Annotated in this window: 53 protein-coding genes and 1 pseudogene (1 of these 54 running past the window's edge); 20 read left to right on the forward strand and 34 right to left on the reverse strand. The window is 50.4% G+C overall.

Features of this window, described 5'->3' with window-relative positions; all coding sequences use genetic code 11:
* Positions 1–98 precede the first annotated feature (98 nt).
* The 7 genes and pseudogenes from OEL83_14780 (at position 99) to OEL83_14810 (ending at position 8,784) form a co-directional block, all read left to right on the forward strand.
* A complete protein-coding gene (locus OEL83_14780) occupies positions 99–695 on the forward strand; it encodes a hypothetical protein (protein ID MDK9708306.1) in 597 nt (198 codons plus the stop codon).
* Positions 696–736: 41 nt separating this feature from the next.
* On the forward strand, positions 737–1,120 hold the full coding sequence (locus tag OEL83_14785; GenBank protein MDK9708307.1) for a recombinase: 384 nt from the start codon (positions 737–739) through the stop codon (positions 1,118–1,120).
* Between the two features lie 35 nt (positions 1,121–1,155).
* Positions 1,156–1,955: pseudogene (locus tag OEL83_14790) on the forward strand (IS1595 family transposase).
* 561 nt (positions 1,956–2,516) lie between these two features.
* A complete protein-coding gene (locus OEL83_14795) occupies positions 2,517–2,912 on the forward strand; it encodes a FixH family protein (GenBank protein MDK9708308.1) in 396 nt (131 codons plus the stop codon).
* Positions 2,896–4,206 (forward strand): TolC family protein, encoded by a 1,311-nt coding sequence (locus OEL83_14800; protein MDK9708309.1) that lies wholly within the window; start codon positions 2,896–2,898, stop codon positions 4,204–4,206. The genes OEL83_14795 and OEL83_14800 overlap by 17 nt, the downstream gene beginning before the upstream one ends.
* Before the next feature lie 43 nt (positions 4,207–4,249).
* On the forward strand, positions 4,250–5,530 hold the full coding sequence (locus tag OEL83_14805) for an efflux RND transporter periplasmic adaptor subunit (protein MDK9708310.1): 1,281 nt from the start codon (positions 4,250–4,252) through the stop codon (positions 5,528–5,530).
* Positions 5,530–8,784 carry a CusA/CzcA family heavy metal efflux RND transporter gene (locus OEL83_14810; protein ID MDK9708311.1) on the forward strand — a complete coding sequence of 1,085 codons (3,255 nt, stop codon included), beginning with the start codon at positions 5,530–5,532 and terminating at the stop codon, positions 8,782–8,784. Before OEL83_14805 ends, OEL83_14810 begins: the two co-directional genes overlap by 1 nt.
* A 104-nt stretch (positions 8,785–8,888) precedes the next feature.
* Here the strand turns inward: OEL83_14810 and OEL83_14815 are convergent, their stop codons facing one another.
* From OEL83_14815 to OEL83_14845, 7 genes are all read right to left on the reverse strand, one after another.
* A complete protein-coding gene (locus OEL83_14815) occupies positions 8,889–11,258 on the reverse strand; it encodes a cation-translocating P-type ATPase (protein MDK9708312.1) in 2,370 nt (789 codons plus the stop codon).
* Between the two features lie 5 nt (positions 11,259–11,263).
* Complete coding sequence (locus tag OEL83_14820; protein MDK9708313.1) at positions 11,264–11,632, reverse strand: metalloregulator ArsR/SmtB family transcription factor; 369 nt, start codon at positions 11,630–11,632, stop codon at positions 11,264–11,266.
* 132 nt (positions 11,633–11,764) lie between these two features.
* Positions 11,765–12,088, reverse strand: a complete 324-nt coding sequence (locus OEL83_14825) for a YnfA family protein (GenBank protein MDK9708314.1) — start codon at positions 12,086–12,088, stop codon at positions 11,765–11,767.
* Positions 12,089–12,196: 108 nt separating this feature from the next.
* Positions 12,197–12,844 (reverse strand): metal-dependent transcriptional regulator, encoded by a 648-nt coding sequence (locus OEL83_14830; protein MDK9708315.1) that lies wholly within the window; start codon positions 12,842–12,844, stop codon positions 12,197–12,199.
* Positions 12,845–13,024: 180 nt separating this feature from the next.
* Positions 13,025–15,019: a ferrous iron transport protein B gene (feoB, locus tag OEL83_14835; protein MDK9708316.1), complete on the reverse strand. Its 1,995-nt coding sequence runs from the start codon at positions 15,017–15,019 to the stop codon at positions 13,025–13,027.
* 71 nt (positions 15,020–15,090) lie between these two features.
* Entirely contained in the window at positions 15,091–15,444 is a 354-nt protein-coding gene (locus tag OEL83_14840) for a metalloregulator ArsR/SmtB family transcription factor (GenBank protein MDK9708317.1), read from the reverse strand.
* A 235-nt stretch (positions 15,445–15,679) separates the two neighbouring features.
* Positions 15,680–16,363, reverse strand: a complete 684-nt coding sequence (locus OEL83_14845; GenBank protein MDK9708318.1) for a hypothetical protein — start codon at positions 16,361–16,363, stop codon at positions 15,680–15,682.
* On the opposite strand from OEL83_14845, the gene OEL83_14850 reads away from it, so the two are divergent.
* The gene (locus OEL83_14850; GenBank protein MDK9708319.1) at positions 16,362–16,688 is read left to right on the forward strand and encodes a hypothetical protein; all 327 of its coding nucleotides are present in this window, start codon (positions 16,362–16,364) and stop codon (positions 16,686–16,688) included. The genes OEL83_14845 and OEL83_14850 overlap by 2 nt on opposite strands.
* An 85-nt stretch (positions 16,689–16,773) precedes the next feature.
* Here the strand turns inward: OEL83_14850 and OEL83_14855 are convergent, their stop codons facing one another.
* From OEL83_14855 to OEL83_14875, 5 genes are all read right to left on the reverse strand, one after another.
* Positions 16,774–17,892 (reverse strand): tetratricopeptide repeat protein, encoded by a 1,119-nt coding sequence (locus OEL83_14855; protein MDK9708320.1) that lies wholly within the window; start codon positions 17,890–17,892, stop codon positions 16,774–16,776.
* Positions 17,876–18,442, reverse strand: a complete 567-nt coding sequence (locus OEL83_14860) for an RNA polymerase sigma factor (protein MDK9708321.1) — start codon at positions 18,440–18,442, stop codon at positions 17,876–17,878. Before OEL83_14860 ends, OEL83_14855 begins: the two co-directional genes overlap by 17 nt.
* Before the next feature lie 92 nt (positions 18,443–18,534).
* Entirely contained in the window at positions 18,535–19,482 is a 948-nt protein-coding gene (locus tag OEL83_14865; GenBank protein MDK9708322.1) for a tetratricopeptide repeat protein, read from the reverse strand.
* 355 nt (positions 19,483–19,837) lie between these two features.
* A complete protein-coding gene (locus tag OEL83_14870; protein MDK9708323.1) occupies positions 19,838–20,089 on the reverse strand; it encodes an SHOCT domain-containing protein in 252 nt (83 codons plus the stop codon).
* A 72-nt stretch (positions 20,090–20,161) separates the two neighbouring features.
* Positions 20,162–20,539, reverse strand: a complete 378-nt coding sequence (locus OEL83_14875; protein MDK9708324.1) for a hypothetical protein — start codon at positions 20,537–20,539, stop codon at positions 20,162–20,164.
* Between the two features lie 291 nt (positions 20,540–20,830).
* On the opposite strand from OEL83_14875, the gene OEL83_14880 reads away from it, so the two are divergent.
* Positions 20,831–21,271, forward strand: coding sequence for a hypothetical protein (locus tag OEL83_14880; protein MDK9708325.1), 441 nt, complete (start codon positions 20,831–20,833; stop codon positions 21,269–21,271).
* Here OEL83_14880 and OEL83_14885 read toward each other — a convergent pair.
* The 4 genes from OEL83_14885 to OEL83_14900 form a co-directional block, all read right to left on the reverse strand.
* Positions 21,184–23,589, reverse strand: coding sequence for a heavy metal translocating P-type ATPase (locus OEL83_14885; GenBank protein ID MDK9708326.1), 2,406 nt, complete (start codon positions 23,587–23,589; stop codon positions 21,184–21,186). The two genes, OEL83_14880 and OEL83_14885, sit on opposite strands and share 88 nt — an antisense overlap.
* 225 nt (positions 23,590–23,814) lie before the next feature.
* Positions 23,815–24,264 (reverse strand): PilZ domain-containing protein, encoded by a 450-nt coding sequence (locus OEL83_14890; protein MDK9708327.1) that lies wholly within the window; start codon positions 24,262–24,264, stop codon positions 23,815–23,817.
* A gap of 133 nt (positions 24,265–24,397) precedes the next feature.
* Entirely contained in the window at positions 24,398–24,592 is a 195-nt protein-coding gene (locus tag OEL83_14895; protein ID MDK9708328.1) for a hypothetical protein, read from the reverse strand.
* A gap of 145 nt (positions 24,593–24,737) precedes the next feature.
* On the reverse strand, positions 24,738–25,115 hold the full coding sequence (locus tag OEL83_14900) for a hypothetical protein (GenBank protein ID MDK9708329.1): 378 nt from the start codon (positions 25,113–25,115) through the stop codon (positions 24,738–24,740).
* Between the two features lie 290 nt (positions 25,116–25,405).
* Here OEL83_14900 and OEL83_14905 point away from each other — a divergent pair, with 290 nt between their 5' ends.
* Positions 25,406–27,163, forward strand: coding sequence for an ATP-binding protein (locus OEL83_14905; GenBank protein MDK9708330.1), 1,758 nt, complete (start codon positions 25,406–25,408; stop codon positions 27,161–27,163).
* A 7-nt stretch (positions 27,164–27,170) separates the two neighbouring features.
* Complete coding sequence (locus tag OEL83_14910) at positions 27,171–28,556, forward strand: sigma-54 dependent transcriptional regulator (GenBank protein ID MDK9708331.1); 1,386 nt, start codon at positions 27,171–27,173, stop codon at positions 28,554–28,556.
* Between the two features lie 150 nt (positions 28,557–28,706).
* Here the strand turns inward: OEL83_14910 and OEL83_14915 are convergent, their stop codons facing one another.
* Genes OEL83_14915 through OEL83_14930 form a run of 4 tightly spaced genes read right to left on the reverse strand, consistent with a single transcriptional unit; the run spans position 28,707 to position 34,510 of the window.
* Positions 28,707–29,459 (reverse strand): metallophosphatase family protein, encoded by a 753-nt coding sequence (locus tag OEL83_14915; GenBank protein MDK9708332.1) that lies wholly within the window; start codon positions 29,457–29,459, stop codon positions 28,707–28,709.
* Between the two features lie 11 nt (positions 29,460–29,470).
* Entirely contained in the window at positions 29,471–31,360 is a 1,890-nt protein-coding gene (locus OEL83_14920; GenBank protein MDK9708333.1) for a bifunctional serine/threonine-protein kinase/formylglycine-generating enzyme family protein, read from the reverse strand.
* A complete protein-coding gene (locus tag OEL83_14925) occupies positions 31,344–32,729 on the reverse strand; it encodes a sigma-54 dependent transcriptional regulator (protein ID MDK9708334.1) in 1,386 nt (461 codons plus the stop codon). Before OEL83_14925 ends, OEL83_14920 begins: the two co-directional genes overlap by 17 nt.
* 2 nt (positions 32,730–32,731) lie before the next feature.
* Positions 32,732–34,510: an ATP-binding protein gene (locus OEL83_14930; GenBank protein ID MDK9708335.1), complete on the reverse strand. Its 1,779-nt coding sequence runs from the start codon at positions 34,508–34,510 to the stop codon at positions 32,732–32,734.
* Positions 34,511–34,788: 278 nt separating this feature from the next.
* Between OEL83_14930 and OEL83_14935 the strand changes: the two genes are divergently transcribed.
* Positions 34,789–35,058: a hypothetical protein gene (locus tag OEL83_14935; GenBank protein MDK9708336.1), complete on the forward strand. Its 270-nt coding sequence runs from the start codon at positions 34,789–34,791 to the stop codon at positions 35,056–35,058.
* 255 nt (positions 35,059–35,313) lie between these two features.
* Here OEL83_14935 and OEL83_14940 read toward each other — a convergent pair whose 3' ends face one another.
* The gene (locus tag OEL83_14940; GenBank protein MDK9708337.1) at positions 35,314–35,637 is read right to left on the reverse strand and encodes a YnfA family protein; all 324 of its coding nucleotides are present in this window, start codon (positions 35,635–35,637) and stop codon (positions 35,314–35,316) included.
* 264 nt (positions 35,638–35,901) lie between these two features.
* Here OEL83_14940 and OEL83_14945 point away from each other — a divergent pair, with 264 nt between their 5' ends.
* The 6 genes from OEL83_14945 to OEL83_14970 all read left to right on the forward strand — a co-directional run bounded on the left by OEL83_14945 (position 35,902) and on the right by OEL83_14970 (position 42,912).
* A complete protein-coding gene (locus tag OEL83_14945) occupies positions 35,902–36,372 on the forward strand; it encodes a hypothetical protein (protein MDK9708338.1) in 471 nt (156 codons plus the stop codon).
* 76 nt (positions 36,373–36,448) lie between these two features.
* Positions 36,449–36,724 (forward strand): hypothetical protein, encoded by a 276-nt coding sequence (locus OEL83_14950; GenBank protein ID MDK9708339.1) that lies wholly within the window; start codon positions 36,449–36,451, stop codon positions 36,722–36,724.
* Positions 36,725–36,727: 3 nt separating this feature from the next.
* A complete protein-coding gene (locus tag OEL83_14955) occupies positions 36,728–37,792 on the forward strand; it encodes a tetratricopeptide repeat protein (GenBank protein MDK9708340.1) in 1,065 nt (354 codons plus the stop codon).
* 55 nt (positions 37,793–37,847) lie between these two features.
* The gene (locus OEL83_14960) at positions 37,848–39,212 is read left to right on the forward strand and encodes a hypothetical protein (protein MDK9708341.1); all 1,365 of its coding nucleotides are present in this window, start codon (positions 37,848–37,850) and stop codon (positions 39,210–39,212) included.
* A 587-nt stretch (positions 39,213–39,799) separates the two neighbouring features.
* Positions 39,800–40,915, forward strand: coding sequence for a serine hydrolase (locus OEL83_14965; protein MDK9708342.1), 1,116 nt, complete (start codon positions 39,800–39,802; stop codon positions 40,913–40,915).
* A 134-nt stretch (positions 40,916–41,049) separates the two neighbouring features.
* Complete coding sequence (locus OEL83_14970; GenBank protein ID MDK9708343.1) at positions 41,050–42,912, forward strand: hypothetical protein; 1,863 nt, start codon at positions 41,050–41,052, stop codon at positions 42,910–42,912.
* Between the two features lie 222 nt (positions 42,913–43,134).
* Here the strand turns inward: OEL83_14970 and OEL83_14975 are convergent, their stop codons facing one another.
* The 9 genes from OEL83_14975 to OEL83_15015 all read right to left on the reverse strand — a co-directional run bounded on the left by OEL83_14975 (position 43,135) and on the right by OEL83_15015 (position 52,018).
* Positions 43,135–43,410: a zf-TFIIB domain-containing protein gene (locus OEL83_14975; GenBank protein MDK9708344.1), complete on the reverse strand. Its 276-nt coding sequence runs from the start codon at positions 43,408–43,410 to the stop codon at positions 43,135–43,137.
* 120 nt (positions 43,411–43,530) lie between these two features.
* Positions 43,531–44,847, reverse strand: a complete 1,317-nt coding sequence (locus tag OEL83_14980; protein MDK9708345.1) for a HAMP domain-containing histidine kinase — start codon at positions 44,845–44,847, stop codon at positions 43,531–43,533.
* 67 nt (positions 44,848–44,914) lie between these two features.
* Entirely contained in the window at positions 44,915–45,592 is a 678-nt protein-coding gene (locus OEL83_14985) for a response regulator transcription factor (GenBank protein ID MDK9708346.1), read from the reverse strand.
* 170 nt (positions 45,593–45,762) lie between these two features.
* Positions 45,763–46,716, reverse strand: a complete 954-nt coding sequence (locus OEL83_14990) for a DUF4340 domain-containing protein (protein MDK9708347.1) — start codon at positions 46,714–46,716, stop codon at positions 45,763–45,765.
* A 2-nt stretch (positions 46,717–46,718) separates the two neighbouring features.
* Positions 46,719–49,628, reverse strand: coding sequence for a Gldg family protein (locus OEL83_14995; GenBank protein MDK9708348.1), 2,910 nt, complete (start codon positions 49,626–49,628; stop codon positions 46,719–46,721).
* 14 nt (positions 49,629–49,642) lie between these two features.
* Entirely contained in the window at positions 49,643–50,578 is a 936-nt protein-coding gene (locus tag OEL83_15000) for an ABC transporter ATP-binding protein (GenBank protein MDK9708349.1), read from the reverse strand.
* A 38-nt stretch (positions 50,579–50,616) separates the two neighbouring features.
* A complete protein-coding gene (locus OEL83_15005) occupies positions 50,617–51,033 on the reverse strand; it encodes a thioredoxin domain-containing protein (protein MDK9708350.1) in 417 nt (138 codons plus the stop codon).
* A gap of 18 nt (positions 51,034–51,051) precedes the next feature.
* Entirely contained in the window at positions 51,052–51,492 is a 441-nt protein-coding gene (locus OEL83_15010) for a hypothetical protein (GenBank protein ID MDK9708351.1), read from the reverse strand.
* A 148-nt stretch (positions 51,493–51,640) separates the two neighbouring features.
* Positions 51,641–52,018 (reverse strand): cytochrome c biogenesis protein ResB, encoded by a 378-nt coding sequence (locus OEL83_15015; GenBank protein ID MDK9708352.1) that lies wholly within the window; start codon positions 52,016–52,018, stop codon positions 51,641–51,643.
* 267 nt (positions 52,019–52,285) lie between these two features.
* Between OEL83_15015 and OEL83_15020 the strand changes: the two genes are divergently transcribed.
* Positions 52,286–52,558: a hypothetical protein gene (locus OEL83_15020; protein MDK9708353.1), complete on the forward strand. Its 273-nt coding sequence runs from the start codon at positions 52,286–52,288 to the stop codon at positions 52,556–52,558.
* A gap of 362 nt (positions 52,559–52,920) precedes the next feature.
* On the opposite strand, the gene OEL83_15025 is transcribed toward OEL83_15020, so the two are convergent.
* The 4 genes from OEL83_15025 to OEL83_15040 form a co-directional block, all read right to left on the reverse strand.
* The gene (locus tag OEL83_15025) at positions 52,921–53,751 is read right to left on the reverse strand and encodes a hypothetical protein (protein ID MDK9708354.1); all 831 of its coding nucleotides are present in this window, start codon (positions 53,749–53,751) and stop codon (positions 52,921–52,923) included.
* A gap of 175 nt (positions 53,752–53,926) precedes the next feature.
* On the reverse strand, positions 53,927–54,628 hold the full coding sequence (locus OEL83_15030; protein ID MDK9708355.1) for a hypothetical protein: 702 nt from the start codon (positions 54,626–54,628) through the stop codon (positions 53,927–53,929).
* Positions 54,629–54,651: 23 nt separating this feature from the next.
* Positions 54,652–55,737: a trypsin-like peptidase domain-containing protein gene (locus OEL83_15035; GenBank protein MDK9708356.1), complete on the reverse strand. Its 1,086-nt coding sequence runs from the start codon at positions 55,735–55,737 to the stop codon at positions 54,652–54,654.
* Positions 55,738–55,841: 104 nt separating this feature from the next.
* Positions 55,842–56,543 carry an FKBP-type peptidyl-prolyl cis-trans isomerase gene (locus OEL83_15040; protein MDK9708357.1) on the reverse strand — a complete coding sequence of 234 codons (702 nt, stop codon included), beginning with the start codon at positions 56,541–56,543 and terminating at the stop codon, positions 55,842–55,844.
* A 407-nt stretch (positions 56,544–56,950) separates the two neighbouring features.
* On the opposite strand from OEL83_15040, the gene OEL83_15045 reads away from it, so the two are divergent.
* Positions 56,951–57,671, forward strand: partial view of a peptidyl-prolyl cis-trans isomerase gene (locus tag OEL83_15045; protein MDK9708358.1) — the beginning only. The gene runs 830 nt beyond the window's last position; the window shows 721 of its 1,551 coding nt (coding positions 1–721); it begins with the start codon at positions 56,951–56,953; its stop codon lies beyond the right edge, outside the window.

Below are 57,671 nucleotides of genomic sequence, written 5' to 3' on the forward strand. Positions count from 1 at the left end.
CATATAGCCCGAATGCCACATTCATCAATACAGACTCTCGTCAATATGTAAAGCCACGGAGTATCATTAATGTAATTTCGGATATTCAGCATTATTGCATGGCTGAAAAATTGGGTAAAGCCTTGCCTGCAGAGTATTTGACACTGGAAAACTCTCTGGGGTTTTTCGGTGTCGGGGCTAAAAGTGGTCTGACAGAAGGACTCTTCCTCCTCTTGCTTCTTCCAGCGGTTGATTTTTATCTGGTGCCTTTTGTCTTGAAATCACCAAGTTTGTTTTTGAAAACCATGATCGGCTCTTTCCCTTTTCTGCCGGTCATCGCCAACACCTTCCTTTGCGCCTATATCAGTCAATACTTTATTGGTGTAGTTACCCGCAAGGCCATCAATGCTTTCTTCACCGGCAGGATGCTCGTACTGATATTTAAAAGTTTTATGATCTACATTTTCTACACCTTGCTCACCGGATTGAGCACCCCGGAAAGGGTCTGGCAACTTGCTCAATATTTGGGCAAAAATGCCGAGGCAATCTATTATGGCTATATGACTATGCTCCCCAATATCATGCCGATAGCCACCAGGTGTTCTGTGCTTGTTATGGTGGCCGCCATCCTGCCTTACGGGATAGTTTTTTTAATGGATATGTGGCGGAGAAGTAAAATCAAACGCAACCATGCCAGGATTACTGGTAAGTCTTAAAAAACTATCAATCAAATCTATCAATCTATAGGGAGAAAAAATTGGAGAAAGAAATTCAGGAAACGTCGACTGAAAAAAAGAGATTTACCAAGGAAGAAATTCTGGAGAGAAAAATCTCCATGGTCAAGGAGCGTGGCACAAGAGTCATGAAAATCAACTCACCAATGGGCAGCATCATGTTCAATGTCCTGCGGCAATTCGACCAGGCGTATGCTCATTTCAAGGGACAATTGGGAGAGCCAGGGGGGATTTCCCATGAAAAAGGAGCTGCCCTCATGGATGAGGCGCGGAAGATAACCATGGCCTTCTCTGAGTTCACTGGCCAGTTGAGCAAGCAGGTCAGATTCAAGTATTATGTGCCTCAGGAGCTACAGGAGATGCGGCAAGTTACAAACAGAAAGAAAGATGAACTCTCGACAAAGTGACTTAGGGTGAGAGACTGGGGTTATGATGTGTGAGTTGCCTGTTGAAAGCCAGGGATCTTTTCCAATGCAACAGGTGCCGAGCACAGATTTCTATCACAGCAAGAACCATTTTTGCCTCCACAAAACTCTCGCTGACCACCTGGTTCCTGGCGATCTATCTGATTACCCAATCAAAGGTCAGTGTATCTGCGCTGAGCCTCAAACGCATAGTAGGTATTTCATATAACACAGCTCTGTTGCTCAAGCATAAAATACAGCAGGCTATGAAAGAGCGTGATGATAGCAAACCTCTTGATGCTGATTACATCCAAGTCGACGATGCCTATTGGGGAGGCAAAAAGCGTGATGGCAAGCGAGGTAGAGGGGCTACCGGAAAAATTCCCTTCGTCGCAGCAGTATCTATAGGTGACAAGGGACATCCGCTCGCTATTCGCTTCAGCCAAGTGAGTGCATTTTCCAAGGAAGCGATCAAAGACTGGGCTCGAAAACATCTGATTCCGAAGAGAAATGTGGTAACCGATGGTCTTGAATGCTTCACTGCTTTTCAAGAGAGCGGCCTGAGCATATTGCCATAATCACCGGTGGTGGCCCAAAAAGCGTTGAAATGCCCGAATTCAAATGGGTAAACACGATTATTAGCAATGTGAAAAACTCCCTTCACGGCACTTTTCATGCAATCAGTAAAAAGCATTTTCCGCGCTACCTTGCTGAGTTTTGCTACCGATTCAACCGGCGGTACGACCTGAAACAAATGGTCGCCCGCTTTGGGTACGTCGCTGTGAGAACCGCGCCCACACCCCAGCGGATGCTGAAATTGGCTGAGGATTGTGGGTAATCAGAAAACATTTTACTTTCACGTTGTTTAAAGCTTATCTCAGAAATGTTATCGTATATGAAACTACAAGGTTTATGTTACCGTCCAACCATATCCTCTTGAAGGCTAGGTGTGTGGTTATTTCTAGGTTCGGCTGCTCGTTTATGAATTTATTGCTGGAAAAGGAATCGAATCAATTGTTCATCCTATAAAGTATTTATCGACCGCTCCTTGTTTTGTTGATTTTTTCAGCGATATACTATTCTGGCGCGGTAAGGAACGCGAAGTGTCGAGGAATTAGGCGCAACATTAGCGGGAATTGTCTAAATATTAGGCAGGAATCTCAATGGAAATTTGGTAACGCGATGGAGTGCAAATCGTTAAATTTCAATTAATTAGCTATATGTTAGGGGAAATTGTCGCATTCTGTGATCTTTGGCACGGAAACTGCAAATCTTTCAACAAGCGTTTTCCTTTCTTTTGGTTGAAGAGTGTATCGGCCAAGAACAAAATGCTTGGAAGAGTCATAATACAGGTAGTGTAAAGAGCTTATAGTAAACCATCAATTACAAGGAGAAGTATATGCAACAAGTAAAGACAGCGGCATTTTTGGTAATCTTGGTTTTATTGAGCGGTGTCGCCATGGCCGGCGAGTATCAGGTGAGCAAAAAGGTGGATGGTTTCGACGTGGTGGTGACACTCGATAAGAACCCTCCAGTCGCCGGTAAGAACGTGATGACCATCGCCGTTAAAGACGATGCCGGCAAGCCGGTTTCCGATATCAAGGTACGGGTAGACTACACCATGCCGGCCATGCCGGGGATGCCAGCGATGAACTATAAGACCGATGCCTCGCCAAACGGCCAGTCTTTTACCGCCCCCATCGATTTTTCTATGTCCGGTGCCTGGAATGTGGCGGTGAAAATCCTGCGCGAGGGCAAGACCTCGACGGTGAAATTCAATGTCGATGCGCGCTAGGGGCGGGGCAGGAATGCCCGCCTTGCCTGTGGTGTCGGGTGGGTTGATCCGGTTCCTGGTAGCGGCGGTGTTGTTTCCGACCCTAATCGGAACCGGCGCGGCCGCCGAGACCACCCTGCGACTGCAGGACCTCCTGGACGAGGCCCTGCGCAACAGCCCAGAAATCCAGATGTTCGCGGCGGGCGCTACGGCTGCGGGGCACCGGGTGCCGCAGGCCTCCAGCCTGACCGACCCGATGGTCATGATAGGGTACCAGAATGAAGGCTTCAATACTCTCAGTTACCCCGAGATGCCTGATTCGCAATTTATGCTGTCCGTCTCGCAGATGCTGCCCTATCCTGGCAAACTGGCGCTGAAGGGGGAAATGGCGGAGAAGGAGGCTGAGGGGCAGCAGGCCACAGTCGCCGTAAGCCGTCTGAATATCGCTCTACGAATCGAGGAGTTGTATTACGACCTGTTCTTTTCGTACATCAATCTCGATGTGATCCATGATAAGACCGCGCTTTTCTCGAGGATCGAGGACGCCGCCTCCGCCCGTTACGGCTCGGGAATGGGTATACTGCAGGAAGTGGTGATGGCGCAAACGGAAAAATATATGCTCCTGGAAAAGGAAGAGATGTTTCGGCAGCGAATCGCCGCTATTGAAGCGATGCTGTGCAGCGCTGTCGGCAGGAAGCAGTGCGACGCCTCCTTCGGGGTGCCGGAAAAGCCCGAGGCCAAGCAGCTTCTCTGGACGACTGAAGAGGCTTTAACCCGCGCCTTGGAAAAATCGCCGGTAATCAAGGCGAAAGAGCGGATGGTCGCGGTCGCCGAGGCCAAGGTGAAGATGGCCGAGAAGGAGTTTTATCCCGACTTCACCGTCACTGGGACTGTTGCCGAGAAGGGCTCGGAGTTCGAAGATATGTGGAGTATCACCACTACCGTCAATGTGCCGATCTATTTTGAAACCCGGCAGAAACCTGCGCTTTTCGAGGCCAGGGCCAAACTTGCCGAGGCCGGTCACGACCTGGCTGCGACCAAGCTTATGCTCGCGGCAACCATCCGGGATAATTACACGATGGCGCACAGCGCCGAGAAGCTCATGGCTCTCTATAAGGACGGACTGATCCCGAAGACCTATCAGGATTTCGATCTGGCGATGAGCGGCTATGTCAGCGGCAAAACGGAGGCACTCACGGTGATCAACAGACTGAAATCGCTTATTGATTTCGAACTTCTCTATTGGGCGAGGTTCACCGAACGGGGCAAGGCGATGGTCAGAATAGAGGCGGCGGCAGGGGGAGTTGAGGAGTGACCTGATTTTCCGGCAGCACGACACACAAAGGATACCAAGACCAATGAAGAAGCTATCATGCAGTACTTTTCTACTCATTGTTATCGCCGGAATTGCCGGTGCTGCCGCCCTTACACAGGTACCGTACCGGCAATGGTTTGGTTCCTCCCCACTACCAGTCCCTGGCCCTGCCATCGCCCAGGCGGCGGCTCCTCCGAGCAGCCATGCCGGTCATGGCGAAGTCCTGCCGGCTCCACCACCGAAACCGAAAACCGCCACTCCCGCCGCGGCCGATGAGTTTGGCGAGGATGCGGCAACCATCGAGATTCCTGCCGACAAACAGAAACTCATCGGCGTACGGTCGGTAGTCGCGGAAGTGGTCCCGCTGCATCGGAATATCCGCACCATCGGCCGAATCGAATATGACGAACGCGGCCTTACCACCATCAATACCAAGATCGAGGGTTGGATAGAAAAGCTCCACGTCAACTACACCGGCGACTATGTAAAAAAAGGCGCGCCGATCGCCGAGATCTACAGCCCCGAGCTGTATGCCACCCAACAGGAGTTCCTCAATGTGCTCGGCTGGACCGGTAAAAAGCCTGCCGGCAACGCGCCCAGCAAACTGTACTACAACAAGGAGGCGGATTTTCCCGACCTGCTTGCCCGCGATGCCGCGGCGATGCTTAAGGCCGCCAGGCAGCGCCTGAAACTCTGGGACATCACCGATAGCCAGATCGACAAGATCGAGAAAACCGGCACGCCGATCCGGACGCTTACCGTCTACAGCCCTGCCAGCGGCTATGTGGTCCAGAAGACGGCAATCCAGGGCACACGGGTGATGGCCGGTGAAAAGCTCCTCGATATCGTCGATCTCGCAAAAATCTGGGTGGTTGCCGATATTTATGAGAGAGATATGCCCTTCGTCAAGATCGGCCAGAAGGCGACGATCAACCTCAGCTACTTTTCCGAGAAAAAATTCGAATCGACCATCGAATACCTCTACCCGCTCCTCGCCGGTGAAACCCGGACGATGAAGGCGCGGTTTACCATTGACAACCCGCAAGGAGAATTGAAGCCGCAGATGTTCACCGATGTCGAGATTTTCATCGACCTCGGCAAGAAACTTGCCTTGCCCGAGGCGACGGTGATCAATACCGGTAACCGCCGGATGGTCTACCTTGACAAGGGTGACGGGGTTTTCGAGCCGCGTGAGGTGACCACCGGGATTCGCGCCGAGGGTCTCATTGAAATTACCGCAGGCGTCGAACCGGGCGAGAAGGTTGCCTCCCAGGCCAATTTCCTCATCGATTCCGAGGCGCGCTTAAAGGGTGTGGTGCAGTGATGATCGGAAAAATCATCGAATTCAGTGCCCGTAACCGTTTTCTCATCTTCCTTGCGGTCTTCTTCCTCACCGTCTGGGGCGGCTGGTCGCTGCTGCGCACCCCGCTCGACGCCATCCCCGATCTGAGCGAAACGCAGGTGATCATTTACACCGAGTGGATGGGTCGGGCCCCCGACCTGGTCGAGGATCAGATCACCTATCCGATCACCTCGACCCTGCTCGCTGCCCCCAAGGTCCAGGTAGTGCGCGGTTTTTCCTTCCAGGGCAGCTCCTTCATCTATGCAATTTTCGAGGAAGGGACCGATATCTACTGGGCGCGCAGCCGGATTCTTGAATATCTTCAGGCGGTTCGGAGCAAGCTGCCGGCCGATGTCAATCCGGTGCTCGGCCCCGATGCGACAAGCGTCGGCTGGGGATTTTCCTATGCCCTGGTGGACGAGACCGGCCAGCACAATCTTGCCGAATTGCGCTCGCTGCAGGACTGGAACATCAAACTGGCTCTTGAGAGTGTGCAGGGGGTGGCGCAGGTGGCCTCCATCGGCGGCTTCGTCAAGCAATACCAGGTGACCGTCGACCCAAACCGGCTGCTCGCCTACAATATCCCCATAGCAAAGGTAATGGAGGCGATCCGGAAGAACAATCAGGATGTCGAGGGTAGGGTGATCGAATTCTCAGGCATCGAATATATGATCCGTGGTCGCGGTTACATCAAAGAGATTGGGGACATTGAGGCGATTGCCGTCGGCACTGACGGTGCCGGCACCCCCATCTTGATTAGCGATATCGGTGAGGTCCGGCTAGGTCCGGAGATCCGTCGGGGGTTGGTTGAGCTTGACGGCAAGGGTGAGGTGGCGGGCGGGATCGTGGTCATTCGCTTTGGCGAGAACGTCCTCTCGGTCATCGAGCGGGTGAAGGAAAAGATCGAGAAAGATATTGCCCCGTCCCTGCCGAAGGGTGTGAAGATGGTCACCACCTATGACCGTTCCGATCTCATCAATCGATCAATCGATACCCTGAAGGAGGAGATCGTCCGGTTGTCGATTGCCGTCAGTGTCGTCTGTGTGATCTTTCTCTTCCATCTGCCGAGCGCCCTGGTGGTGATCCTCACCCTGCCGCTGGCCATCGTCATGTCGTTCATTTGCATGTACTATTTGGGGGTTACTTCGAATATCATGAGTCTTTCCGGCATTGCCATTGCCATCGGGGCGATGGTCGATGCCTCGATTATCATGGTGGAGAACACCCACAAGAAACTGGAGGAATGGGTGCAGGAGGGGCGACCCGGCCAGCGGATCGATGTGGTCATCGAGGCGGCCAAGGAGGTCGGGCCATCGCTGTTTTTCTCGCTGTTGGTCATCACCGTTGGTTTTCTGCCGGTCTTTACTCTTCAGGCCCAGGCCGGTCGCCTCTTTAAGCCCTTGGCCTATACCAAGACCTTTGCCATGCTTTTTGCCTCCTTCCTTGCTGTCACCATGACCCCGGTGCTGATGACCATGTTCATCCACGAGAAGGTGCCGGTGCTGAGTAGGATCCCACTGATCAAATATCTGTTCACAATCTTTCCCGAAGAGCGCCATCCGGTCAGTATGCTTCTCCACTGGCTATATGAACCGGTGGCGCGCTTTGCCCTGCGCTTTAAGTGGCTGGTGATTATCCTTGCCCTGGCAATCATGGGGGCGACCGTCATTCCTTTTAAAAAATTGGGTTCCGAGTTCATGCCGCCCCTCTACGAAGGGACGCTGTTCTACATGCCGGTGACCGTACCCGCCGCCTCGATCTCCGAGGTGACCAAGCTTTTACAACTGCAGGATAGGTTGCTCAAGCAGATCCCGGAGGTGGCGCAGGTCTTCGGCAAGGCCGGCAGGGCCGATACCGCCACCGATCCGGCACCGCTGGAGATGTTCGAAACGGTCATTACCCTGAAGCCCGAATCCGAATGGCGACCGGGCATGACTGTCGAGTCCTTGAAGAACGAGATGAACGAGATCCTCACAATCCCCGGGGTAGCCAACTCCTTTACCATGCCGATCAAGGCGCGGATGGACATGCTTGCCACCGGCATTCGTACGCCGGTGGGTATTAAAGTCATGGGTCCTAAGTTAGAGGAGGTGGAACGGATCGGCCTGGAGATCGAGCACCATCTGCGCGACGTGCCGGGCACAAGAAGCGCCTATGCCGAACGGGTGACCACCGGCTATTTCCTTGACATTACCGTCAAGCGCCAGGCGATCGCCCGCTACGGCCTGAGCGTCGAGGCGGTGAACGAGGTGATCCAGACCGCCATCGGCGGCATGAATCTCACCGTTACCGTCGAGGGACGGGAACGCTATCCGGTAAATATCCGCTATGCCCGCGATTTCAGGAGTGACCTGAATAGCCTCAGTAATATTCTTGTGCCGGTGTCGATGGGCGGCGGCGCATCCGCGGCCGCGCCTGGGATGGCGGGCGCTACCAGCCCGATCAGGTTTACCGGGGCGGCGCCGCTCTTGAAGGTTCCCTTGGGCGAGCTTGCCGATATCCGGGTGGTGAAAGGACCGACGGCAATCAAGAGCGAAGAGGGGATGCTCACCTCCTATGTCTTTATCGATTTCTCCGGTCGCGACGTCGGTGGCTATGTCAAGGAGGCGAAAGAGCGGGTGGCATCGCTAAAGATTCCGGAAGGCTACCGGCTGGAGTGGAGCGGTGAGTACGAATACATGGTAAAGACTGCTGAGCGGCTGAAGCTGGTGATCCCGCTCACTCTGCTCATCATCTTTGTGCTCATTTATCTGAACACCAAATCGACGATCAAGACGATGATCGTTCTCCTGGCAGTGCCCTTTTCCCTGGTCGGTTCCTTCTGGTTCCTCCATCTACTGGGCTATAACATGAGCATCGCCGTGTGGGTGGGAATCATCGCCCTGGCCGGCCTCGATGCCGAAACTGGCGTCATCATGCTCCTTTATCTGGAACTGGCCCACGACAAGTGGCAAAAAGAGGGGAGATTGAAATCGATACCCGATCTCAAGGAGGCGATCATGTTCGGCGCTGTCAAGCGTATTCGCCCGAAGATCATGACGGTCTGCGTCATCCTCGCCGGCCTCATCCCGATCATGTTCAGCCACGGCACCGGTTCGGATGTGATGAAGCGCATCGCCGCACCGATGGTCGGCGGGGTGGTGACTTCGACCATCCTTGAACTGATTATTTATCCGGCGATTTATTTGATCTGGAAAGGGTGGGGGTTGCGTGGCCGTGCCGAAGGATCCGAGTAAGGTCTGATTTCATTTTATAATCGAGCATTAACTATGGGGCGGCTGCTACGCGGGTTCCTTAAAAGTTGGAAAGCAGGGAATTGCAGCCGCACACTTATCACAGCTCACTGTAAACGTCGCATCAGCCGCATGCCATTCATTGTTACCAGAAGCGATGCGCCCATATCGGCCAAGACGGCAAGCCACAAATTTCCCATTCCAAGAGCAAGCAACAACAGGAAGATGACCTTGATCGCAAGGGCGAAAACTATATTCTGTTTAATGATCGCCACAGTCTTATGGCTCAATTTGATGAGATAGGCCAGTTTGCCAAGGTCATCGGTCATTAAGGCCACATCCGCCGTTTCCAGCGCCACATCCGATCCGGCTACCCCCATGGCCACGCCTAACGTCGCTGCCGCCAGGGCGGGGGCATCGTTGACACCATCTCCGACCATAACTATCTTTCCGTAGTCACTGGCTATTTTCTTTACTGTTGTCACCTTGTCCTCAGGCATCAGACCGCTGTAGTAGGTATCAAGATCAAGTTTCTTGGCAATTGCCCCGGCTACTCGATCGTTATCGCCGGTGAGCATGGCTATGTGCTTCATGCCGGCTGCATGCAGTGCTTGTATCGCTTCCCTGCTGTTTTCCCGCAAGGTGTCGGCTACGGCAATCATGCCGAGGATGAGGTTTCCTGCTCCCATTAACATAACCGTCTTGCCTTGCTGTTCGAGTTCGACCAGGGTTTCCTCATGTGCGGTCAAATCATAACCGAGGTCTTCAAATAACCGGACATTACCGATGTATATCATTTGCCCATCGATCTCCGCCTGCGCCCCACGTCCCACCAAGGCTTTGAACTGAACCGCAGTCTTTAGGCCAAGCCCTTTGGTCTTCTCAACAATGGCACGGGCTAAAGGATGCTCGGACCATTTTTCAATGCCCGCGGCCATTGCTAAAAAATCGGTTTCAGAATACCCATTGGTAACCACAATATCGGTAACCACCGGTTTGCCTTGGGTTAAGGTTCCGGTTTTGTCAAAGGCAATGGCATTGATAGAGCCCATCACCTCCAAATATGCGCCGCCTTTGATGAGAACACCGCGCCTGGAGGCATTGCCGATAGCCGAGACGATGGCGACCGGGGTGGAAATCACCAGCGCACAAGGACAGGAGATAACCAGCAATACCAAACCATTATAAAACCATTGGGCGAAAGGCTGTTGGAAGAGCAGCCATGGCACCACCATAATTCCAGCAGCCAAAACAAGGACAATCGGCGTGTAATACTTGGCAAATACATCGACAAACTGCTGCGAGGGGGCCTTCTGTGCCTGGGCTTCCTCGACGAGGTGGGAGATCTTGGCCAGAGTCGAATTGTCGGCAGTCTTCGTTACACTGATCTCCAGGGCACCGTGCTCGTTAACTGTCCCGGCATACACTGTATCGCCTGTTGCTTTTTCAACAGGAATCGATTCACCGGTGATAGTAGCTTGATTGACCGCCGAAATCCCACTATGGACAATGCCATCCATAGCGATGCGCTCGCCAGGCTTGACTATGACGATATCACCCACCACGATTTCCTCAACGGGCAAACGTTTTTCCTCGTGATCCCTTCGCACCCAAGCGACCGGTGGAGCAAGTTCCATGAGCGACCGGATGGATTGGCGCGTTTTATCCATGGTGTAGGCCTGTAAGGTGTTGCCGAAAGAAAACAGAAAAGCAACCGCAGCACCCTCGCTCCATTCGCCAATGGCCGCTGCCCCGATTATGGCGACAGTCATCAGAAAATTCATGTCGAGCGATAAAGAACGGAGGCCGTACAAGCCACTTTTTGCTGTATGAAATCCACCGGTAATGGCTGTGAGAGCATACAGCCAGGTAACAATCCCCCCTGTCATCCCCGACCAATCGAGAATGGTCGCAATGGCCAGCATTATTCCGGAGGCTGCAGTAGCCAGGGTCCTGGCGTTTTTCCACCAGACAGTTTCCGGCGTTGGCTGACGAGTAACTCCATCTTTTGTTGCCCCATATCCGGCTTGTTTCACCGTTTGTATGAGGATCGAATCGGTTGTGTTGTGCTCGACCGTCAACTTGCCGGCACCAAAGTTAACAGCTGCCGATCTCACCCCCGGGAGAGCAGCAAGTCTTCTTTCAAGTTTTGCCGCGCAATCGCCACAGTCCATGCCGGAAATGCGAAAAACTGATTTCTGTAACCCTTCCCGGATAGTAGCAAGGTGCTCTGCGGTTTTCCGGCCATCCGTCAGTGATGATTGCGGCGACTGACCCGAGATATCACAGGTACCTCTTTTTTGTGAAGCGAGGGAATTGCCGATTTTGTTTATATCAAAAAGACCTTCAACATTTGCAGGGTCTTGACTATCGCAACTTACAATCGGGGTTTTTTCACCAACACCTGCACAACAAGGACCCTGGCAAAGTTGTCCTTCCAATCCTTCTGTGGGTTTGATTAAGTTCGCTGTTTTCATTATCTTTACCTATGTTGAATATGTTCAATCCCCTGCGCCAAAAGCAGAGAGATATGGGTATCATCAAGAGAATACCAAACCATTTTGCCCTCTTTACGGTATTTCACCAGTCGCGCCCCACGCAGCAGTCGGAGCTGATGCGACACTGCCGATTGTCCCATAGCAACGATAGCGGCAATGTCGCATACGCAAAGTTCCCTTCTGGAAAGGGCGTGCAAAATCTTAATCCTCGTGGGATCTCCTAAAATTTTAAACGTTTCGGCAATCTGCCTGGCATCTTCGTCGAGAAGCATTTCAGCTTTTGCCATGCAAACAACCTGATCGTGTTCGCATAACCCTTCGCAAACGTCTGTGTCATAGTGCAGTTGTATCATGTGATTGCTCCAATATATGTTCATTTGTTCATATATTAAATAATGTGCCACAATGTGTCAATGGAATTGTTGTTTGGACCAGGAATTAATGTCAAAGAGATGGATAATTTGGGAAAAGGAGGATGTCTCTAATTATGCTCGCCATCCAGCCACAATAATCACCATGCCAAGCAAGGTGATTCCAGCCCCAATCCAGTCAAAAGCTGATAACTTTACCCCATCAACCACTCGGAGCCAGACCAGGGCGGTTGTTACATAGATCCCACCATAAGCAGCATACACCCGACCGCTGGCTACGGGGTGCAGGCTCAGCAGCCAAACGAACAGCGCCAGACTTGCTGCGGCCGGCGCCAGCAACCAAAACGGTCCGCCTTTGCGCAACCAGACATAGGGCAGGAAACAACCGATGATTTCTGCCAAAGCTGTAGCTATAAATAGCATTGTGGTTTTTAACATCAGGCCCCTTGATATCTTTTTTTGGTGCGTCAGGAGTGTCGTCAGGTGTTTGATGCGGAAAATGCAACCTGGGTACATAGGTCGCATTGGTTCATTTCTCGTCGCTATTTAACCTCTTTTTACAATGATCGATTCCGCCATGTCGGCATCGACGGCATATTGGCTGTAGCCGACCGAAAAAACAAAGGAGGGAAAGTTACTATCAAGTACGATGGCATTTCCGGGTAATACCCCCATAGCCATAAGCTTTTGCAGTTTTTTTGACCCGGCCTTGATGTAGGCAATAATGCCTTTTTCACCTTTTTTCATGGAAGTTAAAGGGGCGACAAACTGTTCGATGCTTTTAACGGCAGCAAGACAGCACTTTCCGGGAGGAATTGGCTTTCCGTGCGGGCAGGTCTGCGGATGGCCCAGTAGGCGGCAGACCTCTTCTTCTATCCCTTTTTTGAGTATGTGTTCAACTTGGCACGCTGCTTCTTCCATTGTTTCTTCTTGGGAGGTCTCAATGATATCGTGGAACAAACGCTCCGAGAGTCGATGACGACGGATAGCGGACTGAGCCGCCAATCTTCCTGAGGCCGTATAGCCGAGAGAGCCCCCCACCTCCTCTATCAGGCCCTCTTGCAAAAGCAGTTCGAGGGGAATATCGGAGGTATGAGCAAGAATCTTTTCGCGGCTGTTGCCAAGGCTGGAGTCTTCTACTAGAATTTCCCACAATTTTTCCAGCGCTTCTTCAATTCTTTCATCGCTTTTCATGCGCGTGACTCCTTATATTCTTTATTAATGTCTTTATTCTTGCAATATATTCAGGTTCTTTTGGGGATTCATAGCCACAGAAAGGACACTTGACCTTCTGACAGCCGCCAAAAGACGAACAGGATCGGCACTGCTTTTCCGCCTCCTTCGCCACGAATTCCTTTCGACAATAAACGCAGATCATAGCTGTACCCCGAGCAGATTGAGTAACCCGTTCACCAATCCCCCGGTGAGAAAGGCAAAGGGAAAGATAAACAAGCCCATGGCGCAAGCCATTTTGAGGCCGCGCTCTTTTTTCATCATCAGAAATTGAGCCACGCAAGGGACGAACAGCGTCAAGGTAATGACCGCTACAGCCAGTTGGTTGCCAGTCAGCGCTCCGGCCTGTTGCAGGTCGTACAAACCGGCCGCACCGTAGTCGCGGCGGAAAAACCCGAATAAAAAGGCCATCGCTGCCTCTTTGGGTAAGCCGATCCAGCCCATGACATATGAGAGCCAGGAGACGACAATATCGAAGGTGCGGGTGATGTTGCCGAGCCAAATGAGGACACTGGCAACGATAAAGAGGGGCAGAATCTCCATGAAATACCACTGCATGCGGGTGTAGGTCTTCATAAAGACCGCCCCCGGACGCGGCAACCGCATCGGTGGAATCTCCATGTAGAAGTTTGGACGGGCACCCGGCATCAAACGGGCGGTAAGAAAGCCGATGAAAAGAAAAATGAACAGCATAAAACCAGCCCAGACCGCCATGGCTGCCGGTTTTTCTGCGACCAATCCCATGACGACACCGAGTTGAGCGCTGCAAGGAATAGCCAAAGCCAGAAGCAGAGTGGCGATGACCCGTTCCCGGTTCGTCTCCAAGGTCCGGGTGACCATGGTCGCCATGGTGTCGCAACCAAAGCCCAGGGTCATGGGAATGACGGCACGGCCATTCAGACCGATCTTTTTGAACACTCGGTCAACCAGCAGTGCCAGGCGGGGCAGATAGCCGGTGTCCTCGATGATTGAAAAGGCAATAAAGAAGGTACCGACGATTGGCAGAATGATTGCAATGGCATAACGAAAGCCCAAGGTGACGATGCCGTAGTCCATACCGATCAATTCGCGTAGCGGTGCCCAGGGGACATAAGTAGTAAGCAGCTCGTTGAGCCAGGGATTGATGTAGCCTGCGAAAACGTTCTCCTCAAGGAAACCGACTATAGTCCCCGCCCCGAATTCACCGACAAACTTGTATAAACCGAAATAAAGAACCAATAACAGGATGGGCACACCGGTCAACGGATTCATGGTCCATTTTCCCAGGAGGTTGGCGATGGTATTACCCCGCTTGGCCGGGGCCAGGAAGGCTTTTTCACAGATGCCGACCGCACTTTCATGGAGCTTCATCGATACCAGGTAATTGGCTGGATTTTCGAGTTTTGCCTCCAACTCCGTAAGGGTTGTACGGATAAAATCGATCGAGTTTTCTTGCAGTTTTTGCTGTTCTTGGGCAATGGCGGAATCACCCTGGATCAGCAGCAGCGCTAAAGCTCTTTGCGACAAGCCGTGGGATTCTGGCATATTCACCACCAGGGTATTAATGGCTTTCTCGATTGGGTCGCCGTAAGAAATCTGTGGTTTGGCCACTGAAGCCTTGTAGGAGGCAATTTTTTCTTTCAGAACACCGATCCCCTTCCCGGACAGTGCGGAAATAGCCGCGACCGGTACACCAAATTCTTTCTCAAGCAGGTCGGTGTCGATCTGTATGCCAAGACGTTCAGCTTCATCGATCATATTGAGGACCAGCACCACGGGCAACTGTGCTTCAATTAATTGCAGGGTAAGGGATGCCATCCGTGTAAGGTTTTTGGCATCGATCACATGCAGCACCACAGCCGTCCCTCCTGCATGAAGAATGTCACGGCTTACCCTTTCTTCTTCGGTGATTGGCAGTAGGGAATACATCCCCGGTGTGTCTTCGACAGCGAATTCTTCTGTATCTATTCGGCATTTCCCTCGGGCAACCTCTACCGTTGTCCCAGGATAATTGGAAACGACGACGTAGGAGCCGGTCAGCCGGTTGAAGAGGGCGCTTTTGCCCACATTTGGATTCCCAACCATGACAAGCCTTTTGAGGTTGTTTTCTGCACAAGATTGGTCGCCATGGCAACCGCAACTCCCTACTTTTTTCATCTTTTTCTCCAATGAAATTGCTGCTCAAAGTGAACGATTGAGGATACGTTCACATATAATAGTAAAAAAAATTAGCCTTCTTTCAGGTGGCGGATGCCTTCCTCAAAGAGGTTGCGGACATGGTCGTCATCAAGAGAGTAATAGACCATTTTGCCATCCTTTCGTGACTTGACCAAACGGGTGGTTCGTAGAATGCGCAGCTGATGGGAGATAGCGGAAGTGGTTGTCTCGACCACGGCAGCAATATCGCAGACACAGAGCTCTTCTGTCGAAAGGGCTTGCAGGATGCGAACCCGGGTCGGTTCGCTCAACACTTTAAAAATCTCGGCCAACTCGGCAATGGTCCGTGCATCATGCATTCGCGCCTGGGCACGAGCAACTCGGTCTTGGTCAACATGGTCGATTTGGCAGATATCTTTTTGCATAATGATTGATCGTTCGAGCAGTCGTTCATGTGTTTTGTGGTAGATACCATTCCCTGTCGGACTTGTAAAGGATATTTTTTAGAGCTGCCGAATAAATAACCGGACAGGGAAGATGTTGCATCCCCTGTCCGGCGGTCGCTGATCCATGCAAGTTACATTTGCTGGAGCGAACTTTTTTGGATTCTTTGTTACTCGTCAATCAACCGTTTGTCTTATGAAAGAGAGGCTTCCCGCTTTACCAGCCACCATGTCCGCCGCCTGAGCCGCTGCCGCCGCCTGAGCCACTACCTCCGCCATGCCCACCGCCATCACCACCTGAGCCACTACCTCCGCCATGCCCACCGCCATCACCACCTGAGCCACTACCTCCGCCATGCCCACCGCCATCACCACCTGAGCCGCTGCCTCCGCCTGAGCCACTGCCGCCACCTGAGCCGCTGCCTCCGCCTGAGCCACTGCCGCCACCTGAGCCGCTGCCGCCACCCGAGCCACTGCCACCATGTCCGCCGCCATCATTGCCCGAGTGGCTGCTTCCACTCATGCTGTCGCCGCGGCTGCTTCCACTCATGCTACCGCCGTGGCTGCTTCCACTCATGTTGTCATTGGCCATCATATCGTTGGTCATGTTCATGTTGTCATGCATGTTCATGTTGTCATTGGCCATCATATCGTTGGTCATGTTCATGTTGTCATGCATGTTCATGTTGTCATTGGCCATCATATTGTTGGTCATGTTCATGTTGTCATGCATGTTCATGTTGTCATTGGCCATCATATCGTTGGTCATGTTCATGTTGTCATGCATGTTCATGTTGTCATTGGCCATCATATTGTTGGTCATGTTCATGTTGTCATGCATGTTCATGTTGTCATTGGCCATCATATCGTTGGTCATGTTCATGTTGTCATGCATGTTCATGTTGGTGTTGCTGGCCGTAGTGGGGGTACTCGTGTTGCTCTGGCTGGCTGGTTTATTTCCTGATGAAGCGACTCCCCGCCGATTTTCTCCAATTCCGGAAACCGAACTTGTAGATTTGGAATTCACACCTGGTTTTCCCCCAACGTTTTGCGATATTGCCGCCTTCTGCTTTGCATTAGCAGGAGACTGCGCTGTAACACTATTGCTGTTTGCCGCTTGTTTGGCACTTTTTGCGGCACTTAACGCTTCCGCCGGGGTTGCAAATTCAGATTTTATGTTATCCATATCGGCTGTAGTCGACGAAACCGACTGCTGCCCACTTTGAGTTGCCGCAACCACCAATGTTGCCGGCGTAACCATTCCTACCGATAATGCCAGTAGTACCGCCGCGTAATACTTCTTGCTTTTCATCATATTTTCTCCTCCGTATTCGGTTTGTTTTTTGGAGCACTGAAGATCAGCACCCCTTTTGATAGATTGATATTGCCCTTCTCCTGGGTTTCGATTGGCTCCGCCTCATCAAACCAGCTGACGCCGACTGAGTTGCCCTCTATTCCTACTGCACGCCCAGCGATCGCCGAGCGCAGAGAATGAGCGATTGATTTTGCCTGCTGGACATCGTCCTGAACAAACACCACAATATTCAGCTTTTCCAATGACCGATTGTTAAGATGACGGGCAAGATAATCGATTTCTCTTGTCCGTTCTTGATCCTGCGGGTCAAGTAAGCGGTCCTGGTTGATAATGACGGACTTTTCGCCAAGCTGATAATTGCGATAGCTATAGTCCCCCAGTTCATGGAGATGCTGCATCGCCCGGCTGGCAGAGACCCCGGTCCGATAGTAATCGAGACAGCTTTTCCAGGCGTCGGCCTCTTCCTTCTTTTTGCCCTGCAGGCGTAAAGCGATTGCCCTGTTGTAGAGAGCTGTCCTCTCCGTTGGATCGCTCCCCAGAATCTGTTCATAGAGTTGTTGAGCCTGCAAAGCCTGACCATCCTTTAATAAGTTGTTGGCAAGGTTTAAGCGGGCCGGCAGCAGATCGGGCCTTTTGTCAACGAGTTGCTGGTATGTTTGACGCTCTTCTTCAACGGCCCCAAGAGCTTGGTAGGCTGCACCCTTCCACAGAGCGTATTTGGCATTATCCGGACTCAATATCTCCGCTTTGCGGAAAGCGTCCAACGCTTCCGTCGACTGGCCTGCGGCGAGCAGACTTCGACCGAGATAGAATAACGCCTCGTCGTTCATGTTCCCCTTGACGGCTATTGATTCTTCCACTGCTGTCAAATTTCCCGGAAAGAATCGGTCATACTGCATCCCGCCATAGAACGTCAGGGCAAGGCTTACGATCGCGCCGGCCGTACGATAGAAAAGGGGACCAGTATCGATCCATCGCAGCGCCCGCCTGAACCACGGTTCCTTGTATTCCGGCAGAGCGAGCATTATTCTTTTTCGTAAATCGGCTGGTGGTTTCTTGCCCGGCAATCTACGAATTCCATCTTCAAGCGAGAATTTGTTATTCCATCCCTTCATAGCGGCCACCTCCCAAAAAATCTTTCATCTTCGCCAGCCCCCTTGCTATCCTCATTTTCACGGCACTTTCGGAAGCCTTGAAAATATCGGCAATTTCCAAGACAGGAAGCTCCTGCTGATACCGCAACATGATCATCTCCCGCGTTATATCCGGTAGTTCATCGAGCGCTTTGTACAAGTTGCCGGCCTCTTCCTGGCTCAGCATTTTTTCTTCCTGATCCGTACTGGCTTCGGTTTCAGGAATATCCCAGGTCAGTTCAACCAGTTTTGCCCTCTTGACTGCATTGCTTCTGTGCCAGTCGTTGGCTCTGTTGACCGCCAGAGTGTACAGCCAGGGGAAAAATCTCCTGTTGCTGTTGAAGGATGCGAGCCGGTCATAGACTCGCAGAAATACGTCCTGGGTCAAATCGTCGGCTTCCTGTTCGGAACGGCAGTATCTGTACATCAGATTGTAAACAGGTTGTTCATAGCGTTCGACAATCTTGGCAAAGAGCTGAGTTTCACCTTTCAGAACCAGTTGCACCAGGGTTTCGTCACTAGCATTATTCATGCTTTCTTATCCTTCTATACGAGGAGACGGTGGGGATCGTCACATCCGATTGTCTTAATTTTGCCGTGGGAGCTGAAATTGTACTGGAGCTGCTACTTTTTCTTCGTTTTCTTCTTTGTTGACTGAACGCCATTGTCAAGATCGGTGAAAAAGAATCGAACGGAATCCGGATTCTGTATTTTTTTCCCTTGAATCTCAAATTCTTCCGGCTCATCGAACCAACTGATGCCGATTCTTTCCGGAGTTAATCCAGGGAATTTGCCGAGTAGGTATTGCCTGATGCTGATTGCCCGAGCCTTGGCTAGGTCCTTGTTGTTTTGCTGAAATACCACAACCTGCAATTTGCCGTTTTTCATGTTCGTTGCAGTCGCACCAACGACATTGAGTGCCCGTGAGGAGATCGGGGCGAGTTTATCCGTCAGAGGCTCGAACCAGATTTTGGTCAGTGTCGTGGCGCGCCCTCCGAGATCATGATTTTGATAGGAAAAATCGCCCAGTCGATTCAGATAGCCGGTCGCCTTGATGGCAAAATCCCCGGCGGGGTACCTATTCAAATAGGCCAGCCAGCCGGCTTTCTCCTCGGGGGTATCTTTGAGAATTCTGGCGATCAGGGCTCGGTTGTATAAAGCCGATGGACTGTTCGGCCAGATTCCAAGTACTTTATTGTAGGTAATAAGAGCGGCTTCATATTCTTTCGCCTTGAATTGATTGTGGCCGAGATAGGTCAGGGCTTGGACGTGGTTTGCATTTAACGCCAAGACCTTCCGATAGCTTTCTCGCTCCATCTTGCTCTCGCCAAGTTCTCCCTGAGCCACCCCCTGCCAGAAGAGGTAATCGGTATTTTTCCGGTCCAGCGACGCAGCCTTTTTTAGGTACGGCAAGGCCGGTTGCGCCTTGTTTTGGGCAAGAAGAAAACGGCCTAAATAATAGTTGGCAAGGGGATCGTTGGGGTTTTGTGTGACGGTTTCGCGAAAGGTCAACTCGCCCTGCCGGTAATCTTGATTCTCCAAGTATCGGTTTCCTTGATAGTTGTTTTGCATCGTCTTTCCTGCCGAACAGCCGTTGAGCAAAAAAACAAGGCACAATAAAGCAATGAAATGTTGGAAACGCATAGGTTTCTCCTTTGTTTTTGATTTTGTAATGGTTGTGTTGCGCCCCTGGCCGAGAAGTGAGTTTTTTCAGAAGGGGCTTTTTTGTTATGCTCTCGTCAGATCTACGGATGAGTTCGACGGGCGTCACATTGATTTGATCTTTTATGAGATCTACGGAGTAATGAAGGGATTCTGAACTGAACGTACTTTTGCAGGGCCTCCTCGCCATTTTTGGTCTTATTGTCATGGATATTTGGGCATCAGTCAGGAGCTGAGGATAATTTCGGACAAATCCGGCAATGCCCTATGACTGGGAAAGAACGTGTTTCATTTTGGCGAATTCTTCCTGGGTGATCTCTCCGTTGGCAAATCTCGCTTTCAAAATTTGCATGGAATCGATGCGGTCCTGGGACCATGCATCTGTATTGGGTGTTCGAGTCCAGAACATCCACATCGCCGCATAGATCGCCAACGCTATAATCAGGAGCCATATCAGCAGGGGGAAAATGCCGCTCCCCCACCCGCCCGAGAACGACAAGTAGTCGCAACCCCACATAATCAATACTCTCCGGTTATGCAAAAGAGACGACCGGACACGATCCGGTCGTCTCGTCTCGCTTCATTGTTGTTACCAGCATCCGCCCATCATGGCGTATCCGTTCATATGGCCAGAGTGTCCGGTGCCTGGGGCCGGCAGATTAAAAGACTTGGCCTGGGCGCTCAACTGATCGTGGAGGACGGTTATCTCCCGGCTCAGATCCGCAGCCTGTTTGGGGTCGGGGTTGGTTGCAGCCATCAGCGCGTTGTATTCGCCTTGTTTGGCGGCCAGATCCTGGCGAATTTGTGCCGTTTTAGCATAGAAGTCCTGATAGTTTCCGCCGCCCACCATGGCCATCGGCCCACCCATGGACCCACCCCAGTAGCCGTCCCAATAGCAGGCAAAAACCTGGGTGCCGGTCAGGGTGATGGTAGCAAGTGCAGCGAGAGCGAGAATCGATTTTTTCATGGCTGTGTCTCCTTGGTGTTGTTTGAGGTGCTTGGTTGTTGAAAAACTTAAAGCCCATGGGCTTTGGTTGCTGTTGATATAGCTATTCCAATATCCATGCCATATGCCGAAAAACAGAAAATATTATGCAATATCGGTGTATTGCAAAGATGATTCATCAGTCGGCAAACCATCCATTATGGCCTGATGGGTATTTTGGCCCCAACATTTCAATAAAAGGCGGGACAAAATGTTTACAAAGTACCCATTCGTTCGTACGATAGGGCTATCGATTTATTCTTCGGAGGCGTCATGATTCTAAAACAAAAGCCCTTAGGTCACTGGCGCTTGCGTACATCACCGTGGGCGATCATCGGCTCGGTGGTCATCCTGCTGATTGTCGTGGTGGTGTTTGCAGTACAAAATTACAATCGGGAAAGACAATACATGTCCTTGATCTTGGCCGAAAAAGGCACAGTCATTGCCAAGGCGGTGGAGGCTGGAGCCCGGACGGGAATGATGGGCATGATGTGGGGGAGACGACAGGTCCAAACGTTGATCGAGGAGACCGCCCAACTGCCCGGCGTGCTCTATATTACAGAGACAAACCGTGACGGCCAGGTCCAGGCAAGCAGTACCCTGGTTACAGACAAGGCAATTCCAGCTTATCGGCGCAACAACCTCAAGCCGTTGCCAACAACGAGCAGGCTGGCCCCCATGTCGGCAAACACAGCCATCCACATGGTTGCGTAACCGGTAAAAGTGAGCACAAGAAACACCATCTTGATGCCGAGGGCGAGCACGATGTTTTGCGTGAGCACCTGCGCCGTAGCTCGCGACAAGCGCACAAACATCGGAATCTTACGGAGATCGTCGTCCATGAGGGCCACGTCTGCCGTCTCGATGGCGGTGTCCGAGCCAGCGGCCCCCATTGCGAATCCAATGTTGGCGCGCGCCAAAGCCGGCGCATCGTTGATACCGTCACCTACCATGCCCACAGCGCCAGTCAGTGCCAATTTTTCGACCTCGCGCAGTTTGTCGTCCGGCAGCAGGTTGCCCAGAGCGCAGTCGATGCCAGCTTGTGTTGCAATGGCCTGCGCTGTATGTTGGTTGTCACCGGTCAACATCATGGTATTAATGCCCAGCGCATGCAGTTCGCCGATGGCATTTCGACTGCTGTCCTTGATAGTGTCCGCCACCGCAATAAGGGCCTGAACACCACTTGCGCCCACCAGTGCCACTACGGATTTGCCTTCGGTCTCTAACTTAGCGATATATTGTTCCAGTTCCGGCGTACAATGCCCACTTTCTTCGATCATCCGATGGTTGCCGATATGATAGGTCTCGCAATTGATTTGGCCACGCACACCTCGACCGGGAAGCGCAGTGAACTGAGCAACGTCAAGCAGGGTAATGCCATCAGCATGTGCTGCCTGCGCCACCGCCTTGGATACCGGATGGTCGGAGAGAGCCGCTAGACTCGCGGCAATGCTGCGGGTATAAGTGGGCGGCGACTTGCCCCACGACACAAAATCGGTCTGCACAGGCCTGCCGTGGGTGATTGTACCGGTCTTGTCCAGTGCCAACCAGCGCAGGTTACGGCCCGTTTCCAGATAAGCGCCACCCTTGATGAGAATGCCGTGGCGTGCTGCGGTCGCCAAGCCACTGACAATGCTGACCGGCGTTGAAATAACCAGTGCGCACGGGCAGGCGACAACCAATAAAACCAGGGCTCGGTAAATCCAGTCCAACCATGCTGCCCCCACGAATAGTGGGGGCAGCAACGCGACGGCGATGGCAGCGCCAAACACGGTGGGCGTGTACCAGCGTGCGAATTGATCGACAAAGCGCTGAGTGGGTGCGCGACTGCCTTGCGCCGCTTCTACCGCATGGATGATGCGAGCCAACGTGGAGTTGTTGGCGACGGCTGTGACACGGTACTCGAATGAGCCAGATTCGTTAATTGTGCCGGCAAACACTGAATCGCCAGGGGCTTTTTCAACCGGAAGGCTTTCACCTGTGATCGGTGCCTGATTTATTGTGGAGTGTCCTTCAAGAATTTCGCCGTCGAGGGCAACTCGCTCACCCGGCTTGACTCGAACACGGCTGCCGATGGCGACTTGTTTGGCTTCTACCTCATGCCATAAACCGTTCGGTTTCAGCACTGTGGCCTTTTCTGGCGCCAGATCGAGCAGGCCACGGATGGCATTGCGGGCGTGATCCAGCGACTTGGTTTCGATCACCTCGGCGAGCGCGAAAAGTACCATTACCATTGCTGCTTCGGGCCAATGACCTATTAGCATGGCACCTGTGACGGCAATCGACATCAGGGCATTCATGTTGAGATTGCGATTCTTGAGGGCGATCCAGCCCTTTTTGTAGGTAGAGAGGCCACCCGTGAAAACGGCGGCGAGCGCTAGCACAACAACCGACCAATGGTTGCCGTTATGGAGCCAGTAGACGACTTCCGCAGCCGATGCGGCAATCAAGGATATGCCCAACGGCCACCAGTTCGTAGGCGAGATTACAGGGGCAACCGATGCGGGTGTAGCGCCTTTTGTATCAAGAACCTGCGCTTCAAGCCCAAGCGTTTCCAGCGCCACAAGCACATCAGGCAATATGCAGCCGGCATGACGCACCGACAGTGTGCGCTGGATCAAGTTGAATTCCAGTCCAGAGATCCCGGCCATGGTGCCAAGCTTGTTGCGAATCAGCGCCTCTTCGGTTGGGCAATCCATCTTAGCGATGGACAGTTTGGTCGTTTGTCCGGCTGATGCCTCATCCATGCGCACGGCTTGCATGCCAATGGTGGCCAGGGCCTGCTCAACAAGAGAAAGTGATGAGTTCGTACTGTGCACGGCTACAGTGCGTTGCATCAAGTTGAAATCGAGCCGGATCACCCCTGGTATTTCGGCCAGTTTGCTCCGGATCAACGCCTCTTCCGTCGGGCAATCCATGTTCTCGATGCGGTAGACCGCTGCTGTCGATTCGATCGTCATTTGGACTGGTATCGTGGGTTGGATTATCGGCAGGGCCGAACAACTACACCCTTTTGAACCGCATGTGCTCATAGCTGATTTCTCCGGCTTGACTAATGTATAGTACATTAGAATTTCTGTAGTCACTCTGGAATTAAGGAACAAGTGGAGAATGCGAATGGCAACCTAAAAGCTTACCAGTCAGACCAGTTCGGCAGCCCCCTGTACGACGCCTGTTATTCACCTTCTCAAACTCAACTCTGCCCATAATTGAGCCTGTTGCAAAATTCCACAAACATAAAAGCCGTGCATTTTAGGCTACCAGGCCCACATCTGTGAAGAAACAATCCCGGCAATATAATCTTTCGAGTCCTTGTCCAGTTCGAAAAACTCCATACCACAAACAAACCTGAAGTCTACATTCCGAACATTTCGTGTCACCACCTGGGCAATCAGTTTGTACTTGCCAAGGAACAGGCCAACTCTCAACAATTGTCCTTGGCTCAATTTAGTATCCATCAAAACCGCGATCCCACCCTGGCCTATATCCATGAGGTACCCGGTTTCTTCGAAACCTTTCGCAACCACCTTTACCGGGATACTCTCCCTTGCGGAAGCATTCTTAAAGTTAAATTTCTCATGGAGATCGTTGCCGGGAATCCGCGGCCAGACCCTTTTACCAAGCGGGTTCTCCGGTTCGAATTGCCAATCCACTTCAAGACCCTGGAGCGATGGGACCTGATCCCATCCTGTTACTTCCTTTTTCATGACTACTCCGTCGTTAAATTATTCGTTATTACCACTAGGTATATTGTAGAGTTCCGGTTTAGCTCCTCTTTTCGAATCGTGTCGATGCTTGAGGCGTAATAATCCGGGTCAAAATTTTTAAAGCCATGCCTTGCTAAAGACGTGACAGAATCTCTTTTAGTTTGGCGTATTCTACCGGAGAAACCTCCCCATTGGCAAAACGGGCCTTTAAGATTTCCAGGGAATCAATGCGATCCCTGGATGATATGTCGGGATGACGCGACAAAGAACTGAAAACCCGGCTCGCGCCATATACCAGAAAGACAACTACCAGAAGGCATATCAGCATGGCAAAAACCCCGCCTGGAAAAAATCCGTTCCGTCATTCACCAAAGAACGGCAGGTAATTGCAACCCCACATGATTTTTACTCCTCTGAAATAAAGGCGGCTCGACCGATGAGTATCAGATCCACCCGCCTCTTTTGTGTGGTTGTTACCAGCATCCCCCACCCATGGCGTAGCCATTCATATTGCCATGGCGACCGCCATTGAGCGCCGGAAGATTATGGGTACTGGCCTGGGCGCTCAGTTTGTCGTGCAGGATGGTTATCTCCCGGTTCAAGTCCCCGGTGCGCTTGGTGTCGGGATTAGGGGAGGCCATCAGCGCGTTGTATTCGCCTTGTTTGGCGGCCAGATCCTGGCGAATTTGTGCCGTTTTAGCATAGAAGTCCTGATAGTTTCCGCCGCCCACCATGGCCATCGGCCCACCCATGGACCCACCCCAGTAGCCGTCCCAATAGCAGGCAAAAACCTGGGTGCCGGTCAGGGTGATGGTAGCAAGTGCAGCGAGAGCGAGAATCGATTTTTTCATGGTTGTGTCTCCTTGTGTTGTCTGAGGTACTTGGTTGTTGAAAAGCTTCAAGCCCATGGTCCTTGGTTGCTGTTGGTAGAGTTAATCCAAGATCCATGCCATCTGCCGCCAAGAAAAAATATATTTATAAATATCGGTGCATTGCCCAGGTAATTCATCAGTCGGCAAAACATCCATTATGCTTTGATGGGTATTTTGACCCCATTATTTCAATGCAAGGCGGAACAAATGTTTACAAAATACCCATTCGCTCGTATGGTAAGACCAGCAATTTATTTTTCGGAGGCGTCATGATTCCAAAACAAAAGCCCAAGGGTCGTTGGCACTTGCACACATCACCGTGGGCGATCATCGGATCGGTGATCATCCTGCTGATTGTCGTGGTGGTGTTTGCGGCACAAAATTACAGTCGGGAAAAACAATACATGTCCCGGATCCTGGCCGAAAAAGGGGCGGTAATTGCCAAGGCGGTAGAAGCCGGAGCCCGGACAGGAATGATGGGCATGATGTGGGGGGGAAGTCAGGTCCAGAAATTGATCGAGGAGACCGCCCAGCTGCCCGGCGTGCTCTATATAACAGTGACAAACCGTGACGGTCTGGTTCAGGCGAGCAGCAATCGTGAACTGGTCGGGACCCGCCTTGCCGGTCTCTTGGTGCCCGGTGTGCAACCGTCCGAAACAATCAGCTGGCGATTTAAGGATATCGGCAACCAGCAGCAATCGTTTGAAGTTTCCAGGGCCTTCACATTGATTACCGGCCAGACTGGTGGGATGCACCACCAAAGCAGCGCGACAATGTCGCAGTGTGACGATTGGTGTTCTGCACGGGGAGAAGGTGAAGGAGAGAAAGTCATCTTGGTTGGCTTGGATCCCAAACCTTTTCAGGATGCCGCCAGAGAGGATATTCGCAACACCGCGATCATTTCAGGCGTTTTAATTGTGCTGGGGATGGCAGGCTTCATTTCTATGTTTTGGCTGCAGAGCTATCGCACGACCCAAAGGTCGCTTCAGGATACCAGCGCCATTGCCGATCAGGTCGTCAAAAGCCTTCCCGTGGGGCTGGTTGCAACCGATAAGGATGGAAAAATATCAATTTACAACAAGGCCGCCGAGCGGATAACCGGACTTGATTTAAAGAATGCCCGTGGAAATGAACCGGCGAGTATAATGCCGGCAAATTTTTGCGGTTTGAGGGAATATCTGGATCGTGGCGAGTCCATATCCGAAAAAGAAATGGAGTGTGAATTCACCGCGGATAAAATTGTCCCGATCAGCATTAGTGCTTCGAGCATCGTCAATGAAGAAGGGACATTTGTCGGGCAAGTGCTGATTCTTCGCGACCTGGGTGAGATCCGCCGGCTGGAGGAGGAAGTTCGCCGCAAGGAAAAACTGGCGGCTATCGGTGGTCTTGCCGCCGGTGTGGCCCACGAAATCCGCAACCCGTTGAGTTCCATCAAGGGCATCGCCTCCTATTACAAAAGCAAATTTACAGATGGCAGCGAGGATAAAGAGATGGCCGAGGTCATGATCGAGGAGGTGGATCGTTTGGGCCGGGTTATCAGCCAATTACTGGAATTTGCGAGACCGGCTGAGTTGAACCTGAGACCGGCCAATCTTAATGAAATCCTGGAACATTCGGCCCGACTGGTAAAACAGGAAGCAATCGCCAAAAATATCCAGATTGACTTGAACCTCAGCCCAAAAGGGGAGCCGGTATTGGCCGATCCGGATCGGCTGACCCAGTGTTTTCTAAATTTATACCTGAATGGTCTGCAAGCCATGGAAAATGGTGGCCGACTGATAATCAGCAGTTTCATCAGGAACGGCGGCTTTGCCGTCGACATCAAGGACAGTGGTTCGGGAATATCCGCAGATGATTTAACCAAAATATTCGACCCGTATTTTACCACGAAGACGAAGGGCACCGGGCTGGGCTTGGCAATTGTCCACAAGATTGTCGAAGCCCACCAGGGTCAAGTGAAAGTGCGCAGCACTATCGGTCAAGGCACGGTGTTTTCCATTATTCTGCCGCTAAGGCCAACTCGATGAGGTCTTTATGAGTACACAACAAAAACCCGCGCATGTCCTTATCGTCGATGACGATTCGAACCATTTGAAAATTCTGCAAACCATAGTCAGAAGCTGGGGCTACCAGGTCTCTGTGGCCGACGATGGCAGCGTTGCGGTTGAAAAAGTCAAAGAGCGACCGTTTGATTTGGTCCTGATGGATGTCCGTATGACCCGGATGAATGGGATCGAAGCACTTCGACACATCAAACAATACAACCCGGCCATTCCGATTCTCATCATGACCGCCTACTCTTCGGTCGATACGGCTGTCGAGGCACTGAAAGCCGGGGCTTATGATTATTTGATCAAACCCCTGGACTTCGAGGTACTCAAACTCAGTCTGTCACGCACCTTGGAGCATTCTGGCCTGAAAGCCGAAAATGCAACGTTGAAATCGAAGATGGGTGCCGATTACGACTTGAAAAATATCATCGGCAAGAGCAAGCCGATGAAGGAACTGGTCGAAATGCTGGCCATGATCGCGCCTTCGGAGGCAACCGTTTTGATCACCGGGAAAAGCGGAACGGGGAAAGAGCTGATCGCCAAATCCATCCATCACAACAGCCGGCGGAAGGACCAGTCTCTGGTGGTGGTCAACTGTGCAGCGCTTACCGAGACCTTGCTCGAATCGGAACTCTTCGGTCATGAGAAAGGGGCGTTTACCGGAGCCGACAAACGCCGTGAGGGTCGCTTCATGCTGGCCGACAAGGGAACCATTTTTCTTGATGAAATCGGCGAAACCTCCGCAGCGATGCAGGCCAAACTGCTGCGGGTCATTCAGGAAAGGGAAATCCAGCGGGTTGGCGGGGAAGAGACGTTGAGCGTGGATGTGCGCATTTTGGCCGCAACCAATCGAAACCTGGAAGAGGAGGTAAAAAGCGGAAAATTTCGCGAAGATCTTTTCTACCGGCTGAATGTTGTTACTCTTCGAGTTCCCCCCCTCTGCGAACGGCAAGATGACATACCACTCCTCGCCCAATATTTTCTCGAAAAATTCGCAACCAAAAACCATAAACAGGTCAAGGGGTTTTCACCGTTGGCCATGGATATGCTGTTGAAACACGCCTGGCCCGGTAATGTACGGGAGTTGGAAAACACCATCGAACGGGCCGTAATTCTTCTGTTGGATGCACATATCACCGAAAAGGAATTGCCTGCTACGATCACCGATGCCTATACCGAAAAAAGCGATTGGGTAGAGCAATCCGTGGCACCGACGGTTGCAGCCATCCGTCCTTTGGAAGAAATCGAGAGAGAAGCCATTTTGGCAACACTTGAAGACAGCGGCGGCAATAAAAGCGTCACCGCTAAAAACTTAGGGATAAACAGAAAGACTCTCTATAAGAAATTGAAAGAATACGGCATTGATTGAGGTCTTGTTGAACCGAACCAGCAGTACTCTGTGTCAATGGCTTTTTTCGTTCACATCAAAAACACAAAATTGAGAAAGATTGCAAAGCTCAAACTTGAGGGTGACACTTACTTCAATTCGATGGGAAGATCCGATAGGGGAAACGAATAATTATTTTTCGGTTTGCTTACTCTCCCCTAAAAAGAGCCGGTCCGCATCCCTGCGCTGAAAACCTCGTTTCATGATTGTAGCAGCCGTCTTGTCAATATCATATGAGATGCGCCGAATCTCGATGGTGTTGAGACTGTTGTCCCAGATCACATATTTTGCACGCGGATCGTCATCTCGGGGCTGGCCAACGCTGCCCACGTTTACGATGTACCGATACCCCTGTTCAAGCACGATGGTGTCGTTGCTCAAAGGTATGAATGCAAGATCTTTTCCGTCATAGCGAATGAGCATCAGACGGTGGGTATGCCCAGCAAAGGCAATGATGAACTTGTTTGATTCAAAAGTCTCTCTGATTTCTGATAAACTCATTTGGTTTAGATACATTGTCGGTGAATCAGGAGGACAGCCATGCACCAGAAGCGCCCCTTCAACTACACTACAGGTCGGAAGATTTTTGATATATAACAGAGACGAGGATGAGAGATATTTCAATGTATGCTTGATGGATTCAAGCGTTCGTGGTGTTAACCAGAGGCGGAAATTAATATCGATTGCCGCCAGTTCGTGGTTACCAAGGATATTTGGAATGCCTCTCTTCTTCAACAGGTTGAGAACCTCTTCCGGCTGCGGACCATATCCGATGCTATCCCCCAGGTTGACGATCCGATCGACACCGGAAAGTTCAATATCGTTCAAACAACGATAGAATGCCTCCAGATTGCCATGAATATCCGACAGCACCGCCAGTCGCATTGTCGTCTCTCTTATCTTAATGACGCACTGTCAGCAGCGGTCTTTGCTGTTCTAAAACCAATTTCTTCGAACCCCTCCCAGGCAAAACGAGCTACACTTTTCGGCAAGGGGCTATTTGGGTGTGTGCCCTCTAGCCCACCGATAACAGCATATTTCCTCATTTTCGTTTGATCCTCAGAAGAAGCGGTCGAGCTTTTCAATACCCACTCACCGAGTCCCTCATTCAAGCCTCGGATACCCAATGTGTTCGGAGTGAAAAGTGCCATCGAAAAGACCAGCTTGTCAAGGTGTGATTCAATTCTTGTGTTTGCACTTCGGTCGCTGGGGAGGGGTTCCTCTTTCGTATTTAATTGCGCCGCGCCCTTGATCATTACATACAACAGCTCTGCCTCCATCAGTAACCGCCTGTCAAAAAAATTGGCGAAGGCCGTGGCGCCATAGCCGGTTACCCGCAGGGCTGGATTGGATATATAGGCTGGGTTACTTATATGAAATTTTTCATTTTTGTATACAATCGGTTCGTAACCTGCACGTACTTCACCCAAAAGTAACCAGTTTGCGCCATCGCCTGTCACCACGTCTTTTTCTAAACTGATTTTGGCAAGATTGTGATTGAGAAAATCGACGAATTGCTGATTGGTGACTAAAAATTCATCGATGTAGAAGGGTTCGAGCTGAACCGTTTGCTTATCACTCCCAGAGGCGCTCGCCGGTATAATTAACTCTCCACCCGTAATGAGGTGTTGGTTTCCTATATGCTCAGAGTCGGTCAAAGAGTCAACGGTATCCAAGTTTGCGGTGGCCTCGGCGTTATCGGATTTTGTTGGTGATTCATGCCCGCCCTGGCCTTGTTCAAAACCGGCCTTGGTAAAATTCCATCCGGGCTCACCCATGAAGTGCCATATGGTTACGAATACTGCAAAAAGTGTAATAACAACGATTCCCGCCCAGAGCCATTTGGGCCGGGCAAACAGGGATACAGGTCTTCTTCTGTCAGGAGACGCGGAGAGTCCTTGGGCCTCGAACGCCTTAACGACTTGCTCGAGTTGCTCGCGCAAATCTTGAACGGATTCTGTCCTCTCTTCTTTTTTCTCCGCTGTGGCGCTTTGAATGATTCGGTTCAGTTGTTGGAGAAATGGGGATTCGGTTTTGGTTAGCCCGACCCTTTGGAACGGTATCGTACTCGATTTGATTTTCCCCTCGACAGCTTCAAATAAAATCTTGCCAAGGGAATAAATGTCGGCTCTTTTATCGGCCCTTTTGAAATCAAAATAATGCTCGGGGGACATATATTGAGGAGAGCCTTTAACGTCGATCGATTGAGTTACCGGCTTTAATCTGCAGGAACGCGCCAGGCCGAAGTCGGCAATCTTCGGGATGGTATTCTCCATGAGAATATTTTCAGGTTTTAAATCACGATGCACAATTTCAAGATCATGCAGGGCCTGAACTCCCACCAGCACAGGGATAAAATAATTTGTGATCCACCTCCCGATAGCGGCTTGGTCAGGATAAAAACCTTCCTCCGACATGGTTGTCCGTAATGTCCCGCCTGAAACATACTCCATGGCGATATACTCAATGGGCGTGTCTTGACCGCACCTTTGCACGGTGACGGAATCGTAATCAAAGACTTGCAATACATTGGGGTGACAAATCAGCGCCATGGCTTGGACTTCCCGCCGGAACCGTTGGGCCAGCGTTTCAGCCTCTTCATCATCCTTATCAAGGCCTTCGAGCCATTCTTTCAGCATTACCTTTATAGCAACATCCCGATTAAGGCTGACCTGATGTGCCCGATAAACCTCGCCCACACCTCCTTTGCCGATAAATTCGAGAATTACCCACTTTTGGTTAAGCACATCACCAGCCTTGAACAGGTTTTCACTTAACGTTGTCATTCAAATCACCCCGAGATGTTATTTTTTTCAATTTGTTGTTAAGGGTTGTTCTCGTGATGTCCAGCATTTTGGCGGCTTCACTTTTGTTGCCCTGGGTTTGTTCAAGGGTTTCAAGAATGGCCTGGCTTTCGATCTCATCCAGGGTTTTGCCACCGAGACCGGAGGTGGGTACATTGTTCTTATGATCTTTGCGGTACGTGGCCATCAAGGACAGAGGCAGATCCGCATCGGAGATGTAGGAGCTCATGGTAAGGATCACCGCCCGCTCGATGACGTTTTCCAGTTCCCTGACATTGCCCTGCCAGCCACTCTTGGCCAGCACATTCATGGCAATGGGGGTGAAGCCCCGCAAGTCTTTTCGGTTTTTCAGGGCATACTTCTTGAGAAAGTGCATGGCTAAAAGGGAGATATCGTCTTGTCGCTCTCTCAGTGGCGGAACATGGAGATTCATCACGTTGAGGCGGTAGAATAAGTCCTCACGGAATTTTCCTTCTTTGACATCGTCCTCAAGAATTCGGTTGGTTGCGGCAATAATCCGCACATCGACTTTTAAGGTTTTGTCGCTCCCCAAACGCTGGATTTCCCTTTCCTGAATGGTTCTGAGGATTTTGGCCTGCATCGACAGGGGGATTTCGCCAAGCTCATCGAGAAAAATTGTCCCTTTGTCGGCCTGCATAAACCGGCCGTTTCGTTGTCGGTCAGCGCCGGTGAAGGCACCTTTTTCATGTCCGAACAATTCCGATTCAAGAAGAGTCTCGGTGAGTGCCGCGCAATTCACCGTCACCAGTGGACCATTCTTCCTCTCACTGTTGGTATGGATGGCTTTGGCAAACAATTCCTTGCCGGTGCCACTTTCCCCGGTGATCAGCACGGTTGCTTCAGTGGGCGCAACAACCCTGGCCATGTCTACTACTCGTTTCATGGAAGAGCTGGAGCCGATGATTGCTGAGAAACGGTTTTCGGCTGCGGCCTGTTCTTTAAACGACTTGTTTTCCAGGGTAAGTTGCAGATGCTCCATGGCCCGATCGATGATGAGCTTCAGTTCTTCAAAGTTCAAAGGTTTAGTGAGATAGTCATGGGCCCCGAGTTTCATAGCCTCCACGGCGGTATCCACCGATGAATAGGCGGTCATGATGATGATCGGTATGGCTGGATTGAACTCCTTGATTTGCCGCAATGCCTCGATGCCGCCCATATTAGCCATGCGCACATCCATTAAAATAAGGTCACAGGGGGTGTCTTTGACCATGCGGACGGCGTCTTCTCCGTTCATGGCACTGTCAACAGCGTGACCCTGGCTTTTCAAGATGGTCCGCAGCATGTGCAGATGGGCCGCGTCATCATCGACAATCAGAATTTTTCCGTTCATGATCAAGTTTCCTGGTGAGGATGAAATGGTAATCTCATCGAAACACGTGTTCCGTGGCCTTCTTCGCTGTGAATGCGAATTGACCCGCCATGGTCTTCTACAATTTTATGGACGATGGCCAAGCCCAATCCGGTGCCCTTTTTTTTGGTGGTAAAATACGGGTTGAACACATTGCTCTGATCTTTGGGAGAAATCCCTGGTCCGGTATCCGAGATGTCGATGACAATCGATTCGTTCTCCCGGCGTGTTTCGACAGTAAGCTGGCCGCCCTTTTCCATAGCCTGGACGGCATTGATCAGGAGGTTGAGAATTACCTGGGTTATCCGGTCGGGATCGATCATCACAGGCGGCGGGTTATGGCCGAATTGTTTCACCATGGTAACCCCGGCAAAGGCAGCTTCCTGGGCAACAATACCCGTTGCATGTTCGATCAGTTTTACTATATCCGTTGTTTTTAACTTGAGATCCGACGGGCGGGCGAATTCAAGCAGTTCGGAAATCACCCGATTCACCCGGTCCACCTCTTCTGCGGTAATTTCAGCTGTTCTCCGATTTTCACTGTCCTTAGGAAAAAGACTGCCGGAATATGTCACGTACCCTTTGATCGAACTTAACGGGTTCCTGACTTCATGGGCGATACCGGCGGCAAGGTCGCCTATGGCCGCCAGCTTTTCCCGCTGGCGAATCTTTAATTCCAATAGACGCAGTTCCGATAAATCTTTCAGGACAAACATGTAACCGATGTATTGACCGTCTTCGCCGACGATGTTGGTCGTACTGACATTCACCGGAATTCTGGTACTTTCCGGACCAGTCAGGTTCAATTCTTTCTCCACGACGGATTTTTCCCGACTGATGCTTGTGCGTAATTCCAACACGATTATCGGTAGAATGGACCGAGCCGGAGCTCCTTCAGCCGTCTCCGGACGAACCGCCAAAAGGGAGCAAGCCACACTGTTAATATATCTGATCTTGTTATCCTTACTTACCACCAGGATTCCCACCGGCAGGTTCCTGACAATTTCCGAGGCGAAGGCCCGGATATCCTGGAGCAGCTTGCGGGAATTCAAATAGGTTTGCGCCCAGAAGAGTGAAATCACTCCGCCCAGGGCGAGAAGAAAGACCAGCCCCGCAGAGATCAAACTGTTGCGAATATCTTTAACCATAACCTCGTCGAAGGGTTGGATATCCATGCCGACGATGACCGTTGGCCGGTGAGTCATGTCCAATATCCGGTCTTCGGGGATGTCTTTTAACCACTCTCGAGAACATGACATTTCATGTTCGGTCCGCACCTCCTCCATGGTTTCTTCATGATGGGTTGTCGGCAGAAAATTTTTAAACACCTCGAAAAGCCTTTGCTGGTCTTTTCCCGCTACCGTTCGCCATTGGAGAGCGTCTTTTGGCGCAAACGAGTCGTTAACGGCAAAAGCTTCTACTGATTTGCCGATCATTTTTTTATCATTGTGCGCGAGTATCACCCCGTTTCGGTCAACCAGGGCAATATAGGAGATATCATGCCGGGACGCAGTTTTCTCCAAAAGGGTTTGCAAGCGGGCATCGCTGCCGAACACTCCCGCCATTCCGGCCTGCGCTCCCGCTTCAAAAGACCAAATCAGAGCAGCGCCTTTTTCCCTGAGAATTACGCCCATATGGATTTTTTCCCGGTTGTAATTGGCGACTCCCATAAAAATAACCACAGCCATGAGCACCAGACTGATGCCAATGATCATCCATGAGGGTGCATACACTTTTCTACCTGCCAACCATTCTGAAACCATACCCACTCCTCTGTTCGAAGGTCTATTCGATCGTAAGGTCTAAAAACTAATCACCGCAAGCAACAAATGTCCAGTTTTTAACCAATGCCTTGGAGCCACACAAGGAAATTTCGGCAAATTTTGCTCTGTTGAAATAACTTTTACTACAATTACAAGATAATACGAATTACCACTCACAGTGGTACAGAGATTGCTGAAGCACGTTCATATAAAAAGTGTCTGCGACGAATCGGTTGCCGCAGGAGCATGAGTGTAAATTTCAAAAGGAGTAATTTAGCATGAAAAAAATTCTTTCAGTTACCGGAATCATTGCCTTAGTCGCCATCATTACTTTTGATGCCTATGCTGCGACCCCAGGAACAGCCAATCCATCAAACCAAGCGACACAGCAGGGTTTTATGAGCGCAGATTTCACTTCAACCAATGCTATGGAGGATGATTCTTATTCTGAATACGGATACCGTTCACGTAGTAACGGAGGAAATCACGGGGGCAGTAGCAGTAGAGGTGGGCATCAAAGCAGCAGGTCAAGAGGCAGACATCATTGAGATCTTGTAAACTTTCAACCTAACACCCCACAAGGGAGCACAAGTACCTTCACAAAATTCATTCTTAAAAAACAAGAATGAATTTCTAAGGTACTAACTATAAAAGCCTTTCAAATATGCCATTGCCGTGAAAGAACAATCTTTCGCGACAATGGTTTATTTTATCTTCGAGCATTCCACAGGTACCCCAATTATCCCCACGCCCTCAGAAGAGCCCCTGCACGAACAATGGATGGGAAAATTGCGAGCAAACCTTTACGAGCGCCATCCCACCACGATAATCGCCATACCAAGCAAGGTGACACCTGCACCAATCCAATCATAAGTAGATAACTCAACTCCATCAACCATTCGCAGCCAGACTAGGGCTGTTGTCACATAGACCCCGCCGTAGGCCGCATACACCCGACCGCTGGCAACAGGATGCAGGCTCAGCAACCAAACAAACAGAACAAGGCTTACGGCAGCAGGCAACAGCAACCAAAGAGTCCCGCCCTTACGCAACCACAAATAGGGCAGGAAGCAGCCGATGATTTCTGCCAAAGCTGTGGCGATGAAGAGCAATGTGGTTTTCAGCATCGGCGTCACGAAATGGCATATTTTCAGAATAATTTTCCAGCGACTCTGTACGACATAGCCATACGATACGTTGTGTCTAAAAATTAATCATTAGCAGTCGTGTATGTGCAATAATTAAGCATTGCTCTATATGGCGCGCAAGTGAATTTTATTCGAAAAATGAAACAATGAGAAAAATATACAATAATATTCAAGTGATATATAAACAAAATAATCTGGCATAGCAATTGCCATAAGCTGTACAACACCATGGACTGCAGAAAAATGATTGCTGTGGCCTGGGCAAACAATCCGATTTTTTTAAACAAGGAGTCATTCAGTATGAAGAAAATTACCTCACTCACCGGAATCATTGTCTTGGCTGTGCTGCTCTCAACCAGTGCTTATGCCGTAAACAAAGAAACAGGCACTACTATCAATCCACCCAATCAGCAGGATTTTTATGAGAAAACCGCTCCTCTCCGGACGACTCTTGCCGCAGACCAGGCGGAGTTTAATGCTCTTATGGCGGGAACAAATCCTGACTCCAAGCGTATTAGATCCTTGGCTGAAAACATCAGCAAAACACAGGACGAATTGCGAAATGTCGCAGGTACCTACGCCGATCAGGTGATGGGTTCCGGGGGAGGCCATCATATGGCCATGAATGGCAATGGCCATAATGGGCAGGAACCACATATAAACGGTTCCATGGAAGGACACATGAACAATTCCTATATGGGCTGCTGCCGCTAAGTGATCGTATGCATTCCAGCCGTGGAAAAATCTTTTTACGGCTGGAATCACCGTAATTTTCAAACAGGTAATAACAATGTGGTTTCATGGAGATGGATGTTGCAGCGGCTACGGACAATGGTTTTCAAGTCATTGGGTTACCGGCCTCGGCATCAATCTGATTATCTTTTTCGTCCTGATTTTCTTGCTGTATAAGCTGACCCGATTTTTCTCGTCAACACCTCCGAAAAACCACGATGTCAAAGATTCTCTTGCAATTCTCGACCTACGGCTAGCCAACGGCACTATCAGCCTGGAAGACTATCGGAAGATCCGGAGTGTTCTCCAACAAGAGCGCCATGATGGCTTGTGATTTTTGGAATTTGATGCCGGACTAACAATACAAGGTATAGACACACACGCTTCGTATCGTTTTAAACTCATTGAGGTAACTAATATGATGTACAGGAAACTTATGGTGCTGGTTTTCCTAGCAACCATTGTTTCGGGATGCGGATTTGCCGACATCCTTAACACAACCAAAGGCGATCGATATTTGAAAACCGGGGAATACAGTGAGGCGGAAACAACCTTTAAAGAGACTGTCAGGAAAAATCCGGACGATCATGTGTCTCAATATTATTTGGGCCGTTTTCTTCTTGCTCAGGGCAAGGAGTCGGAGTCTTTACCGTATTTCAAAAAGGCAGCCGTCCTTGATTCAGGGAACGCAGATTATCAATTCTGGCTTGGTGTCGCCCATGGCAAACTGGGAGATGTCAATGCTGAAAGGGTACAGTATGAACGAACCTTGAAAATCGACAGTAACTATCTGCTGGCGAATCTCTACTTGGGGCACCTGCGCTTACAGAACTGGGAATTCAGGCAGGCGATCAAAGCCTACGATGCAGTGCTGAAGGAAGAGCCGACGAATGCGACGGCTCTCTATAACAGAGCGCTGAGTTTGGACCTCGAAGGAAAGGATACTTCGGCGAAAGCGGCATGGCTGAAATATCTGAAATGGTACCCTGCCGGACGATATGCGCAGAAGGCAACCGATCGTCTCAATACGCTCGGGGATTTTTCTTATGAAAACCACTTTTTCGGCAGGCGGACCATAACTCTTACCGAGATTAAGTATTCACCATCGGGGAATAGCGTCGATATCTCTTCAATTTCCTCCTTGCGTCTGGTCGGGGCCATCCTTGCCAACCTTAATAAAGGGACGCTCCAGGTTGTTGTTTACGCAAATAAAGATACTGAACTCGCACGGCAAAGAGCATTGGCGGTCAAAACGACCTTGCTTGAACTTGTTCCTGCCATCGCTGCGGATCGTATCAAGATAAGTTGGTTTGGCGTGCCGGAAAAGGACATTCACGGAGGCAAGGCATATGCTAAAGACCAATCGGTTAGGTTCTTCCTTACGGACTGGAAAGAGGCTTGAGTTAACTAGGTTCAGCACCTGTCTTGACTATTAAGTTACAATGAGAGGAAAAAACATGAAAACGAAGCGGTACCTTAAAAATGTGATGTTAACCCTTGCTGTCACGGGGATGTGCCTGCCGGTATTAGCCGGGGCACAGGAAAACCAACGGACGCAAGCAAGTTATTCGAATGCCGCCAAGGCAGAACAGGCCGCAAGTATGGCGAAACGAGATGCAAACTCGACTGATCCGTCGCTGCAGGCGGCTCTTGCCAACCTCATTGAAGCTGAGGCCCAAATGGGAAAGGTGAAAAAATCCGACAATCAAGGCCAGATGATGTCGAGCAAAGCGGCTCTTGATAGCGCCGAACATCAGTATACCGGGATGCTATCGAAAGCAACGGGGGTATCGGAAAAAGAGATCGGCGATATGCATAAAGCCGGAGTTTCCTGGTCCGACGTCGCTACTGAACTGGGGGTGCAGGCTAGAACAGGGAAGATGGCGCAAGACGGCCAAAAGAAAACAGGAAATAGCCATCTGACCAACATTGATGCAAAGGGTGAAACGCACCAGGGTAAAGTGGGCAGTGGTCACTTGGTCGGCACCGAGGCAAAAGGTGAAACGCACCAAGGTAAAGTGGGCAGCGGTCACTTGGCTGACACCGATGCAAAGGGTGAAACGCACCAGGGTAAAGTGGGCAGTGGTCACTTGGTCGGCACCGAGGCAAAAGGTGAAACGCACCAAGGTAAAGTGGGCAGCGGTCACTTGGTCGGCACCGAGGCAAAAGGTGAAACGCACCAAGGTAAAGTGGGCAGCGGTCACTTGGCTGACACCGATGCAAAAAGTGAAACGCACCAAGGTAAAGTGGGCAGCGGTCACTTGACCGACTCTGATGCAAAGGGTGAAACGCACCAGGGTAAAGTGGGCAGCGGTCACTTGGCCGACACCGATGCAAAGGGTGAAACGCACCAAGGTAAAGTGGGCAGCGGTCACTTGACCGACTCTGATGCAAAGGGTGAAACGCACCAGGGTAAAGTGGGCAGCGGGCAGGTGGATAGTGGCGCCACGAGTTCCATGATGGGGTTCAAATCAGAGGATATCGCGGAGGCTAGTGCCAGAAATCCGGGTTTGGGAAAAGATCAGGGTCATGTGGCAGGTACGCAGTCCGCCATGCATGACAGTGGCAGCACCGGCATGATGTCCGGTGCCGTTGGTTTAAGTAATGGCATGGGAAGCGGCGGTAGTTCGAGTGGCGGTCACGGTAAGGACGGCGTCGGAGATAGCGGTCATAGTAGTGACGGCCGTGGCAGCGGTGGTAGTGGTGGTGGCCATGGTGGTGATGGCGGTGGTAGTGGTAGCGGTGGCAGCGGTGGCAGCGGTGGCGGTCATGGTGGAGACGGCGGCGGTAGTGGCGGCGGTAGTGGCGGCGGTCATCGTTAACCTTGCTTATTTCTTGCAAATATCCATACTATTACCTAATAACAGAGCATTTTGAAGAATGAGGATTTTCGTTCAAAATCAAGGCATGCGAGAAATTTTCCCCAGGCATATGGCTAATATTTCGAGGATAAAATTTTGAGCATAACGCAGAGGTTGGACGAAAAGAGCATTTTGCAAAAGGCTCGACAGTGTTTAAAGTCTGGCTGGCTCCTTCGGGAGTCAGTCAGGTCGGGCTGCAAAGTAATATTCTGTAAGAATTGAAACTCGATTCCGATACTCCAATCTTCCAACCCAGGCTCAGCTCAGGAATCTTTCCGATGCGTATTCAGCCGCTCATTTTCGGTTGTCCCGGCTTTACCAAGTTTTTCCTACCCAGCTGTGTGCCCCATGCTCTTTCAAATTCGTATTCTTTACCGCAGGCGTCGCTACAAAAATGCCATTTCTTTGGACCAATTCAAGTAATTGCGAAAAGTGCCTTGATGGAGTAGCTTGTGATGCACGTTACCAGGTGGCGCTTTATTGGAAAGCTGTATAATCACCCATGAGGAAAGCGGTTTCGTGTCACCTATCACCTGCTGGGAACACAAATGAATATCGGATTGAAAGTTGCGTTGATTATTTTTGTGATGGGGGGCGGATGTTCATTCTTCGGTGATGTGCGTGCTACCGAAAGACACATTGTCAATAAATCTGTTGCGCGAAAGAACGCGGTGAAACCTGCTGCGAACAAGTCAACCGCAATGAATACGAAGAAGCAAAAGACAGCCAGAATAGCCAAAATTGCCACACCAATTTCTTCGGAATCTGTTCGGTACCCCGGCAAACTATCTGTTCAGTCAGGGGCGGCGCTAGTCATTGAGCAACACACTGGTGGTGATGCGCTTTTCCAGAAAAATGCCAACCAGATTGTGCCGATTGCCTCTATTACCAAACTGATGACCGCGATGGTGGTGTTGGATAGCTCGCCAATCTTGGACGCACCGATTGTGATCACTGATGACGATGTGGATTATTTACGTGGAAGCCGCTCTCGTTTGCCTGTCGGTTCTGTCATTTCCCGCAAAACTGCCCTGCTTTTGGCACTGATGTCTTCGGAGAACAGAGCAGCTAATGCACTAGCGTGCCATTATCCAGGTGGGATGCGCGTTTTTTTGTCGGCGATGAATAGTAAGGCGAAGGAACTCGGCATGTTGAATACCCGCTTTGAAGATCCGACCGGCCTTACCAGCAACAATGTTTCAACTGCAATTGACTTGGCCAAGATGGTTGCTGCAGCTCACAAGTATCAACTCATTCGGGAGCTTACGACTACTGCAGAGGCAAAAGTTGAGGTTGATGGTCAGGATCTGGCATATCGCAATACCAATCCCCTGGTGAGGAGTCCGGCTTGGGATGTGGGGGTTTCCAAGACAGGTTATATTAGTGAAGCAGGAAAGTGTCTTGTGATGCAGGCGCGTCTTGCTGAAAAACCCGTGATCATCGTTCTTCTTGATTCAGCAGGCGCGCTGACTCGTGTTGGCGATGCAAACCGGATCAAACAGTGGATGGAGAACATCTACACCTCCCGCAAGCAGTCCATACAAACCGTTGCTATGCAGATGAATGGTTGCAATCCGAGCCGAGTCGGGTTCAAGTCAGTAACTTCCGGTCAGAAAATTGCAGCAGGAAAAAAACATAGACACCTCAATAAAGCAAATTGTTAGTTTAATAAATCAACGACAAACGGTCGCTTGTCGTGTGCCACCGGCAAAGCCGGAGGTACACGACTCGTATTCTTCATTGTAAATGTTGCGACAAGTGGGTCATTTCCTTGTCAATGCCCTTTCATCATATGCCTATGTTTAAGGTCGGCATCAAAAGGATTTGGACGATCAACACCGTCTTCTTGTCGATGCTGGTCGTGACACCCTTGGTGCAGGCTCAACTTCGCGACTCTGACTTGGAATCGAGCTATCGATTTCTCATCAGCGACCGGGATAAATCTGACGGCATCCTCTACACGGCCACAGCCGGAAAACTCCAAGGTCGGCGACTTCCACTCAGTTTTACCGATAGTGCAGAATATTGGGGGGCGTATGTGTGTCGATTGCCAGGGAATACCTGCATTATTACTGATATCTACAATCCGCGAACCTATTCGCTGACACCACAAAAATTGCCTGCAGGCGATCTACAAACCGAACGTATCAACATCCATAACGGCACCAACATCTACGATGCTGCTACCTGGCAAATTGCCGTAATGCTAGGCCAGGTTATCAATCGATTTCCCGTACCGCACAATCAGGACACCTATGCTCTAGTCAGCAATCAAAATCACCTGCTGAGAGACGGCTACAACGGTAATTCCAGCAATATTATTGCTGGAGAAAACCGCGCCGTGACTGCAGGCAAGCTCTTTACCTATAATCAAGAGGTCATCACCGATCACAAACAGTCTTACGCCTTTCGCATGCTGCCCAAGAATTGGTTGTCGACTGACCCCTTTATGGGAACCTCATATGCTGATTATATTACAACCGAAGGTTTGCCGACGCAAAATCCTGAATATCAACTCGGCAAGGTCTCTTGGAGTGACTGGAAGCCGATCACCGGCGAAAATGCCTGGGCCTTTTTATTGGGACCGCTGCAAGCCGCTTATATCCATTACGTCATCGATCAGAAATCTGCCTTTGTCCCGTTGCACGATCCCGCCGTGCAAAGCGCCCTGGAAATATTGCCGACCTTTGCGGCGATGCAATCTCCATCGGGAGGTGTGTACTTTGCCCCAGCAGAAACGGTAATCAATCAGGGGGACCAGTTGGTCGATCCCTATGAAGTGGCGGTTGAAAACAATTTGTCCTTGTATGCGGGTTTAAAAGTACTACGCGCTACCCTGCAGGCGTCGGTAATACATGAAAAAAATTTAAATGCCAACGATAAGGTGACGATTAACGAGGCATTACAACTGGGTAGTGCGATGATCAACGGCGGTGTGCTCAATAAAAATCGTACCACCTCGGGCCTTCTCTCTTTCTTTAAGAATTCGGCCTGGCAGAATGGTGAGTTTGTCCAAGGAGGCCGTGCCGATGACCCGAGCAGTACTATTAAGTGGATACCGAACCTTCAAACAAAAGCGGTAGATGTCAATACCTGGGGCATCATTGCCCTCGGGCCTCTGCAAATCGACTCATGGTTTGGCTTTGGTGCCGCCTATCAAAACTGGCAACAGGTAAAACAATGGGGTGGGTATGGTATAGGCAAAACGCTTTGGGGCGTTGGTTTCTCGGATCAGGATGGCAACGGCATTGATACGAGCGGCAATTACCGACAAGGTATCCTCTCCACTGAATGGACCGCAGGTGCAATCATCATGCTGCGCAGCCTGAGAGCCTATTATCAAACAATTCCGCCTGAATCTTCACAGTATTTGGAGGCGAAGCGGTTTCTGGAAACCCTCAAATTGGAGGAGCAATCGATGCTGGAGGCAATAAAGAAAATGCGAGTTGATACCTATGCAACGGTTCCGTTCCCTGACCAGCCGCAGAATTACCTCCAATTACTGCCCATCGGGCAAACTCGGCCCTATATCTACGCGAGCAAACGGTATTTGATTCCCTTTGGGTGGTATGCCAATCCGATTCCCAGCACTTGCGCAACAGCATGGATCATTATGGTGGCAGATGATTATAATCCTTTTGCGTACGGTGGTGGATATTAGGCACAGATCTTACGGCCGGGATGCAAGGGATCACGGTTGGATCAAGTTTGAGACAGGGATAAAAAAGGCTTGCCGCTAATTTGCGGTAAGCCCATTATAAAGGCTTTCAAGAGAAAAGCCGGAGCATTTCTATTTCTGGTAGCATTGCAGGAATGCTCCACCTTGAGTCACAAACCAGTAATTCAATTTACCAGTTTCAACCCACCCTGACGCAGTAGCAGTTTAAAAATCAAAAAAGTCCTTAAGTGAAGATTTCCTCTTGAAAGGGTTTTCATGCCCATGTTTTGATTGATGATGCTCAGGTTGTCGGTACTGTGGTTCCGGCGCACGATACTGCTGTTCAGGTGCTTTTGGTGGTGCAAAAGAACAACGTTCGATAATTTTGTCCAACTCACCTTTGTCAAGCCAAACGCCTCGGCATTGTGGACAGTAGTCAATTTCGACGCCTTGCCTGTCTGTCATTAATAAGTCGGTTGTGATACATGTTGGGCATTTCATTAGACTCTGTCTCCTGTATACATTTTTTTAAAGATTAAATTTGGGGCCAAAGAAACTCTCGGAACGATACAAGGAGCCGTAAGGAAATGTTTTGAAATAGCCAAGTTCTTTCCTGACGCCTCATAAACAATTTGTTACGGGAAGGGAAATTTTAAACACAGATCCCTTGCCGAACTCACTGGCAACATCAATGCTGCCGTGGTGGGCCAGAACGATAGCCTTCACCTGACTTAAACCAAGGCCAAGCCCTCTTTGATTCCGATTTTGTTTGCCGCGATAAAGGCGATCCCAGATCAGCGGCAATTCTTCGGAGTCGATGCCTATCCCGTCATCTTTAATACAAATAATTGCTTGCTCCTTTTCGCTATAAAAATCGATGTCCACCTTACCACCGGCAGGGGTATATTTTATGGCATTATCAAGCAAATTCGCCAGGGCCTGACTCATCCGGTTCGGATCTATCATGGCCTGCAGCAGGTGGTCACCGTTTATCTGGATTTGGATAGACTTGTCATCAGCTATCAGGCCATAGGCATCGACGATGTTTTGCACCAAGCGGTAGATTTCGATATTTTGATAATCGAGCTGCATTACTCCCGATTCGGCCTCCGAGATATCCAGTAAGATGTTGAGCATAATGTTAATACGTTCGGACTCTTCGGCGCAGGAAGCAAGGGCCGCATGTTGGCTGGCTGCGTTGTCGGGTGACTGCAGGGCATTTTCAGCCAGATTGCGCAACCGAGTCACCGGAGTTCGGAGATCATGGGCGACATTGTCCACACAGTCCTTCATAGCCTGCAACACCGCCGCGATTTTCTGCAACATCTTGTTGAAGTGAATGGCTAATTCATCCAATTCATCACCTGCGCCGCGCACCGGTACATGGGCATCCATATTGCCGGTTTGCACCGATTTTACCGCGAAAAGCAGATTACGCAGGGGACGTAGCACATTGTAAGCAAGTATCCAGCCACAGATGAAGCCGAGCAGCACCATCGGACCGAGCACGATCCCAAATGTTGCGCGAAGGCGAAGCAAATTTTTATCCTTTTCTTCACTGCTCATCCCCACCTGCAACCAGTAACCGTTATTAAGGCGAATGGAGGCCAGGTCGAGAGAGTGATCTCCACCTATGGCCGGGAGAGTAAGCCAGCGCGGTTGCGTCTCGGGGACTAATTCTTCCAATTTATTAGTGTTGAACTCTGTCCACGGTGCAGGCAAATATATATCGACGGTACGATTTCCCGCATCGGCGATACGTACGAGAAATGGGTGTTGTCGATGAAATTTGCGCTTCACCTCAAGCATCTTTTCGATGGCCGGCAAACCATTGCTGGAATATTCGGCCGCCAGTTCCCTCAGTTCCGTCAACTGCATTTCACGATCATGACGCGTCAAGGTCGAAGCGATGGAGGCATAAATGGCGGCAAACAGCAAAAGGGAGCTGATAAGAAAAAGCCCTGAATACAGCAGGGTCAATTTGAACTTGATGCTTTTTGCCGATTTAAGGAGATGTTTTAAGGACATAACCGATGCCGCGGATGGTATGAATGAGTTTTGTGGGAAAATCCCGATCGATTTTACTTCGCAGGCGTGAGACCAGAACATCGATGACGTTGGTCTGAGGATCGAAGCGGTAATCCCATATACGCTCAAGAATCAGGGTCTTAGACAGCACCCGCTCGGCATTGCGCAGCAAATATTCCAGCAGGGCGAATTCTCGGGGCTGCAACTCGATAACCTCGCCGGAGCGTACTACATCCCTTTTCAATAAGTCCATGGTCAGATCGGCATACGACAGGCTGATGGGCTCTAAGATACCGCTGGTACGGCGGATCAGGGCATGCACGCGTGCCAGCAATTCTCCAAAGATAAAAGGCTTAACCAGATAATCGTCGCCCCCTTTTTCCAAGCCGATTATACGGTCGTCGACACTTCGTTTGGCGCTTAAAATCAAAACGGGTGTATTAATTTTTTCCTTACGCAGAGATTCGATCAAACTCAAACCATCGAGTATGGGCAGCATCAAATCGACAATAGCTACGTCATAGTGATTTTGTCTGGCGAGGTAGAGCCCGGTATCTCCGTCTTCGGCTTGATCCACAGCAAAATTTGCCTGGATGAGGCCTTTGCTGATGAAATCCGATATCTGCCGGTCGTCTTCAACTATTAGTACTTTCATAGATCATCGGCCCTCCTCTGACGTAGAGATATCATTCGTTCATTATCAGCATTCATAGCACTTGCCGATCGGAAAAGACAGGTTGATTCTCCAATCTTCATCACCAATGCGCCGAACATGGCAACGCAACCACTTTATCGAAGGAGAAAAAGTGGTTGCGCACCCACCATTTACTTGGTGTTCGTATCCGTCCCCTCCGGTTTTTCGGTTGTTTCTTTTTGCAGGAGCGCATCTCTGGAGATTTTTTGAAGGCCTTCCACCTGGAGCGAATTCACCTTGCCATAGGTTTCACGTTCGGATTGCTTCAATACATAAAAATTCCCTTCCGGCTTGACGAAACTGAACTCGGCGGTTGTCCCATCTCTCCGGGTGACGGAATATTTGAAAGCTGGAGCCTTTGCAAAAAGCGGTGTGGTTTCCTGTGGATTCATGACCGTTTGGATCGTTAAATCGGCAACCTTATTCAGCAGATCGGCCACGTTTTTTTCATCGGTTTTCCAACCCGATTCCAGTCCTTGCAACTGCCAGGTATCGGCCTTTTTCTCCAGGACAAAACCGGGGAAAGAGATCGATGCCATATCCTCTTTTTTGATTTGGAAGAGATTCTTATCGAGCCATGATTCAACACCGGTTTCCAGCTCAAAAGTGCTGAGAGCAACGGCGAGGACCTCCTCAGTGCCGGCTTTCCTGACGTGGATCTGACGAAAACCTGGAGATGTGCCGACATAGAACTCGCCGACGATTTGCTCTTTTTCCCGCAGAACCACATGGCGCTCGAACTGATCATCGGCGACCTTGAAGCGTTTGGCTGCTCCTGCGGTAGTGGCGACGGCAAAGCCTTTTTTCAGCTCGGAAAGCTTGGTTATAAAAGTTTTTACCTGTTCGCCATTGGCCGGAGCGCCAAAGGAATTTTTGATAATCCACTCGGCCCCGATTTTATCCACGACTAAACGCTCTTTTTGCGGCCCGGAAATCTCAAAGGCGGACACCTGTTCGGACTTCATCCCAAGAAAGGGGGCGTCGGGTGCCGTGGTCTTTTGTCCTGTCTCGCCCTTATAGAAAACCACTGCCAAGCCTATTTGAATGACAAGCAAGGTCGCTGTTATTGAAATCATTTTCTGCATAATTATATCCTCCCCATACTCTGGCGAAGCAGAGCTACATGCCGTTGTCTCGTCCTCTTGCCGATCATTTTTTTGATAAGCCAGATGACGATCAAGCCGAACATGGCCAGCCCGTAATTGACATATTCAAAAAGCAGCTGCAGGTCCTTCGTCATCGGCAACAGCGGTCTGGCGAAATGACTTCTGCCGCGAATCGACAGCAGCCCTCGATCCTCAAGGGACCAGTCCACGGCGTTGGCCATCAGCTGCACTGGACCGAGACTGCTGGTCCGCATGACGCTTGAACCGATTCCCAACATGATATCACTGAGGAAGGTGTTCGAAGAAAAGAGAATGATCCTGGCACTCTCGGGAGATTTGTCGAGTTGTCGGGCGATGATCTGCTTGGCTTTTTCCACGCTGGGTTTCTTCGCCGGGGCGGGTTGCGTTTCGACTGTCGGCTGTTGCGGTTCAGTCAGGAGGGGCGACTGTTTGCCGCTAAAATAGGAAGTGAAGTTGCCTTCAACCGCCACCCCGAGCAGCTTCTTGCCCGAAGCCGTGCCAACGGCAAAACCTGCTTCCCCGTAGGCCCGGAAGTTCGGTTGAATCTTGGTATCGGCAGAACCCCAACTCTTGACCGAGCTTTTCAGCAGTTCGACAACCTTTCGGTCCTTATTCTTTTCGATATTGACGGTTATCGGCGAGGCCCAGTTCATGGTGAGTTGCGTCAGCCCGGCCATCAGGCCGCTTTCCTGGTTCATGGCATCCGGCCTGATATCGACAAAATAGGGATAATTAACCAGTTTCGTTTCCTGCACGGTAAACCCGGAAACCTGCCGTTGAACCGGAACGGGAAAGGCGCTGTTCTGCGGATCAAGGACCATCTCTTCGCCGATGGTTATGCCTTGAAAGTTCAACCAGTCTTCAAGACCGGACTTCTTCTTCTCGACTTCGAGTTGACGATCCAAGCCGACATTGAACGGCGAGCTGGCAATAATCACCGTGCCGCCCTGCATGAGAAACTGATCGATTGCGAAAAGCTGTTTTTCGTTGACGGCTTCCGGCGCAACAACCATCAACAGATCGGCCTCTGAGGGCACTTGGCCGGCTGTCAAGTCGGTTGGAGTGACTTGATGTTCCTTGCTCAGCACGTCTTTCAGTTGATCAAACTGCATCCCTCGTCCCGGCATGCCGTATTGCGGCATCGGCGGCATAGCCTTTGGGGTTTGTAGCGCCACCGTTTTCGAGAACCCGGCTGCGAACCGTTTGAGGCCCGCTTCAATCGCCCGCTTGAGACTCTCCTTGGCGAGATCTTCCGGTACCGGAATCTCGACAACCTGGTCACCGCTGGTCAGGGTCATGTAGTACCAGAACGAACGTTGATCCAGGAGGCTTACGGCCATCGGCCTGAAGCCGTACTCCTTGCCGATCTTTTTGGCAACCGTGCCATTCTCGGCATCGGGATCGAGAAAGCTGCTGGAGAAGAGCTTGCCGCCTTCTTTTTCCATCTCCGCAAGAATTGTCTGCAGTTCCTTTTTAAGCGAAACCAGTTCCTCAGGCAGCTTCTGGTTCGGTGACATGTAGCCGGTAAACTGAATTTCTTTACCGATACCGGCAAAGAGATCGCCGCCGCTCTGATAACCGTACAGTACCTTCTTTATGGCCCTGGTGATATCATATTCGGGATTGCGAAGCTCGACATCGAGATCCTTTTCACTTGCCACTTTCACCTCAATCAGCTCGCGAAAACCAAGGGTCTCGAACTGATCGCCATACTGAATGAGGATATCAAAATACGAGTTGGTCACCGCTGACTGATACTTACTCGCCGTTTGGAAGGGTACCGGTCGAATGCCGAACTTCTGTCCTGCCTCCTGTTCCAAGTCGGGATGCTCCAGGGGATCGATGAACTCGACGCGAACCTTACCGCCTCCGGCGACCGCAAACTCCTGCAGCAAATCACGGATACGCGGCACCAGAGGGGCAAGAAGGGGATGGGTCTGGGCGGAAAAATAGCCGCGAATGAGCAGGGGTTCCTTCAGCTGCCCCAGGTAGTTTCTCGTCGATTCGGAGATGGAGTAGATATTGCCTTTGGTCATGTCGGTACGAAGAACGCCGATCGGCGCCAGCCAGAAATTGGCAATCATGAAGTTGGCGATAACCAGACCGCAGACCAGTTGCCAGCGGCGATGATGGCCATTCGCCGGATTATCCGCCCAGCGGATTTTCTCCAGGCCGTAAATATTGAGGCTGAGAAAGATCCCGGTAATGCTCAGATAATAATAAAGATCACGCAGATCAATAACACCGCGGGTGATGGAATTAAACCGGGAACCGGAGCCGAGCAGCTGCAGCAGTTCCGAACCGCGGTTGCCGAAAAAAGAAATCAGGGTTTCGGAACCGATCAGATAAAAAAGCGAACAGACCAGTACGGTAGTGATCAGGCTGACGATCTGATTGACGGAGTTGGCGCTGATGAAAAGACCGATGGCAATATACGCTGCGGCAAGAAACAGAGTTGCCAGATACCCGCCAAAGACCGGCCCCCAGTCAAGCGGACCCATGAAGCTGACGGTGATCGGCAGGGGCAGGGTCAACACCAGTGAAACCGCAACCAGGCCGAGGCAGGCCAGGAATTTACCAAACACCAGCGAATACGGGGGCACCGGCGAGGTGAGCAAAAATTCCAGGGTTCCAGCCCGCCGCTCCTCGGCCCACAGCCGCATGGTTATCGCCGCGGTAAGAAAAATGAGGAGAATCGGCATCCACCTGAAAAGCGGCCGAACTTCTGTGATATTGTTGGCAAAAAAAGTCTCCACCCAAAAGAAGATGAACAGCGTCACCGCAAGAAAAACACCAATGAAAATGATGGCGATCGGCGAGCTGAAAAACGCATCGAATTCCTTTCTGGCGATACGAAAAATTGTCTTCATGGTTTCCATCCTCCCTATCGCTCGCTGATTTCGGCGAAGACTGTTTCAAGATTCCGCGATTCAAATCCCATGGAATAGAGGCGCCAGCCCCGGTCATGAACGGCGCGGGCTAGAAATGCCGCTGTTTCATGGCGATTTTCCGCGCTTTCGAGGGTCAGGGCGAAGGTATGGCCGTGGTCGAACTGGTTACCCGGAGGTACTGGGACGGCTGATCTCACACAGGCAAAATTCCGCAGAAAGGTGAGTGCCTCTTCCTCTTGTGCATCCAGGGAGATTACCAGTTGACCCTTATCGTTGAGGGTGTCGAGGCGGGTATCAAGGGCCTTTTTTCCATCCTTTAAGATAATAACCCGGTCGCAGATCGCCTGGACCTCTTGGAGGATGTGGGTAGAGATAATGATCGTCGAGTTTTGCGCCAACATGGTAATCAATGCCCGCATATGCTGTATCTGCGTCGGGTCGAGGCCATTGGTCGGCTCATCGAGAATGAGGATGGCCGGGTTATGGAAGATCGCCTGGGCAACCCCGGTGCGCTGACGATAGCCGCGGGAAAGGGTGGCTATGGGCTGAACCGCCTTTTCCTGCAGCTCGGTTCGAACAATAGCCAGGGCGATCAACGGCCCCCTCGCCTCCTCGGATAAACCGTGCAGAGCTGCGGCATAGTCGAGATAATCAATAACCGTCATCTCCGGATATACCGGGCAGTTCTCGGGCAGATAGCCGATTTCCTGTTGAATGGCTTGTCGGTCGCTGCCGATGTCCCGGCCATTGACGGTGATTGTACCGCTGGTCGGTTCGAGATAGCCGGTGATCATTTTCATGATCGTTGTCTTGCCGGCCCCGTTATGTCCCAAAAGGCCGACAATCTCTCCCGGCAATATCTCAAACGAGACATTGTCAACTGCCGCAATATCTCCGTATTTTCTTGTAATACTGTCTACTTTGATCATTCTTTAAACTCCATATATTGTGAATTGTTATAAAAGTTTCATTGCTTTTTCTTGCTTTGTAACGTCTCGTCTATCATTCGTTGCAGCTCCTCTACACTACGCTCATTCAATTTTCTGCCGTTCACAAAAACGGCCGGTGTCCCGTTAATTCCTAGGGTATTTGCCTCGATCACATCCTTGGAAAGTTTTTCTTGAAGTACTGGCGATTCCCTATCCTTATTGAATCGATCAAGGTCCAGCCCCAACTTTTTGGCGATTTTGCCGAAGGAATCAGGGCTGAGTTTGGTTTCGGCAAAGAGGAGGTCATGGTATTGCCAAAACTTTCCTTGTTCCTGGGCAGCCAAAGCAGCTATGGCTGCCGGTCCGGCCAAGGCATGTTTTTGCAAGGGAAGGTTTTTAAAAACGACTTTTACAGTTGTCGGGTTCTGTTTGAGCACCTGCTCAAGAAGCGGCAATAACTTGCCGCAATAGGGTCACTCAAAATCGGAAAAGACGGCGATAGCAACAGGCGCATCCGCGGCACCCTTGAACGGGGAACCGGCAGTGTTGATATCAAGGATAAAATCGACTGCCAGGGCGGAGAGAATATTCTTCTCGCTGTCAAGCAGATAGAGAAGCCGTCCCAACGGGGCGATGGCAATATCCGATACACCGGCGTCGACCGGAATACGTCCCTGCAGCTCGCCTTTTTGGTCGTAAACCAAAACCTTGTTGCTTTCGGCCAGGACAAATGCATACTTGCCATCCAGAGAATAGGCGAAATCTTTTGCCTTTTCCGGGAGTTTCAGCTCCATTGCCGGTTTCCATTCCACGCGGTTATCTTGGCCGCTGCCTGTTACTGCCGCGAAATTCGGTACCACCGTCGTCAAGAGCAACGAGGCGGCACCGGGCAGAATAATTTTCAGATACTTCATTGTGATCTCCAAGTGATGTTTCAGTGTTCTCTCAAGTCCATTGTCCAAGAGAAGGGTTTTCTTATCGTTTCGGTAAGGTCCGGTTCAATTACGGGTTGTGTCGGATCGTTGATTGATACTGCAATGGTTCGATTGTCGTTTTTCGGTTTTATTTTTCTCCTTTAGTGTCTGAATCAAGTGGAGTTCTCTTGGGATGACAGAGGAGTTTGGTGATTAATGCGGCCGGTTTGTTTCTTTTGATCACGCGCAATATACCTGGCAAGCGATACAAAGAGCAGGTTGTAAGACAGACTATTAATAAAAAAATCAGTGACTTGAGCCGTATTGAGGAGTAGGTGCAGTCGAGATCGAATATCTTTATGAGGATTGTCAGCTGCTCGCCATACTTGTCGATATAAAAAGCGACCGGTTCACCTTGGGGAATGATAATACCTATGACCGATGTCACTGCCAGCAGTGCGAAAATAAGTGCGGCAAAGCGCTTTGACGCCAATATGCCAAGGACCGGCTTGGTTATGCGTTCCATTGCAGTTGGCCCTTCGTTGCCTGCGAGAGCATGGCCGGTGTTATGTACACGGCAAAAACAGTTCCATCGGCGAATCCGAGAATGGAATCATTCATGATGCTGATATGGTGTATTTGTAACACGGGATTTTTCAGTTAATCGTTTTTGGTAAGCGGTTTCGTGTTTTACCGGCACTGTGCCTGAAAAAACAAGAGATAACGAACAGAATCAAACGGCCCAGACAGGTATCAAATGAGAAGGACGACGGAACGGAGGGCTTTGCTTTGGATGTTTAGAAAGGAGAAGGAGGGCCTTGAAGGTATAGCAGTGGGGAGAGATTTTTCGGCAAAGCTTTTAAGCGCTGATAACTGCAAGAAAGCAGTGCTGTTTCTGTCGGGGAGGATGGAAAACGAGGATGTCAGTCGATCGTCGGCTGCCCTCCAGCCGAAAATCGATTGGCTGTTTATCTCCAGACACGTGGTGGATTCGGTTGTTTTTAAAGGGTCAACGGCTACGCAGTTCGGAAAAGGAATATACCCCGAGTCACTCATTTCCGTATAGCAAGAGGCTAATTCTAGGTGGTTATCCTTGTCGGTACTCCAGTCCAAACACCAGGCTGTCCCCGAAAAACCGAGCACGCCAACACAAACAAAGTATGCGGTGAGGAGCAAGGACCAGAATCGATTGCCGTGAGAACGGGATACCATGCTTTAATATCGATAAAAAATTGAAGGGTGAAGTAGCTTTGAAAGTAAATATTGCAACGTAGCCTGGCTGGCCGGAGATTTTTATAAAGGTGCCTCTCTGCGAGACTTGTAATTCCTATTGTAGCTGAACAACGGCGTAGATCAATAATAATTGAGATTCTTTCAAAAAAGTAATGTTCATGAAAGGTTTCGGTAATTTTTGGGTTGGTAAGGTTGTCATTGACCGGAGGAAATCGGCGTCACATTGGTGTCGCAATCGGTGTTCACCGGGCAGGCATCCTCACCCGGTTTTTGCACTCCCGGTAAAAAGGTGTATCCGGGGGCCGGACTGTTTGAGGTGCCGCTGTAATCAACGTCGCTGCTTTGCCTGCAAGTCTTTTGCAAATACTCCATTATCCGTTTTTCCCCTTTGAAGATCTGCGTCTCATCGTCAGCTTTGGCCATGAGAACGGGAACCTCGTTGATTGATAAGCTCTGCAACAAAGTGCGGTTGACTTGAGGATCATAATCAGCAAACCGGACCATATCCGCAATTGCAAATTTTTCTATCTTTTCAATTGGGTTAAAGCGCACGGTACAGATGTTATCGGCACCGATGGCTTCAATCACTTTTTCACAATAATTGCAGGAAGCGGAAAAGAACAGATACAGCTTAACCCCATCCCTTTTTCCGTTCACCATTGCCAAACTCCCTGAGTCGAGAGATGTCCCCCTACCGGTTGAAGGGGTGCCAAATTGAAGGCTGCAACAAGCAGCAAGCACGGCAATAAATATCACCATCCCGCGAACCAACTGATGCAGGCCGCAACAAAGATTCAACAGGACGATAACCGCGAAAATTACCAGACAGTAGGAACAGAAGACGGTGGCGATCGAGTGCTGAAAAAAAACCAGCACAGCTTCTGCGGCAAGACCGGCGAGCAATAACAGCCGAGCCAATTTGTGCCAGTATTCGGACCCGTTTCTGCCGCGCAAAAACAACCAGAAGAGGGTCTGGAAAAATAAAAATCCGGTGATATTGAAGACAAGTGGGGAAACAGTGGTCATGCTTTCAATAATCTCACAGCCGTTATTGAAACATACTCCTTTTACCCCTCTGAGCTGAAGTACAACCTGCACAGCAGTCAACACGCTCGCCAGAAATGAAATGATTGCCTGTATCATGGAGATTTTTTGGTATCTGTGAAAGAGCGTCATAGTGATTCTTTTGTTTCGAAAGGTATCATAAGGTTTTATTGTCAAATGTTTCAGTAAGCCGATGACGAGCCCTGAATACTTCAATTTTGGCGGGCGGCACATTGCACCAAACGGTTTGTGTCGAAACTCTGTCGAGATATTCCGCAAGGGGAGAGGGGCGATTATTAAGACGGTAGGTATACTGAACAAGTGAACCCTTTGCCCCCAGCATCTTCTGAATCTCCATACCAAGGGCTGCTACCGAGGAGGATGGCAGGGAAAGTAACGGCAGACTTGAAACTACGGTTCCTATATGTCTCTCGTATCGATTGCACAATTGGCAGAGCTTGACCGCGTTGCCTTGGATTACCGCAACATCTGGAAATTGTTGCTTCAAGTGTCCGGCCAGCAACCTATCTAGTTCGACAACCACTAACTTTTTCGGGGCCACACCATGTTGCAACAAGGCTTTTGTCACTATGCCCGTGCCACCGCCTAGCTCCAGAACAAGGCTGTCGTTGTCAGGCGGAATGACCAACTCGGCAATCGTTCGAGCCAACTTCAAGGAACTAGGGCAAGCAGCACCCATGGCTCTGGGATTGGCAAGAAGGGCGCGGGAAAACAAGGCAGAGGGCGATGAGAGGAATGCATCACTCGCCCGACGAATAGCTTCAACGACGGAATAAAATCCTATAATATCGGGAAATCTGAGCATGAGCTTAGGAGTAGAATGAGTATGTTGTTGCATGAATCAGCCTTTAGCGAATAATATCAATTGATAGCTGTGAGCCGGAGGGGTACGTCAAAGAGTTGACCATCTCTCTGGATGGTCAGGATAATTTCCGATCCTATGCTGAACTTTTCGATTTCCGTTCGTAAATCTTCATATGATTGCACTTTGACACCACCGACGGCGATGATAATGTCACCCAGCACCACTTCTCCCCGATACTGCGTAGTGGGTCGCAATCCTGCTGCCGCAGCAGGGCTGTCACTTTCCACCCTGAGAATCAATGTCCCTACAATGCCCATATTTTTTGCCACCCGCTCATCCACCAATGTCACGCCTAACCCCGGCTGGATGATCCTGCCATGTTTGATGAGCTGCGGGACTATTTCGTTGACAATATCGACCGCTACGGCAAAACCAATTCCCGCATAAGCCCCGGAAGGACTGTATATGGAGGTGTTTATGCCAATCAATCGGCCGGCACTATCGAGCAATGGACCACCGGAATTGCCCGGATTGATGGCCGCATCAGTCTGTATCGCCCCGCGAATCACCCGACCGGTAACCGCGGTAATTTCACGGTTGAGGGCGGAAATAATTCCCGACGTGATGGTCTGGTCCAAGCCGAAAGGATTACCGATGGCAAATACTTTCTGGCCAACCTGGAGATATTTTGATCTTCCTACGGCTATTGGCCGCAGCTGGTGCTTTGGGGCTTCAATTTGCAAAACAGCAATATCTTTATCCGGTGCGGCGCCCACGAGGGTTGCCTTCCAGGTCGAGTTATCGGCCATAGTGACTTGAACACGGTTGGCATCACTTATCACATGGTAATTTGTTACTATTCGTCCCTGATTATCCCAGATAAAGCCGGAACCCGTACCTTGGGGGATCTCGACGGCATTCATCGAAAAAAAACCTCGTTTGAGGGCAATACTGGTGACATACACCACCGACGGTGAATTATTTTTGAAGATATCAATGGTGTTTTGCTCATCGGCGGCCAGATCGCCCCTGGCCGTTACTGCCCGAGGCTCAGCATTCTCGGGAAAATAATATTGCCGTAGCGGGTCCACAAGAAACCAAAGGCCTAGAACAACCAATATGGCAAAAACTAACTTCTTCAAAAGAGAGAACCTCGTCCCTTGGATTGTGTCATTGGGGGGGCATGTTCACCAGCTGGCAGCAAAAAAACAGACATTTATGCTGCCAGCTTGAGCCGCCGAGAATGTTATTTCGACTGTAATGAGACCAGCTCGACGTCAAAGATCAGTGCAGCATTCGGGCCAATCGGGCCGCCAACCGTTCCGGTCTCGCCATAAGCAAGGTTTGACGGCAGATAAAGTTGCCATTTGCTCCCTTCTTTCATCAATTGAAGTGCCTCCGTCCATCCTTTGATGACACCATTTAAAGCAAAGGTTGCGGCCTCCCCACGTTTATATGAGCTGTCAAACTCAGTCCCATCGACAAGCCTTCCGGTGTATTGCACCGTAACCGTATCCGTTGCACTCGGCGACTTGCCCTTGCCCTCGTTTATCACCTTATATTGGAGACCACTGGGAAGAGATTTCACCCCTTCCTTTTTCATGTTTTCAGCAAGGAAGGCCTCACCTTCAGTTTTGTTTTTTTCACCCAGGACCTTCATCGACTCCTGACGTTTTCCCTGCATTTCCTTTTGCAGGTCTGTCAGAATTGCCCCAGCCTCCTGATCGGTCAGTTGAGTCTTTTGGCCGGTGAGGACATCTTTTATCGCTTTTGTTAGAAGATCCGGGTTGGCATCAACGCCATTTTTCTTCAGGCTATTGCCCATTTCCATGCCTATGGCGTAGCTCACCTTCTCCTTCGGGGTTTTCAACTCCGAGGTTTCTGCAGCAAGCACCGTGTTTGTCACCATCACCAAGCCAAAGACCACTACCATTCCACCAATTTTCATGCTTTCTCCTTGTAATCTTTTTATTTTTACAACGTATTTGACGTTTCTGCGTGGAATCACATCCATGCAATCTCTTCCTGCGAGATTTATTCAGCCTATTGTAGCTGAACAACGGCGTAGATCAATAATAATTGGGATTCCTTCAAAAAAGTAATGTTCAGGAAAGGTTCCGGTAATTTTTTGTTGGTAGAAGATACTTCAACATGGTTGACGGGATCTCTCTCTCTAGACCTTTCAAGCCATTTTCTATAATGGGGACACCCGTGCCCCTTCCACCTCCTGCCTTCAGTCGGGTGTGGAAAGGGCACGGGCATTCCCAATACATGCTGTAGAGGGTAACCTCGAAGATTCCGGCCAATGGTGCCGGGCATAAAGAATCCCGTTTATCGGGCTTAGGAAACAATGGAATGAAAAATCGCCCCATACGCCCCTTCGTCATCGCCGCTTTACTCTCGGCAATTCTCCTCTCCGGCTGTGGGAGTTCGCCCCAGCCTCCGGATGCCGATACGGTTGCCGTGTTCGAGGGTGGTCGGATCACGCGACAGGAGGTTAAAAAAACTGTCGGTGAATTGCAAAAGGCTTTTGAAAAAAACAGCGAAGCGACAAAAAAACTTCGCGAGAAATCGACCTATCGCAAACTTATCGAAGAAATGGCTCTCGACAAGGTGGTCAATAATAAAATTACCGCCATGAAGCTGGATAACCGTAAGAACATTAAGCATGCGATGAAACATATCTCGGAGGAACTGAATATCTCGGAACTCCTTTCTAAATCTCATAAGCAGGACATTAAAGTCTCCGACGAAGAGGTGAAAGAACGCTACGACAGGGATCGCGCAGCCTTTGGAGAAGCAACGCTTGCCCAGGCAACCGAGCGGCTTCGTTCTCTGCTTCAGGCAGAAAAAGAGCAGCGCTCCTTTCAAGAGTATTTGGAAAATTTACGCAAGAATGCCGTGATCACCCGTTATGACGAGCTGCTTGAGGTTCCTGAACCGATAGAAGCTGATGTGCGAATGCATTACGAACAAAACAGAAATGCCTATCCCGGAAAATCCTTTGAAGAAGCCAGTAGTGATGTCGCAACAGCCGTTCGGGCAAAAAACACTGCCCTCTGGTTTCAGGAAAAGC

The sequence above is a fragment of the Desulforhopalus sp. genome (assembly GCA_030247675.1).
In the GTDB taxonomy this organism is placed as follows: Bacteria; Desulfobacterota; Desulfobulbia; order Desulfobulbales; family Desulfocapsaceae; genus Desulforhopalus_A.

What these genes read in the sequence shown, in the direction of transcription:
- OEL83_14860 (MDK9708321.1), bottom strand. Translation starts at nt 18,442, where the DNA reads ATGAATAATGCTAGTGACGAAACCCTGGTGCAACTGGTTCTGAAAGGT.
- OEL83_14975 (MDK9708344.1), bottom strand. Translation starts at nt 43,410, where the DNA reads ATGAAATGCCCAACATGTATCACAACCGACTTATTAATGACAGACAGG.
- OEL83_14985 (MDK9708346.1), bottom strand. Translation starts at nt 45,592, where the DNA reads ATGAAAGTACTAATAGTTGAAGACGACCGGCAGATATCGGATTTCATC.
- OEL83_15030 (MDK9708355.1), bottom strand. Translation starts at nt 54,628, where the DNA reads ATGCAACAACATACTCATTCTACTCCTAAGCTCATGCTCAGATTTCCC.
- OEL83_14815 (MDK9708312.1), bottom strand. Translation starts at nt 11,258, where the DNA reads ATGAAAACAGCGAACTTAATCAAACCCACAGAAGGATTGGAAGGACAA.
- OEL83_14870 (MDK9708323.1), bottom strand. Translation starts at nt 20,089, where the DNA reads ATGTGGGGTTGCGACTACTTGTCGTTCTCGGGCGGGTGGGGGAGCGGC.
- OEL83_14915 (MDK9708332.1), bottom strand. Translation starts at nt 29,459, where the DNA reads ATGCGACTGGCGGTGCTGTCGGATATTCATGGCAATCTGGAGGCATTC.
- OEL83_14810 (MDK9708311.1), top strand. Translation starts at nt 5,530, where the DNA reads ATGATCGGAAAAATCATCGAATTCAGTGCCCGTAACCGTTTTCTCATC.
- OEL83_14780 (MDK9708306.1), top strand. Translation starts at nt 99, where the DNA reads ATGGCTGAAAAATTGGGTAAAGCCTTGCCTGCAGAGTATTTGACACTG.
- OEL83_14820 (MDK9708313.1), bottom strand. Translation starts at nt 11,632, where the DNA reads ATGATACAACTGCACTATGACACAGACGTTTGCGAAGGGTTATGCGAA.
- OEL83_14825 (MDK9708314.1), bottom strand. Translation starts at nt 12,088, where the DNA reads ATGTTAAAAACCACAATGCTATTTATAGCTACAGCTTTGGCAGAAATC.
- OEL83_14910 (MDK9708331.1), top strand. Translation starts at nt 27,171, where the DNA reads ATGAGTACACAACAAAAACCCGCGCATGTCCTTATCGTCGATGACGAT.
- OEL83_14970 (MDK9708343.1), top strand. Translation starts at nt 41,050, where the DNA reads ATGTTTAAGGTCGGCATCAAAAGGATTTGGACGATCAACACCGTCTTC.
- OEL83_14855 (MDK9708320.1), bottom strand. Translation starts at nt 17,892, where the DNA reads ATGAAGGGATGGAATAACAAATTCTCGCTTGAAGATGGAATTCGTAGA.
- OEL83_14845 (MDK9708318.1), bottom strand. Translation starts at nt 16,363, where the DNA reads ATGAACATGCATGACAACATGAACATGACCAACGATATGATGGCCAAT.
- OEL83_15015 (MDK9708352.1), bottom strand. Translation starts at nt 52,018, where the DNA reads ATGGAACGCATAACCAAGCCGGTCCTTGGCATATTGGCGTCAAAGCGC.
- OEL83_14900 (MDK9708329.1), bottom strand. Translation starts at nt 25,115, where the DNA reads ATGAAAAAATCGATTCTCGCTCTCGCTGCACTTGCTACCATCACCCTG.
- OEL83_14865 (MDK9708322.1), bottom strand. Translation starts at nt 19,482, where the DNA reads ATGCAAAACAACTATCAAGGAAACCGATACTTGGAGAATCAAGATTAC.
- OEL83_14965 (MDK9708342.1), top strand. Translation starts at nt 39,800, where the DNA reads ATGAATATCGGATTGAAAGTTGCGTTGATTATTTTTGTGATGGGGGGC.
- OEL83_14960 (MDK9708341.1), top strand. Translation starts at nt 37,848, where the DNA reads ATGAAAACGAAGCGGTACCTTAAAAATGTGATGTTAACCCTTGCTGTC.
- OEL83_14940 (MDK9708337.1), bottom strand. Translation starts at nt 35,637, where the DNA reads ATGCTGAAAACCACATTGCTCTTCATCGCCACAGCTTTGGCAGAAATC.
- OEL83_14890 (MDK9708327.1), bottom strand. Translation starts at nt 24,264, where the DNA reads ATGAAAAAGGAAGTAACAGGATGGGATCAGGTCCCATCGCTCCAGGGT.
- OEL83_15040 (MDK9708357.1), bottom strand. Translation starts at nt 56,543, where the DNA reads ATGAAAATTGGTGGAATGGTAGTGGTCTTTGGCTTGGTGATGGTGACA.
- OEL83_15000 (MDK9708349.1), bottom strand. Translation starts at nt 50,578, where the DNA reads ATGATCAAAGTAGACAGTATTACAAGAAAATACGGAGATATTGCGGCA.
- OEL83_14935 (MDK9708336.1), top strand. Translation starts at nt 34,789, where the DNA reads ATGAAAAAAATTCTTTCAGTTACCGGAATCATTGCCTTAGTCGCCATC.
- OEL83_14925 (MDK9708334.1), bottom strand. Translation starts at nt 32,729, where the DNA reads ATGAACGGAAAAATTCTGATTGTCGATGATGACGCGGCCCATCTGCAC.
- OEL83_14990 (MDK9708347.1), bottom strand. Translation starts at nt 46,716, where the DNA reads ATGCAGAAAATGATTTCAATAACAGCGACCTTGCTTGTCATTCAAATA.
- OEL83_14840 (MDK9708317.1), bottom strand. Translation starts at nt 15,444, where the DNA reads ATGCAAAAAGATATCTGCCAAATCGACCATGTTGACCAAGACCGAGTT.
- OEL83_14930 (MDK9708335.1), bottom strand. Translation starts at nt 34,510, where the DNA reads ATGGTTTCAGAATGGTTGGCAGGTAGAAAAGTGTATGCACCCTCATGG.
- OEL83_14805 (MDK9708310.1), top strand. Translation starts at nt 4,250, where the DNA reads ATGAAGAAGCTATCATGCAGTACTTTTCTACTCATTGTTATCGCCGGA.
- OEL83_14880 (MDK9708325.1), top strand. Translation starts at nt 20,831, where the DNA reads ATGATTCTAAAACAAAAGCCCTTAGGTCACTGGCGCTTGCGTACATCA.
- OEL83_14830 (MDK9708315.1), bottom strand. Translation starts at nt 12,844, where the DNA reads ATGAAAAGCGATGAAAGAATTGAAGAAGCGCTGGAAAAATTGTGGGAA.
- OEL83_14875 (MDK9708324.1), bottom strand. Translation starts at nt 20,539, where the DNA reads ATGAAAAAATCGATTCTCGCTCTCGCTGCACTTGCTACCATCACCCTG.
- OEL83_14920 (MDK9708333.1), bottom strand. Translation starts at nt 31,360, where the DNA reads ATGACAACGTTAAGTGAAAACCTGTTCAAGGCTGGTGATGTGCTTAAC.
- OEL83_14950 (MDK9708339.1), top strand. Translation starts at nt 36,449, where the DNA reads ATGTGGTTTCATGGAGATGGATGTTGCAGCGGCTACGGACAATGGTTT.
- OEL83_14885 (MDK9708326.1), bottom strand. Translation starts at nt 23,589, where the DNA reads ATGAGCACATGCGGTTCAAAAGGGTGTAGTTGTTCGGCCCTGCCGATA.
- OEL83_14850 (MDK9708319.1), top strand. Translation starts at nt 16,362, where the DNA reads ATGTTGGTGTTGCTGGCCGTAGTGGGGGTACTCGTGTTGCTCTGGCTG.
- OEL83_14800 (MDK9708309.1), top strand. Translation starts at nt 2,896, where the DNA reads ATGTCGATGCGCGCTAGGGGCGGGGCAGGAATGCCCGCCTTGCCTGTG.
- OEL83_14995 (MDK9708348.1), bottom strand. Translation starts at nt 49,628, where the DNA reads ATGAAGACAATTTTTCGTATCGCCAGAAAGGAATTCGATGCGTTTTTC.
- OEL83_15020 (MDK9708353.1), top strand. Translation starts at nt 52,286, where the DNA reads ATGTTTAGAAAGGAGAAGGAGGGCCTTGAAGGTATAGCAGTGGGGAGA.
- OEL83_15025 (MDK9708354.1), bottom strand. Translation starts at nt 53,751, where the DNA reads ATGACCACTGTTTCCCCACTTGTCTTCAATATCACCGGATTTTTATTT.
- OEL83_15010 (MDK9708351.1), bottom strand. Translation starts at nt 51,492, where the DNA reads ATGAAGTATCTGAAAATTATTCTGCCCGGTGCCGCCTCGTTGCTCTTG.
- OEL83_14895 (MDK9708328.1), bottom strand. Translation starts at nt 24,592, where the DNA reads ATGCTGATATGCCTTCTGGTAGTTGTCTTTCTGGTATATGGCGCGAGC.
- OEL83_14905 (MDK9708330.1), top strand. Translation starts at nt 25,406, where the DNA reads ATGATTCCAAAACAAAAGCCCAAGGGTCGTTGGCACTTGCACACATCA.
- feoB (MDK9708316.1), bottom strand. Translation starts at nt 15,019, where the DNA reads ATGAAAAAAGTAGGGAGTTGCGGTTGCCATGGCGACCAATCTTGTGCA.
- OEL83_14945 (MDK9708338.1), top strand. Translation starts at nt 35,902, where the DNA reads ATGATTGCTGTGGCCTGGGCAAACAATCCGATTTTTTTAAACAAGGAG.
- OEL83_14795 (MDK9708308.1), top strand. Translation starts at nt 2,517, where the DNA reads ATGCAACAAGTAAAGACAGCGGCATTTTTGGTAATCTTGGTTTTATTG.